38 protein-coding genes and 2 tRNA genes (1 of these 40 cut by a window edge) are annotated in these 57671 nt (G+C 38.2%); 23 read left to right on the forward strand and 17 right to left on the reverse strand.

Translation table 11 applies throughout. The annotated features are described in order from the left end of the window. Positions 1-9: 9 nt before the first annotated feature. The 5 genes from EV201_RS14675 to EV201_RS14695 all read left to right on the forward strand — a co-directional run bounded on the left by EV201_RS14675 (position 10) and on the right by EV201_RS14695 (position 5761). Positions 10-86: transfer RNA gene (locus EV201_RS14675), tRNA-Asp, on the forward strand. 49 nt (positions 87-135) lie between these two features. Beyond that, positions 136-212, forward strand: a tRNA-Asp gene (locus EV201_RS14680). 779 nt (positions 213-991) lie between these two features. Further along, positions 992-2197 (forward strand): aminotransferase class I/II-fold pyridoxal phosphate-dependent enzyme, encoded by a 1206-nt coding sequence (locus EV201_RS14685; RefSeq protein WP_130308393.1) that lies wholly within the window; start codon positions 992-994, stop codon positions 2195-2197. Positions 2198-2265: 68 nt separating this feature from the next. Beyond that, positions 2266-3069: a DUF1338 domain-containing protein gene (locus EV201_RS14690; RefSeq protein ID WP_130308394.1), complete on the forward strand. Its 804-nt coding sequence runs from the start codon at positions 2266-2268 to the stop codon at positions 3067-3069. A gap of 136 nt (positions 3070-3205) precedes the next feature. Further along, complete coding sequence (locus EV201_RS14695; RefSeq protein ID WP_130308395.1) at positions 3206-5761, forward strand: M1 family metallopeptidase; 2556 nt, start codon at positions 3206-3208, stop codon at positions 5759-5761. 123 nt (positions 5762-5884) lie between these two features. On the opposite strand, the gene EV201_RS14700 is transcribed toward EV201_RS14695, so the two are convergent. The 4 genes from EV201_RS14700 to EV201_RS14715 form a co-directional block, all read right to left on the reverse strand. Beyond that, positions 5885-6298, reverse strand: coding sequence for a hypothetical protein (locus EV201_RS14700; protein WP_130308396.1), 414 nt, complete (start codon positions 6296-6298; stop codon positions 5885-5887). Positions 6299-6495: 197 nt separating this feature from the next. Beyond that, a complete protein-coding gene (locus tag EV201_RS14705; protein WP_130308397.1) occupies positions 6496-6963 on the reverse strand; it encodes a DUF1842 domain-containing protein in 468 nt (155 codons plus the stop codon). Positions 6964-7039: 76 nt separating this feature from the next. Then, complete coding sequence (locus EV201_RS14710; protein WP_130308398.1) at positions 7040-7768, reverse strand: DUF6261 family protein; 729 nt, start codon at positions 7766-7768, stop codon at positions 7040-7042. Positions 7769-8419: 651 nt separating this feature from the next. Next, positions 8420-8872, reverse strand: a complete 453-nt coding sequence (locus EV201_RS14715; RefSeq protein ID WP_130308399.1) for a cupin domain-containing protein — start codon at positions 8870-8872, stop codon at positions 8420-8422. 324 nt (positions 8873-9196) lie between these two features. On the opposite strand from EV201_RS14715, the gene EV201_RS14720 reads away from it, so the two are divergent. After that, on the forward strand, positions 9197-9745 hold the full coding sequence (locus EV201_RS14720; RefSeq protein ID WP_130308400.1) for a protein tyrosine phosphatase family protein: 549 nt from the start codon (positions 9197-9199) through the stop codon (positions 9743-9745). 116 nt (positions 9746-9861) lie between these two features. Here the strand turns inward: EV201_RS14720 and hxpB are convergent, their stop codons facing one another. The 10 genes from hxpB to EV201_RS14770 all read right to left on the reverse strand — a co-directional run bounded on the left by hxpB (position 9862) and on the right by EV201_RS14770 (position 25563). Next, positions 9862-10527, reverse strand: coding sequence for a hexitol phosphatase HxpB (gene hxpB, locus EV201_RS14725; protein WP_130308458.1), 666 nt, complete (start codon positions 10525-10527; stop codon positions 9862-9864). 335 nt (positions 10528-10862) lie between these two features. Then, positions 10863-11726, reverse strand: coding sequence for an alpha/beta hydrolase (locus tag EV201_RS14730; RefSeq protein ID WP_130308401.1), 864 nt, complete (start codon positions 11724-11726; stop codon positions 10863-10865). A gap of 121 nt (positions 11727-11847) precedes the next feature. Next, positions 11848-13242, reverse strand: a complete 1395-nt coding sequence (locus tag EV201_RS14735) for an alpha-amylase family glycosyl hydrolase (protein WP_130308402.1) — start codon at positions 13240-13242, stop codon at positions 11848-11850. 25 nt (positions 13243-13267) lie between these two features. Continuing rightward, a complete protein-coding gene (locus EV201_RS14740) occupies positions 13268-14926 on the reverse strand; it encodes an alpha-amylase family glycosyl hydrolase (protein WP_130308403.1) in 1659 nt (552 codons plus the stop codon). Between the two features lie 79 nt (positions 14927-15005). Further along, a complete protein-coding gene (locus EV201_RS14745) occupies positions 15006-17402 on the reverse strand; it encodes a glycoside hydrolase family 31 protein (RefSeq protein ID WP_130308404.1) in 2397 nt (798 codons plus the stop codon). A 77-nt stretch (positions 17403-17479) separates the two neighbouring features. After that, positions 17480-19342 (reverse strand): glycoside hydrolase family 13 protein, encoded by a 1863-nt coding sequence (locus EV201_RS14750; RefSeq protein ID WP_130308405.1) that lies wholly within the window; start codon positions 19340-19342, stop codon positions 17480-17482. A gap of 187 nt (positions 19343-19529) precedes the next feature. Beyond that, positions 19530-21839: a glycoside hydrolase family 65 protein gene (locus EV201_RS14755; RefSeq protein WP_130308406.1), complete on the reverse strand. Its 2310-nt coding sequence runs from the start codon at positions 21837-21839 to the stop codon at positions 19530-19532. Positions 21840-21951: 112 nt separating this feature from the next. Beyond that, a complete protein-coding gene (gene pgmB / locus EV201_RS14760) occupies positions 21952-22608 on the reverse strand; it encodes a beta-phosphoglucomutase (protein WP_130308407.1) in 657 nt (218 codons plus the stop codon). A gap of 34 nt (positions 22609-22642) precedes the next feature. Further along, positions 22643-24040: an MFS transporter gene (locus tag EV201_RS14765; RefSeq protein ID WP_130308408.1), complete on the reverse strand. Its 1398-nt coding sequence runs from the start codon at positions 24038-24040 to the stop codon at positions 22643-22645. A 500-nt stretch (positions 24041-24540) separates the two neighbouring features. After that, a complete protein-coding gene (locus EV201_RS14770) occupies positions 24541-25563 on the reverse strand; it encodes a LacI family DNA-binding transcriptional regulator (RefSeq protein WP_130308409.1) in 1023 nt (340 codons plus the stop codon). Positions 25564-26059: 496 nt separating this feature from the next. Between EV201_RS14770 and EV201_RS14775 the strand changes: the two genes are divergently transcribed. The 12 genes from EV201_RS14775 to EV201_RS14830 all read left to right on the forward strand — a co-directional run bounded on the left by EV201_RS14775 (position 26060) and on the right by EV201_RS14830 (position 46747). Continuing rightward, positions 26060-29032 carry a SusC/RagA family TonB-linked outer membrane protein gene (locus tag EV201_RS14775; protein WP_130308410.1) on the forward strand — a complete coding sequence of 991 codons (2973 nt, stop codon included), beginning with the start codon at positions 26060-26062 and terminating at the stop codon, positions 29030-29032. 11 nt (positions 29033-29043) lie between these two features. After that, positions 29044-30627 (forward strand): RagB/SusD family nutrient uptake outer membrane protein, encoded by a 1584-nt coding sequence (locus EV201_RS14780; RefSeq protein WP_130308411.1) that lies wholly within the window; start codon positions 29044-29046, stop codon positions 30625-30627. A 17-nt stretch (positions 30628-30644) separates the two neighbouring features. Continuing rightward, positions 30645-31778 carry a SusE domain-containing protein gene (locus EV201_RS14785; RefSeq protein ID WP_130308412.1) on the forward strand — a complete coding sequence of 378 codons (1134 nt, stop codon included), beginning with the start codon at positions 30645-30647 and terminating at the stop codon, positions 31776-31778. An 856-nt stretch (positions 31779-32634) separates the two neighbouring features. After that, the gene (locus tag EV201_RS14790) at positions 32635-35607 is read left to right on the forward strand and encodes a SusC/RagA family TonB-linked outer membrane protein (protein WP_130308413.1); all 2973 of its coding nucleotides are present in this window, start codon (positions 32635-32637) and stop codon (positions 35605-35607) included. 19 nt (positions 35608-35626) lie between these two features. After that, positions 35627-37192 carry a RagB/SusD family nutrient uptake outer membrane protein gene (locus EV201_RS14795; RefSeq protein WP_130308414.1) on the forward strand — a complete coding sequence of 522 codons (1566 nt, stop codon included), beginning with the start codon at positions 35627-35629 and terminating at the stop codon, positions 37190-37192. A gap of 20 nt (positions 37193-37212) precedes the next feature. Next, a complete protein-coding gene (locus EV201_RS14800) occupies positions 37213-38313 on the forward strand; it encodes a SusF/SusE family carbohydrate-binding protein (RefSeq protein ID WP_130308415.1) in 1101 nt (366 codons plus the stop codon). 2 nt (positions 38314-38315) lie between these two features. Continuing rightward, the gene (locus EV201_RS14805) at positions 38316-40055 is read left to right on the forward strand and encodes a SusF/SusE family carbohydrate-binding protein (protein ID WP_130308416.1); all 1740 of its coding nucleotides are present in this window, start codon (positions 38316-38318) and stop codon (positions 40053-40055) included. A gap of 138 nt (positions 40056-40193) precedes the next feature. Further along, positions 40194-43577 (forward strand): alpha-amylase family glycosyl hydrolase, encoded by a 3384-nt coding sequence (locus tag EV201_RS14810; RefSeq protein WP_130308417.1) that lies wholly within the window; start codon positions 40194-40196, stop codon positions 43575-43577. A gap of 184 nt (positions 43578-43761) precedes the next feature. Next, complete coding sequence (locus EV201_RS14815) at positions 43762-44202, forward strand: thioredoxin family protein (RefSeq protein WP_130308418.1); 441 nt, start codon at positions 43762-43764, stop codon at positions 44200-44202. A gap of 4 nt (positions 44203-44206) precedes the next feature. Continuing rightward, positions 44207-45250 (forward strand): FAD:protein FMN transferase, encoded by a 1044-nt coding sequence (locus tag EV201_RS14820; RefSeq protein ID WP_130308419.1) that lies wholly within the window; start codon positions 44207-44209, stop codon positions 45248-45250. Next, on the forward strand, positions 45240-45467 hold the full coding sequence (locus tag EV201_RS14825; RefSeq protein ID WP_130308420.1) for a DUF4266 domain-containing protein: 228 nt from the start codon (positions 45240-45242) through the stop codon (positions 45465-45467). The genes EV201_RS14820 and EV201_RS14825 overlap by 11 nt, the downstream gene beginning before the upstream one ends. Further along, positions 45458-46747, forward strand: a complete 1290-nt coding sequence (locus tag EV201_RS14830; protein ID WP_130308421.1) for a DUF3570 domain-containing protein — start codon at positions 45458-45460, stop codon at positions 46745-46747. The genes EV201_RS14825 and EV201_RS14830 overlap by 10 nt, the downstream gene beginning before the upstream one ends. Before the next feature lie 65 nt (positions 46748-46812). Here EV201_RS14830 and EV201_RS14835 read toward each other — a convergent pair whose 3' ends face one another. The 3 genes from EV201_RS14835 to EV201_RS14845 all read right to left on the reverse strand — a co-directional run bounded on the left by EV201_RS14835 (position 46813) and on the right by EV201_RS14845 (position 50285). Then, on the reverse strand, positions 46813-47544 hold the full coding sequence (locus EV201_RS14835; protein WP_130308422.1) for a hypothetical protein: 732 nt from the start codon (positions 47542-47544) through the stop codon (positions 46813-46815). Between the two features lie 193 nt (positions 47545-47737). Further along, positions 47738-48649: a metallophosphoesterase gene (locus EV201_RS14840; RefSeq protein WP_130308423.1), complete on the reverse strand. Its 912-nt coding sequence runs from the start codon at positions 48647-48649 to the stop codon at positions 47738-47740. Between the two features lie 160 nt (positions 48650-48809). After that, positions 48810-50285 carry an aminotransferase class V-fold PLP-dependent enzyme gene (locus EV201_RS14845; protein ID WP_130308424.1) on the reverse strand — a complete coding sequence of 492 codons (1476 nt, stop codon included), beginning with the start codon at positions 50283-50285 and terminating at the stop codon, positions 48810-48812. Positions 50286-50675: 390 nt separating this feature from the next. On the opposite strand from EV201_RS14845, the gene EV201_RS14850 reads away from it, so the two are divergent. The 5 genes from EV201_RS14850 to EV201_RS14870 all read left to right on the forward strand — a co-directional run. Next, positions 50676-52577 carry an AMP-dependent synthetase/ligase gene (locus tag EV201_RS14850; RefSeq protein WP_130308425.1) on the forward strand — a complete coding sequence of 634 codons (1902 nt, stop codon included), beginning with the start codon at positions 50676-50678 and terminating at the stop codon, positions 52575-52577. A 45-nt stretch (positions 52578-52622) separates the two neighbouring features. After that, positions 52623-54155: an alkaline phosphatase gene (locus tag EV201_RS14855; RefSeq protein WP_130308426.1), complete on the forward strand. Its 1533-nt coding sequence runs from the start codon at positions 52623-52625 to the stop codon at positions 54153-54155. Positions 54156-54253: 98 nt separating this feature from the next. Then, positions 54254-55399, forward strand: coding sequence for a YibE/F family protein (locus EV201_RS14860; protein ID WP_130308427.1), 1146 nt, complete (start codon positions 54254-54256; stop codon positions 55397-55399). Between the two features lie 145 nt (positions 55400-55544). Then, a complete protein-coding gene (locus EV201_RS14865) occupies positions 55545-56543 on the forward strand; it encodes a LacI family DNA-binding transcriptional regulator (protein ID WP_130308428.1) in 999 nt (332 codons plus the stop codon). Between the two features lie 3 nt (positions 56544-56546). Beyond that, positions 56547-57671, forward strand: the 5' portion of a protein-coding gene (locus EV201_RS14870; protein ID WP_130308429.1) for an MFS transporter. 30 nt of this gene lie beyond the right edge of the window; only the first 1125 of its 1155 coding nucleotides appear in the window; the start codon lies at positions 56547-56549; its stop codon lies off the right edge, out of view.

Here is a 57671-nt window from a genome sequence, read left to right on the forward strand (position 1 = left end):
ACACATTTTGGTTTGGTAGTTCAGTTGGTTAGAATACATGCCTGTCACGCATGGGGTCGCGAGTTCGAGTCTCGTCCAGACCGCCAAAATAGAGTTTTGATTTTTTACTCTTTAAATAAATGAATCGCACATTTTGGTTTGGTAGTTCAGTTGGTTAGAATACATGCCTGTCACGCATGGGGTCGCGAGTTCGAGTCTCGTCCAGACCGCCAAAATATAAGCCTTCGATTCATTTGAGTCGGAGGCTTTTTTATTGTCCCACTCCTTCTTCCCTGTCACATGAGTCTTCATTTTCGGAATTTGAAAAGCACACGCATACTAAAATTTAATTATAGTAACGAATCAGTTATAAAAGTTGGGTCTTTCTAATTCCAAGTATTAATTTTGGAAGGCATAATCAGGAAAAATCTTAGATCCGTGATACGAACTATTTTTTCTCTTTATTTACTTTTCCTTGATGAAAAGTAACAAAAATCAATGGCTCCGGCACTCAGTGACCCATCACGGTTCAAAGGCTAAACAGACTGAACTCGTTCGTACCTCACTCAAACAGCATTCTGTTTTTAACGCCTTTTTCACCTATGGGTCCCCACTTACGTTGCCAAGGCCAGAAACAAAAAAACGTCTCACAATTTCAATCATTTTTTATAAAAATGTTTTGGGCGGGCCTTGTCAGCCTGCCGTGAGGCGTGCTAATTTTTTTTCCTCTTAGAGAAAACAAGGATCAGGCTGACTTGATTCTTTTGTCTACTTTTCTCATCTAAGGAGAAAAGTAGAAGCCTAGCGGCTTGAGCGAAAAATTTAAAAGATAATCCTAAAATATATTTGATCATTTTGACCCAACTTTTACCAGTGACCCGGAATAAAAAAAGCACAGACATGCTATAATTTAATTATAGTAACTCGAATATTTTCAGACCCAATAGTCTTTTATTGAGATTTTTTTCCCATTTTTAATAGGAAATAAGTAAATACTAAGACCTTAAACACGATGAAAGATTTTAAATCAGCAGATCGTATACAGGATTTGCAATTCTTTGGAGAGTTTGGTGGCATTAACCCTTCTGTAACCGACTCATCAACCTTTACCTTTCTGCAAGCCCAAACCATGTCCGATGTATTTGAAGGGAAAAAAGAAGGGTATTACCTATACTCCCGACATTGGAATCCCAGCAATCATTACCTTTCGAAAGCCCTTGCTCAAATAGAAGATACCGAAAGTGCTTTGGTTACCTCTTCGGGTATGGCTGCTATCAGTTCCACAATCATGCAAATATGCCAGGCTGGTGACGAGATCGTTTCGAGCAGAACCATCTATGGAGGCAGCTACGCCCTGTTGAAAAACTTCCTGCCTAAATTCGGCATCACAACAAAATTTGTAAATACCACCAAACCTGAGGAAGTGGCCAATGCCATCAGTAAGCGCACCAAGATGATCTATTGCGAAACCATGAGCAATCCGTTGCTGGAGATCACAGACATTCGGGAAATGTCGAAAATTGCAAAAGCCAACAATTGCCTGCTGGTGGTTGATAATACCTTTTCGCCCCTGATTTTTACGCCAGCTCAACTGGGAGCTGATATTGTTGTCCACAGTCTGACCAAATTCATTAATGGGATGAGCGATTGTGTTGCTGGCGCGGTCTGTGCAAGCCACGAGTTTATCAATTCGCTCTACGAAGTTAGCTCAGGAGCTGCAATGCTTCTGGGCCCCGTTTTGGATGCGCATCGATCTGCCAGTATTCTCAAAAATTTGAAAACATTGCCCATTAGAATGCAACAACATGCCCGCAACGCTTTAAGCCTGTCTGAAAAGCTGAAAGCGGATGGTTACAGAATTATCTATCCGGGTTTGGATAATCATCCTCAGAACGCTCTGATAAAAGAAATATCGCATTCTAAATATGGTTCAGGAGGTCTATTGGTTATCGATTTAAAAGAAAAAGAAAAGGCCGACAGGTTTATGGAAAATATGCAAAATGCTAATATTGGCTATCTGGCCGTTAGCCTGGGGGCATATAAAACCCTGTTTAGTGCTCCAGGTCACAGCACATCCTCTGAAATTCCTGAAGAGGAAAGAACAATGATGGGACTTACCCATGGTCTGGTTCGTATATCAATTGGTCTGGATGACGATATCAACAGAACCTATCAAAAAATGAAACACTGCCTTGAAACCGTTCTCGCAAAAAACTAAAGCAATCGGGCTCTAAAAAAAGGCTCTAAAACGATTCTCTAATAACTAACCAAAATAATTCACACACCATGCAATTAGACGTATTCAATACCCTTTGGAAAAATTACACCTTACAAAATCCTTCGGCACAAGCTGTGCACGATTTGTTTACTCAGGAAGGTGAACAGGTTATAAACGATCATATTGCCTTTCGAACTTTCGATGATCCCAGAATGAATATTGCTGTGCTTTCTAAAAAATTCATCAAGCTTGGTTATGTGCCCAAAGGTGAATATAAATTCGAAGATAAGCACCTCAATGCCATTCACCTTGAACATCCGACCATTGAAAATGCCCCCCGTGTTTTCATTTCAGAACTCATTCTCTCCGAATTTTCAGAGGAATTTCAAAAGACCGTAAAACGAAGACTCAATTCTGTAGGCAATGCTTATTATGCCGATCCCGATTTGATTTACAAAGGCTCTGTTTGGGGAAAACCTTCCTATGCCGATTACCAATTTCTTCGGAAAGAATCGGAATATGCCGCCTGGCTCTACATTCACGGTTTTAGAGCCAATCATTTTACGGTGAGTATTAATGCACTGAAAAGATACAATACCATCGAAAAGGTCAATCAATTTATAAAAGACAAGGGGTACGAGATGAATACCACAGGAGGCGAAATTAAAGGAACACCCGAAAAGTTTCTGCAACAGTCTTCAACTCTGGCTGAAATGATTGAAATGGAATTTGAGGAAGGCATCTATGAGGTCCCCGCCTGCTTCTACGAATTTGCAATTCGCTATCCGGACGAAAGCGGCCAACTGTTTTCCGGTTTTATAGCCGCCAATGCCAATAAGATATTCGACAGTACAAATTTCAGAACGGTATAAATAACTCAACCATCACGAAAAGAAGCAAAGCGGGGCAATCAGCTTTGCTTCTTTTTTTTGAACGAATATTGAGCTTTATTGGTCTAAAAAAAATCCCCCTGCTATATTTGTAAGGAAAACCTCAAAACACAACATCGTGAAAACATTACAAATCCTACTTGTGGCACTCGGCCTCGCATTTGCCTCGTGTTCCACATCCCGACAAGCACTCCCCCTTGAGCCCGGCGTAACCAAAAACCTGGCCGATTACAGAGCAGAAAACATCTCCAATTTGGAATATCAACTCCAATTCGATATCCCTAAAGGAAAAGAGGAAGCCATTCCGGGGCAAAACAAAATGACTTTCAATTTAAAATCGGTGGAACAAGACCTGCAAATTGATTTTCGTGAAGACGGGAGCATGATAAAATCCGTAAAATGTAATGGAAACCTATCGGCCTACCGATTCGAATTAGAACATATCATTATTCCCAAAGCAGAGCTGAAAACAGGCCTGAATGAAATAGACATTGAATTTATCACAGGTAATACATCTCTGAATCGCAACGACGAATTCCTTTATACCCTTTTTGTTCCCGACCGGGCACGAACCGCCTTCCCCTGTTTCGACCAACCCAATTTAAAGGCCGAATTTCAACTAAACCTGATCGTACCTTCAGACTGGAAAGCCATGGCCAACGGGAAATTGGAGTCCATAACCGAAAAAGGAGACAAAACAAGATACCAATTTGCCAAAACCAAAGCATTGCCAACCTACTTATTTTCCTTTGTTGCGGGGCAATTCGAAACCATCACGCGTGAATACAAAGGGCATAAACACACCATGTACCATCGTGAAACAGATCCAGAAAAGTTAGCACAAAACACCGATGAAATCTTTCGTTTGTTGTTCGAATCGCTGGATTGGCTCGAAAGCTATACCGATATGCCCTACCCCTTTGCAAAATATGATATTGTTGTCATCCCATCTTTTCAGTACGGCGGCATGGAACACACCGGGGCCACGCTATATAATGCATCAAAACTATTCCTCGACAAAAACCCAAGTCAGAACAGTATTCTCTACCGTGCCAATTTAATTGCCCACGAAACGGCACACATGTGGTTCGGCGATTTGGTCACCATGAAATGGTTCGATCAGGTTTGGCTGAAAGAAGTTTTTGCCAACTTCCTGGCCGATAAAATCACCAATCCAAGCTTTCCGGATATGAACCACAAACTGAAATTTCAGATGGCTCATTTCCCAAGTTCGTATGGTGTAGACCGAACTTCGGGAGCCAACCCGATTAACCAGATTTTGCCAAACTTAAAAGATGCAGGAAGCGTTTACGGAGCCATTATTTACCACAAATCGCCTATTGTGATGAATATGCTGGAGAATATCACGGGGGAAGAAGCCCTGAAAAAAGGCTTGCAAAGCTATATCAAAAACTACGCTTATGGCAATGCCAGCTGGGAAGATCTGATCTCTATTTTGGATGAAAGCACAGCAAGCGATCTGAAAAACTGGAGCAAAGTTTGGGTTGATCAGGCAGGACGAGCTCACATTTCAAGCGAATTGATCAGCGAAAACGGAAAAATCAAACAATTGAATCTGACTCAGAAAGACGTCAAAGGAGCCAACGGCAATTGGACTCAAGATTTAAACGTGGTTTTAGGTTATCAGGGAGAAAATCAGACCATACAGGTAAAAATGGATGCCCCCAACATTACCCTTGATGCTGCAATAGGTCTGGATATTCCCGACTACATTATTCCCAACGGCAAAGGCAATGCCTACGGCTTTTTCGAATTGGACGAACAATCGAAAAACTATTTACTTGCAAACATCGGCCAAATAAAAGATGATTTGATAAGAGGAATTGCCTGGATCAATCTCTACGAAAACTTGCGTGAGGGACAAATTAGCGGTCGTGATTTTATTCTAAGTATCGAAAAACAATTGCCTGCTGAACAAAACAAACTCATCCTCGAGCGCATGCTTGCCTACTTAAAATCGGCCTACTGGTTGGATTTAAGCAAGGAAGAGAGACAACAATTGGGCAAAAAGCTGGAAGAAAGCCTGTGGGTGCATTTGAGTACTGATAAGGATATGAGCAGAAAATCGAGCTTGTATGCTGCTCTGGCCAATATTGCCCAAACAACCGATCGTTTGGAGCAACTCTACACCGTTTGGAAAGACGAAACAGCCATTGGAGGCTTCAGCCTTTCAGAAACCAAAGCAACAGCCCTGGCTTGCAACTTAGCCATTAAAATGCCAGAAAAAGCTGAAGAGCTTGTTAAGACACAAATCGATCGAATCCAGAATCCCGATCACAAGAAGCGTCTGCTCTTTGTTGCCCCTGCCCTCTCAGCTGATCCGCAAGTCAGAGAAGAATTCTTCAACAGCCTTAAAAAACCTGAAAACCGTGAAATTGAACGATGGGTGCTCGATGGTTTAAGCTATCTGAATCATCCTATCCGCGAGCAGGAGGCTCTGTCACATTTACCTCAGGCTCTGGAATTATTGAAAGAAATTCAAATCACAGGCGATATCTTCTTCCCGGCCGGTTGGTTAAGTGCCAGCTACAGTAGTCTGCAATCCAAAGAAGCGGGCGATATCACCCGCAAATTTCTGGAAGAACGTCCTGATTATCCTGAGAATTTAAAATTGAAAATCCTTCAGGCAGCCGATGTGGTTTTGAAAAAATAATCTAAAACCTCCGAAATTTTCATCTTTGAAAATTTATCTGGAAGGCATACAAATAAAAAGAGGGTGAATCATTCATTTGAGACACCCTCTTTTAGTAACTGTTTAATCATCGTAATGCAACATCTATGCATTTACACTTTCAGCTTCCTTAACCACTTGTGTTAATTTAGCTTCAAATTTCTGATTGTCGTAACGCGCTCCTCTTAATGTTTTATCTACAATTGTACAGCTCAAAAACGATTTCTTTGCTTTTGCTTTCAAGTGAAATGACAATTCAGTAGGGGTGCAATTCCATTTAGATACTTCGACCTGAATTTCGACACCACTGACCTTCTTTGTAATCTTTTCATTTCCCTTTAAAACAATTGAAACCGTTCCGGATCCCAAATTGGTATCCGCTTTAACTGTTGTGGGAAATTCAGTCGTCCCTTTATCATGCACATCAATAATAATATTTCCTTTTGCAACGCCACCAAAACACGAAAAATGAATATTATCACTGATAATAATTGGTAAACCATTTTTTAAATTTTCCATTGTTTGATTATATAAATGTTTCTCCTACTCTAATATAAAGGCTTTTCGGATACCGCCTGAAAGTCGTAATTAAATCATTGAAGCTTCTGTAACGGATGTCGCAAACTTTAATAAAAACAACATCTCTGCCTCTGTCACACCAAAACAATAAAACGGGCAGGCAAACGCTACCCGTTTTAGTTTCCAATCTTCTAAGATTAAGCCACAGGCTCTTTTTCGTTATTCTTAACGGTTGCAGCCAATCGCTCTACATTATGGATATCGGCATTGGTTACAATCTCAACTTGAGCATTGTTCACTTCGTGCCATTCATTGTTGACACAATATTTATAATTCGCAACACCTTTTTGCCAATTCTCATCCATTACAATACGTAAGCTTAAGTTCTTATAAACCTGAGGCACATCGCGAATCAAAGGTTGGAAAGGAGAAACGCCATCAGCAACAACAAGAATACTGCACGACTGCATGGTACACATGTAACTATAATCACCATGAACTTCTGATATGATATTCAAAGGTGGATTGATCGCTTGTGAAATACGCGCCATACCTGTAATCCTTTTATCTACAGTGTTGACTGTCACGTTCAATTGCATTTCAACGCCACCGGCTAAATGATTGCTAATTCTGTAATGAGCATTAAATAAACCTACATTTTTCATCTTGTTGGTATTTAAAATACATTCCTACTCTCTTAAAGGCTTTTCGGATACCGCCTGAATTCTTCTTTTGAACTATTTAATCGTTGATTGTTTCTTCTTTCTTTTTCTTAATGGCGGCCAGGCGGTCGCGCACTTTCTTGTTGTTTTCTTCAATCAAAATATTCATCAAATCGGCAAAACCCGTGTACTTATCCGGATTCACTTTGGCCATAGCCTCCATATACACACACAGTTCTCCGTTTATTATATCTCTCAACTCCCGGGCAACCACTGTGGCCGAACTGCTTTTCTCCCGGTCCGATAAATTTGCCAAATGACGAGCAGCTGATTCGTCAAAGGCAGCCTGCGAGCTTTCCAAATTGCCAATCAAAGCATCCAAATCGGGAACGGCCTGTCTGGCCTCCTTCAAATTAGGCGCCTTTAAATCCTTAATTAAAGCCCGTAGCTGAGCACTTTCGTTGGTATAACTGGCCGAGGTGATTTTCAAGCCATAACGATTCAGAATAAGCTGAAGTTTCTCAGCCTTTTTCTGATCCTCGCTCTCGCGGCGAACGCATTTGGCTTCAACCTCATAAAAAATAGCACGCACATCCAAATCGCGAGCCCTGTCTTTGTCTTCGAGTTCACTTTCAATCCAACCTGCCTTAATCTTCCCAAACAACTCATCGGTTTTTGCCGATAGCTGATTAAAGGTTGCGGTAAAAAAAGCATCCTCAGTAATGGCATTTGTCCTGTTAATATCAATAATTCCCTGTCCAATTTCGGCGGTCTCTTTGATATTCGATTTCGCACTTATTGTTTTCATAACATCTGAAATATATTGGTTTAGGAATATCAATTTAAACATAAAAACAAATCCAATCAAATATTTTTCATTATTATTATGAAATATTAAAATCACAATAACGCCTACTAACCAACATATTAACCCCTACCCAAAAGTGTAGGTTAATTTCTGAACCGCCTGTAAATGCTAACAGATAAAAATTGATTTTTATTTACATAAGAAAAAAAAGAGACAAAACACATTGCTTATTCATCCATTTTTTAATTGCAGAATGCATTTCAAAAGAGAAATGCCTAAACTTTTCGGGAAAACGATCCATTTCTGAGGGAAATGAGGAGACTTTTTCAGCAAAACAGGGAGATGTCAGGAGAAATGCAGCATTTTTTTGAAAAAAGCGCTTATTGCTGAAGGAAATAGAAGGACCAGCCAAAAATGAAGGAATGGCTGTGAGAAATGCGCCCACTTTTTGAAAAAACAGGCAATCGCCGGGAGAAAAACCATCTTTTTTTGAAAAGACGAGCCATTGCCAAAAGAAAAAGCCAAGCGGGTGGCTTGGCTTAAATCGTTTAACAGCAAATTTTAGAAAAATTAGCAAATTATGCTTTTCATTCTTCTCCACCCTCAAAATTGAGTCCCTTATATTTCTAATACAAACAATTAGAGGTGCTGTTAAAATAATTCTTTCATTTTCGAATCGTATGCCACACGCGAACCATCGTCGGTGGTATGTTCTTCCAATGAATTCATTTTCGATTGGACACAAATATAAACCAACTCCTCATCTGAAGTGTTGCATAAACTTCTCACCCCTTCGGGTGCAACGCGTATGATGCTTCCTTCCTCAATGGGAAAGCAATCCTCATTCACCTGATAATAACCCGATCCCTTAAGCACAATATAGGTTTCTTCATCCTGATTGTGAATATGAAAATAACCCAAATCGGTTTTAGGGGGTAAAGCGTTAAAGGATATTTCGGTACCGCTTGCTTTGGTCAGCTCTTTTAAAAACACCTTGCCTTTAATTTCTTTTCCTGATATGGGATGAATTAATGAATGGAATTTGATCTCATCCAGTGGTCCAATATTTACAGCTGTATAATCTTTATTTTCTGATTGTTTCATTTCTTTATGATTTTCAGTCTTGTTTTGAATCAAATTTCTCAAAATTAATTCTAGAATAATTGAAAATTAAACTTGTCCATAAGGGTGTATCTCGTTATAAAAAGTACAGCATACAAAGCCATATATCTGTCTCGTGTCCTTTTTTATTATTCGAGTTTAAAGCTACAAAAACAAGCTTGGTAACAAAAAAACAATATTCTAATTTTATGTATCTTATTTTTAGTTTAATCCTAAGTCGAAAATAGCCTATCGCCCTTGCCTAAAACATATATTATAGCGAAGTTTGGTCTCGATCAAAAAAAAACAATACACAAAACAAACAAAATGAAAACACCCATCATCGCTCTCATGCTATGCCTTTTTGTGGCTTTTAGTTCACAGGCTAAACACAAAACTGTAAAAACGGATTCGGTTGAAATCATCAAAGAATTTCATAACGCCTTTAAATATCAGAACTACTACATCAGTGCACAGCCCAGTCTGGAAGCCCTGCGTTGGTATCAATCGCAAGGAGTAGACGAAATAATCAACCTACGCACCGAAAAAGAAAATCAGGACTTTGCCGCTTATGCCTACAACGAAGAAAATATGGCAAAGGAATTGGGAATAGTTTACCATAACTTACCCATAGGGGGCTCTAAAGATTATACGCCGGAAAATCTTGAGGCATTTGCTAAATTACTCGAGGGAAAAGAAAAGCTCTTGATTCACTGTCGAAGTGCCGGCCGGGCAACCACAGTTTTCATGGCTTACCTGGTTAAATACAAAGGCTATTCGACAAACGAGGCTGCCAGGGTCGGTCGTAAACTTAAATTTGCCTTACCCTTAGAGAAAATGCTGGACAAGGAAATCAGCCTGGAAATAAACGACTAGGATCAAAGCAATCTGAAAAACACAAAGCCATTCTCCGCAGAGAATGGCTTTTGTTAATTTATCAATTTAGAACAAAAAGCTTTCGGGAATATAACCTATCCCGTTGCACAAATACTTTATGGTTTCAATCCTATCTCATGCAGAAATTCAATCTCATTATTTTCAAAATTGTCAATTCTATAATCTGCTATATCAAAATCAATTTCTTTATTCCCATTAGTAAAAGCAACAGTAGTCATTCCCGCATTCTTTGCAGCCAACATCCCCGAATATGAATCTTCGATAACCAAACAATTCTCAGGTTTAATATTTAGTTTTTTTGCTGTATTGCAATAAATGGCAGGATCGGGTTTGCCCTTATCTTCGAACTCGGCTGAAGATAAGGTGTCAAATAAATGTAAGATACCCGCTTTTTTTAATACGGCAGGAATAATTCTGTTGGGTGAATTAGTCGCCAGGCCAATTTTATAATTTCTATCCTTTAATCTCTCAATAAAAGACTTGATCCCGTTTATGTGACAATCCTGGCTTTCAATCAGGTCGATAACCCGTGATACAACCATTTGTTCTACAGTATGGAAATCTTTGTTGTCCCAGGGAAACTTTTCGTACCAAAATTCTGTGACTTCAGAAGTTGTCATCGATTGGGTTATTTTAGAATGTTCGTCAGTCACTTTCACCCCTAAAGATGTAAAAACTTCATATTCCGCCTGTTTCCAGAGTTTCTCTGAGTCAACGATGACCCCGTCCATATCAAATATTACCGCTTTCCGGCACGTCATATTTATTGAATTCGTGTTTGTCATTCCTTTTTAATCTAGCACCAAACTGGCTATTCAAAATTGGTTCTATTTTCTGCCACCTTTGGCCTGCAGTACATAGCCTATGAGCTTTAATGTACCCTTTTTTGAGAATTCAAATCTACGAAACAATAAGCAATAAAAAAGAGGAGAGCCTACAAATAGAACCTCATACTAAGGAACGACTTTACCCTTAGATGGACTTCGTCGAGTTCCGCTTCGCTACAGTTCCCTAAAGGGGACTTAAATGAATCGGTGAAATGCAGGCTCCCTTTAGGGCTGGGGTAAAACTGAATTTCAGTCTGAGATTCGAAGCCTTATTCTTTACTCAGTAAGAATTCAAGGGGAATGTGCAACCTGCTCTTCCAGGCATTTTCATCGTGTTTATCCCCTTCAAACTTACGAGTTATCCAATTCTCATTTTGATGATAGCCCCGTTCTTTCATCAGACTGTCCGCGATCAACTGATAGGGTTCGTAAAGCGAATCGAGTGTTTGTGTACCATAATCAAAATAGATTTTGTGCGTCATCGGATCAGGTAAATTCGTCGCCACATATTTCAGAAAAACACCATCAATGGCCGGCCAGTGCGTCGACATGCAAGCCGCTCCACCAAACACATCAGGATATTCTGAAATGGCATAGCAGGAAATCAGACCTCCCATACTCGAACCGAGTATAAAGGTATTATCCCGATCCGACTGAGTCTTGAAATTCTTATCGATAAAAGGCTTGAGTTCCTCAACCAAAAATTTCAGATATTCATCAGACAGAATTTTGCCTTTGAACTTTTCCGGTCTATCCATCGATTTCAAGGCCTCCTGTGGCTTGTTGGGCATATACTCCAAAGAACGGTTGGTGGTGTTATTGATCGCCACAACAATGACCGGTCGTATTTTCTGAGCCTTAATCAGGCTATCAATCGTCTCATCAACACCCCACTCCTGTTTGTTCCAAGTCGTTGTGCTATCGAAAAGCATCTGCCCATCGTGCATATAGATAACAGGATACGATTTTTTAGCATCATAAGCCGGGGGCAGCATCACTTTAACATCGCGAACCGGAATGTATGCAGACTGAAATGCCGGGTAATCTTTAAAACTTAGAGGTGAACGTTTCTTTTGTTTGTTACAGGCCAACAACGTGCTGCAAAAAATTAAAACAAGGGCTATGTGTTTCATATCAGTCTTTTAATTAGTCATTCTGAGATTCAAAGCTTATTCTTTTTCCAATAAAAAAGCCATTCCCCGAAGAGAATGGCTTTTTGAGGGGTACCCACTTTCCGTAGAAACAGAAAGCAAATTATTTTACAAATACTTTATATTCCCAGGCCTTTAAAGACATGGCTGTTTCTTTAGCAAGTTCTTGCTTCTCTTTGGTGAAAAAGTCGCTATAAGCACCTGCATAGGCCTCAGTATTTAATTTAACGTCCACAGCATCCTTGCTTAAGTTAAGAACCACCACAATGCGATCGCCGTCTTTTTCGCGAACAAAGGCATAAACGGCTTCGTTTTTGTCAGTAGGAATTCTAACCAAATCACCACCTTTAACGCCATTGAATAAGGCTTTATTGGTCTTTTTCAGATCAATCAATTGGGTGTAAAAAGGGATTAAATCCTTACGAGTCCAGTCAATCTCATCTTTCTCGAAGAATTTCAAACGCTTGTCCATTCCGGCTTCCTGACCACTATAAATTAGAGGCATACCCGGTACTGTAAACGACAAAACAGCAAAGGCCTTCCCCGCATCTCCCATTCGTTCCTTAATGGTTCCGTTCCATGAGTTCTCGTCGTGATTGGTAATGAAATTCATCAAGTAATTATCCTTCTGGTAAAGGGTGTCTATTTTAGCAAAATAAGCATCAAGTTCATTGGCATTCTTCTCGCCTTTAGCAATATCATTCATCAAGTGGTGAAGATCCCAGGCATATCCCATATCGAAAGCTTTTTCCAAAAGTTCAGGTTTCCAGCCCTCAGCCAACATAAACACGGGTTTAATAGAATCCAATTCAGCTCTCGCCTCGTTCCAAAAATCAGTTGGCACCATACCGGCTACATCACATCTGAAACCATCAACATCCGCTTCGTTGATCCAGAATTTCAAAGAACCCTTCATGTATTCACGCATCTCCTTATTCTCGTAGTTCAAATCAGCCGTATCCGACCAATCCGTTCCCTCCGGCATAATAATTTCGCCCTTTTCATTCTGTGTATACCAATCCTTATGATCTTTCATAACCACATTGTCCCATCCGGTGTGATTAGCCACCCAGTCAAGAATCACCTTCATGCCCATATCGTGAGCTTTCTTAACCAAATTTTTCAAATCGTCCATGGTTCCAAACTCTGGATTCACAGCACGGTAATCAGCCACCGCGTAATAAGAACCTAAACTCCCCTTACGCTTGGCTTGTGAAACAGGATACACTGGCATAATCCAAAGAATATCAACTCCCATCTCTTTCAAACGAGGCATGTGCTCGGCAAAAGCGTTGATGGTTCCTTCAGGAGTGTACTGGCGAATGTTCACCTCATAGATATTCGCGTTACGAGTCCAATCCAAATGCATGGAATGACTGCAACATGATTTTTCATGCTTGGCATCCGCCTCTTTTTTTGCCTTTGGTGTATTTTGGCAAGACGTCAATAAACTTGCTATCAAAAGCAGGCTTAATGTTGAATTAAGAATTCTGTTCATCATTTATATTTTTAGTTGTAAGACATTAGTTGATTTTTTCAAAAAGGGCCACTGAAAAGTCGCTATCTAAACTAACTTTAGAGTCAAGCACTTTTACAATTTTCCCTGAATAAGCATCTCTCAATTGCGTCCCCTCTTCGAAACCGGAAACCGGAATTTCCTTCTTGCCTTTCTCAAGGTCAAGGGCAACGACAACATAGTCCTGATAATTTTCCTGAGCAAAACTTCTGCTGAACACATAGGGCTTTGCAGAAATCATTTGATGCACACCCGCTCCAACAGCAGGATGATTGCTACGGAATTGGCCCAGCTTCTGCCAGTGCTGAAGCAAGGCTTGTGTTTTGGCATCCTTGGCAATATCTTCCCAGTTCATAAACGAACGTAGAGTGGCATCACCTTGAGTGCCCTCGATCTCCAATGAACGAGCCGACTCGTCGCCATAATATACCTGAGAAGTTCCCGGGCAAAGCAAAAGCTTGGTTGCCGTTTCGTAGGTCTTACTTCGCGATGAATCAAATGGACTGCCATCGTCGTGCGATGTCAAATAATTTAAAACACCCACCGTTTTCAATTCTTCATTCAGAATGGTCGAATAACGAGAGAATAAATCCTCGTAATTAGTCGTGGCATTGTATTTAAATTCAAAGTTGATCATGCTGTTAAAGCCATAATCGTAGTAGTTTACTTTTTTATCCCCAAAATCAAAAGCCTTGGCTGCACTGATATTGAAATTGTAAACCTCACCAACCAAATAAAAGTCATTGTCATCCAAAACTTTTTCAGGATGGTCCTGCTTCCAGGTTCTGAATGCATACTCACACTCCTTTTTCAAATCAGCCCAAACAGACTCCTCGGTGTGCTTCACGGTATCAGCTCTGTAGCCATCAATTCCAAACTCTAAAATATAATCGCATAACCACTTGATCAGGTAAAATCTTGGTGTTCTGGGATAGCCCGTTCTTTTGAAGAAGGCATCCAATTCAGCCATCTCTTCATCGTAACGGCCCTCAGCTTTCCATTTCTTTGCCAGTTCGGCTGGGATATCAACCTCTTGTGTACTCTCCGTCTTCACATCAGGCAAATTATTGGTCAAGGTACACTCGATGGTTGTTTTATAGCTGGTATAGTCACAAGTTGGACAGGTTCTCACCCATGATTCTTCCCAAGCCGGATCCTTTTCGGTAGCCGGTCCGGTATGATTAATCACACCATCCAATAAAATTCGGATACCATGCGCATGAGCTGTTTCAACCAGTTCAGCCAAATCGGCCTTTGTTCCAAAGTTAGGGTCAAGTGCCGTCCAGTCCTTAGCCCAATAGCCATGGAAACCGTAGGTTGCCCCTGTTCCTTCATCAACAGCGCCATGAATTTGTTCGGTAATAGGTGTCATCCAAATGGCATTTATTCCCAGATTATTAAAGTAACCTTCTTTAATTTTCTGAGTTACCCCTTTGATATCACCGCCTTCAAAGCCACGTAACTTTGCCGTTTTCTGAGTTCGATCAAAATTAACATCATTGGATTGATCGCCATTATTAAATCGGTCAGTCAATAGAAAATAGACATTAGCTCCTTCCCAAACGAAAGGTGCATCACTCTTCGTCTCTTGTTTGTCGGACGTCGTACATCCGCCCAAAACCAAGAGAAACACAAGCAGACTAATTAGTTTTGATTGAAGTTTCATGATTTTATACTTATTCGTTTTTAAAACCAAACCTGGCAGGTTTGATTTACATCTTGTTAATAAACCTGTCAGGTTTAAACTAAAATTTTACATTCACAGTGTTGGCATCACCCGACTTGATTTTCACTCTCACAGATAAAAGGTTCTTTTGGGCATTCCAGCTAAAATCAGCTTTTTTACCTGCAAGCTTTACCTTTCTAGGTTCTCTGATTATATTGTGAATAATCAGTTCAAATTCACGATCGACAGCAGAAAAGTTCGTCCCTTTTTCCGAATCGAAACGAATCGTCAGGTTCTTCTTGTCAGCTCGAGATGTGAAATTGATTTTCTCGTAATTGCCTTTCTCAAAAGCATCAGGTGTTTGCCCATCATCATCAAACAAATAACCATGACCTTCGGCAACAGTACCGGCATGATAATAATGCAAATCGATATGCTTGCTTGAATAGTCAACCGTTGACTGCACCAGTTTGGCCATCGGTACAAACGAGCCTGCTCGCACATAAACCGGAATATGATCTTCCACAACGTCAACTTTCTTACTTGAGCCGCCTTCAATCATCTGATCGGTATAAAAATCGAACCAGCTGTTGTTAGCCGGGAAATAAACTTCTCTTTCTATCGCCTTGGCGTCCGTTATTGGCGAAACCAAAAAAGCATCGCCCCACATATAAGTCTCCGAAACGTCAAATAGTTTGCGATTATTTTCTTCGAAAAACAAGGGACGCATCAGTGGCATACCCGATACCGAATTTTCATGAGCCAGTGAATAGTTATAGGGCAACATGCGGTATCTCAATTCAATGGCTTTTTTAGCCAGGGCTTTTGTTTTTGCTTCGCGGAACACAGGCTCCGAAGGAACCGCCTCCTGTGCATGCGGACGGAAGATAGGCTGAAATACACCATATTGTAACCAACGCACATACAACTCATCATCCAAATTGTCTCCAGCAAAACCACCCAAATCAGAATGCATATAAGCCATGCCCTGCAAGCCCATCTGCAAGGAAATCTCTGTTTGAGGTTTTAGTCCGTCCCATGAGCGACTCACATCACCCGACCATGGAATCATGCCATACCGTTGTGACCCAACAGCACCAGCTCGCATCAAAATGAAAGGGCGCTGATTTGGGAAATCTTTTTTGTAGCCCTCGAAAACCAACTTAGCCCATTGGTGTCCATAAATATTATGCACCTCATCAGCCGAACCATTGACATGTTGCAAGGCTGAAGGATGAACCTCAGGTTCGCCTAAATCGCCCCACCAGCCACCAACGCCATTGTTGATTTGTTCCTTGTAAATATTCCAAAACCAATCTATCGCTTCGGGCTTAAAAACATCAACCAATCCCGTATTTCCAAAATAAAAATCGTATTTGAATGGATTTCCCAAAGAATCCGTACCCAACACTTTATTTTCAACCGCCTCGTCCCAACGCTTGGATGTAGTCAAAATAAAGGGCTCTGTAATCAAAATCGTTTTAACGCCCTGCTTATTAAAATCGGCCATCATCTGTTTCGGATCAGGAAACGAATCTCTTAAAAATTCCAGATTTCCCATATTCCCTTTCATCTCTTTTCCAAACCAGAATAAGTCCAGAATAATGGCATCCAAAGGAATACTGTCCTTTTTAAAAGCCTCCACAGTTTCACGTGTTTCCTTTTCGGAATGGTAACCAAAACGAGATGAAAAATTCCCCAAAGCCCATCGGGGAATCAAGGCTTGTTTTCCGGTCAGATCAGTAAATTCCTGCATAAATTCAGGCCAGGTACCACCCGCAATCACCTGATAAGTTTTTCTTCCGGAAAGCGTTTCGTACGCTAACGTATTATTCTTTTCACTATCCAAATCCAGAAATCCAATCGGTGCATTGTCGAAATGAACCGCATAACACTTCGATGAAATCACCAAAGGCATGGTGTAATTCATCAATTCGGAATGCGTTCCGTAACCATAGTGAGCTCTGTTGTATAACTGCAATTTGTAACCCCGGCGGTTCATACCCAAAACACGGGCTCCACCTCCCATTAGTGACTCTGTACTGTCCAAATTGAATTCGATATTCTCATATTCATTTGAAGCAAAATAGCCTCTCTTTTCAGATATCAATTGGTTTCCCTTGTAGCTGTAGCTGATCTGAAAAGGCGATTTGTTTAATAAGACCTTCATGCCTGAACTGGCATATGTCAGTTCAGACTTGCTGTCTGTCAATTTAGCCTTAACTTCTTCGGGTTTTAAAACAACAGCGTGCGACTCGGCATTGAAACGTTCCCCTGCCGGGATAAAACTTGTTTCAACAATATTCTTATTATAAAACTTAATCAAATACTGACCATCGTTCGTGTTTACAACCAAATGCTCATTTTTTAATTCGTAACTCTTATAAGTACGTTGCTTGTTTTGTGCAATCGCAATTCCGGAAAGGAACACGAGTAAACACAGAACCTGAATCTTTAAAAAGAAATTCTTTCTCATTTTTATATTATCGTATCAAACAGATATACTTAAACGCTGAAAGTCAAAAAGACTCTATCAGGTTTTAAATCATCACATTATTTTAATTCCAAAATCATAACCGATTTTGCAGGTACTTCAATTGTGCTGATATCGTTTAATTTTTCGCCTGTCATCACATTTTGAGCTGATGTAAAACCCGACATCACTTCATCAAATCTTTTACGGTCGACTGTTTTAGCCTCATCTTCATCATTGTTCATGATCACCATAATGGTTTTCTCATCATTCGAACGGAAATAAACGTAAGTTTCATCCTGAGGCACAAAATGCATCAATTTACCCGTGTGTAATACGGGATTATTCTTGCGGTAATTCAAGAGTTTTTTTAAGAAATCAAAGGCTTCATTTTCACGATCGGTTCTTCCCTCTTTTGTAAAGGCATTTCTCTGGTCACCTTCCCAACCTCCTGGAAAATCAACACGCATCACCCCATCACCATCAGATTTACGACCTTCCATCAGGATTTCGCCACCGTAGTACAATTGAGGAATCCCTCGAGTCGTCAATAAGAAACTCATCAACATTTTATATTTACGCATGTCACCATTCAGGACGGTCATCATTCTATCCGTGTCGTGATTCTCCATGAAAGTGAAAATATTTTCAGGATGCGGATAGAAGTAATCGAAAGCTAAAGAATTGTACAGTCGAATCAAACCCGTATTCCAGTTCAATTTCTCATCCAATGCTTTAGTCATGGCTTCCAATAATGAAAAGTCCATCACACAAGGTAAGTTTGAGTTATAAGCATCGTGATTTAAGGCATCTTCCTGCCAATACGAAATTTCGGCAGCCGTACTTAACCAGGTTTCACCAACGATATTAAAATTCGGGTATTCGGTCATAATTGCTCCGGAATAAACCGCCATCGCATCTTTATCATTATAGGGGTAAGTATCAACACGAACACCACCCAAATCAGCAAATTCGATCCACCAAATGGTGTTCTGAATTAAATAGGTCAACAACAAATCGTTTTTCTGATTCAAGTCGGGCATACTTGTATCAAACCAGCCATTAAAATTTAAATCGTAATCGACTTTTGATACATAAGGATCATTCGTAGTACTCTTACGGTGATTCGAATTGGTAAACTCAGGGAAAGTGTGAACCCAATCCTTCGAAGGCAAATCTTTCATCCACCAATGCACAGAGGCTGAGTGGTTGGTTACAATATCGATAATCAATTTGATACCACGCTTCTTTGCTTCAGCAGACAAACGGGCATAATCATCGTTCGTGCCATAACGGGCATCGATTTTATAAAAGTCAGAAATAGCATAGGTATGATAGGATACCTTATCCATATTATCCTCCATCAAAGGGGTATTCCAAAGAGCCGTAATGCCCAGTTCCTGCAAATAATCCAAATGGTTGATAATTCCCTGAATATCGCCACCATGACGGGCATTGGGGTTCTCTCTGTCGCAAATATCTTTCATTCCCTTAACAGTATCGTTATCGGGATTACCGTTGGAGAAACGGTCGGGCATGGTGAGGTACACCACATCTGATGAATCAAAACCTTTACGATCAGCAGAACCCGCTCGCCTTTGTTTCAATTCGTATTGGTATGTTGCTTTTGTTTTGCCCTTATCTGTGAAAAGGATATCAAAACTACCGGCTTTAGCCGATTTGTCAATCAGAAGATTAACGAACAAATAATTGGGATTATCCGTCTTAATGACTCTATCAATTGCGACTCCCGGGTAGTCAATCGCCACCCGGCAATCTGAAATATTTTCGCCATGAATCATGACTTGTAATTTGGGATTGGTCATATTCGCCCACCAAAACATGGGTTCAACATGATCCAATTTAATTCTCCCTGCAAAGGAAGATGTCCCAGAGATAAATATGAGACTCAATACGATTAATAAGGTTTTTAATCTATTCATGGTTGGGTTGTTGTTTATCCGATAAATATCGGAAGCTTGGTTGTTGAGTTGTTTGATTCGCAAAATGTACCGGTTGAAAATACATCTTAGCAAATTCCCTTTTGTACTGAATTTTAAAGGTAAAAAAATTGGCTTGCACTCCTTGTTCTTATACACAATTCAGCAAGCCAACTTTTCATTAGAGAGATTAATTTTCTATAACAAGACTACTGCTCTTCTCTATTTTATATTCATCGTCCTTGATAAAGATTGAAATATCATCCCCTTCTTCATTTATGACACCAACTTCCTCAGCTGACACATAAATATTAAGCAGGTTACCACGGAACAATACTTTAAAAGAATAAGATTGCCATTTTTCAGGAATTAAAGGCTTCAGGCTAAGTTGTCCATTAACCACACGCATACCTCCAAAACCTTCTACAATCGACATCCATGTACCAGCCATACTGGTAATATGTAAGCCTTCGTGAGCTTCACGATTGTAATCATCCAAGTCCAAACGAGACGTTCTTAAATACATTTCGTAAGCACTATCGATATCTCCAATTTTTGAAGCCAAAATAGAGTGGATACATGGTGATAATGACGACTCGTGAAGTGTTCTTGGCTCATAGAAATTATAATTCTTCTTGATGGTTTCCATGTCGTAGTTCTCTTCAAACAAATAAACGCCTTGTAAGACATCAGCTTGTTTGATAAAACATGAACGAAGAATTCTATCCCAAGACCAGAACTGGTTGATCGGACGGAATTGAGGATCCAAATCGGAAGCCATCAACTGTTCCTTGTCCATGAAACCATCTTGTTGCATGAAAACACCGGTTTCCTCATCAACAGGGAAATGCATATTTTCAAGAATATCATTCCATCTGGCCGTTTCTGTTTCGAAATCGAAATTCAGGTTTTTGATAATTTCCTCGTAACGTGCAGGATTACTCTCTTTCACATGTTTGAATGCTTCCTGAGTATAAGACATACACCAACAAGCAATGGTATTGGTATACCAGTTGTTGTTCACATTGTTCTCGTACTCATTAGGTCCGGTAACGCCAAGCATCACATATTTCTTTTTCGCCTCTGAGTAAGTAATTCTCTGACTCCAGAAACGTGAAATTCCAACCAAAACATCCAGACCATATTCAGCTAAATACGCTTTATCATCTGTATGACGGATGTAGTTATAAATGGCAAATGCAATGGCTCCATTACGGTGAATTTCTTCAAAAGTAATTTCCCATTCGTTATGGCACTCTTCACCATTCATAGTTACCATAGGATAAAGAGCAGCCCCATTTGTGAATCCTAATTTCTCAGCATTCTCAATTGCTTTTTGCAATTGCTTGTGACGATAAATCAACAGATTACGAGTCACTTCCGGACGAGATGTACTCAAATAGAATGGCACACAATAAGCTTCAGTATCCCAATAAGTAGACCCACCGTATTTCTCACCAGTAAATCCCTTAGGACCAATATTCAAACGCTCATCTTCACCTGTATAGGTTTGATTCAACTGGAAAATATTGAAACGAATCGCCTGCTGAGCAGCCACATCCCCTTCAATTACGATATCAGAAATCGTCCATTTTTCAGCCCAGGCTGCAACATGTTCTTCCAGTAGGGCACCATAACCTTTTTCGAAAGCAGCAGCTGAAACCTTAGCTGCATTGCCACTGATCTCTGTTTTGTTGTGATTTAATGAACTTAAAACACTCACATATTTGTAAAAGCTAAGCTCATCGCCTTGCTCAACACTAAATTCAACGGTGTTGGCAACATACTTTTCCTTTTCGATGATATCAGCGGTTGCAGTTACATCCTGTCCGTTCTTTAAAACCTTATAACGCATGTTCATACAAACATGGAAATCAAGTTTTTTAGTGCGAGCCGTAATATAAGCTTCACCAGTCATCGACTTGGTGTTCAAAATATCCCAAAACTTCTCATCATAGTTCGAGTCTTCGTTTTTAACGTCGGCATCGATATATGAATTGAAACTGATTTTGCCATCGAAATTCAGTGCTGTTACTGAATAGCGAATCACACCAACTTCAGAAGTTACAATGCTCAAAAAACGTTTAGCTTCGATTTTCACCTTATTGCCATTGCTCATTGTAGCCACAAAAGAACGCTCCAATACGCCTTCTTTCATGTTTAGCGTGCGAATAAATTCACTCACTTCACATTTTGCTAAATCAAGCATTTCTCCGTTTATTTTAACATCAATGCCAATCCAATTTGGCGCATTAAGCACCTTAGCAAAATATTCAGGGTATCCGTTTTTCCACCATCCCACTCGGGTTTTGTCTGGATAATAAACCCCTGCAATGTAGGTTCCTTGTAAAGTCTCACCGGAATATTGCTCCTCGAACATAGCTCGTTGACCCATATTTCCATTACCAAGACTAAATATACTTTCTGATGATCGATGATTTTCAGGTGTAAACCCTTCTTCAATGATACACCACTCATCATGTTTTAAATACTCGTTCATTTTTCTTCAATTTTTAGATTACAGTCTCAATAAAAATTATGAGCTGATAGTAACCTGCTACATTTAATTGAAAAGCTTTTTATCGTACGATGCGACAAAAGCCATCGTACTCTTATTTTAATTCGGATTCCATTTTTTCAAAAGAAAAACCCTCAAACCCCGGAACAACGAAATTGGCCTTATTTAACACCTCAGGCGAACCAATTCCGACACAACGCATACCGCCATTTATTGCGGCCTCTACACCAGCCTCAGCATCTTCAAACACAACACAGTTAGCTGGATCGAAACCTAAAAGTTCGGCACCTTTAAGAAATACCTCCGGATCCGGCTTAGCTTTGCTAACATGTGTTCCATCAACAATCGCATCGAAATATGGGGTCAGTTCCAATTGATTAAGAATGGTCATGGCATTCTTACTTGCAGAGCCCAAGGCAATCTTAATACCTTTAGCTTTTAGATCTTCAAAGAAATCCTTCACACCAGGTAAAATTTCATCAGGTGTCATCTTCAGAATATATTGTAAATATTCCTCATTCTTTTTAGCAGCCAATTTCAATTGCGTTTCTTCATCAAGATCAACGCCTCCAATTTCCATTAGAATCTCCAAAGAACGCATACGGCTCACACCTTTCAATCGTTCATTATCCTCCTCTGTAAAATCGAAGCCCAATCCATTGGCCAAGCTTTTCCAAGCTATATAGTGGTATTTCGCAGTATCAACTACAACACCATCTAAATCAAAAATACATGCACTAATCGCTCCCATGGGATTTTTTTTATAGTATAAACAGTTATCAAAATTAGTTCACAGCTTTAGCTTGCTTAACAAACATAACCGAGATGGCTCCCAAAATCATGCATACACCGCATAAAACCAAAACATATATGGCTTCACCATTGAAAAATTCTTTCAAAATTGGACCACCAACAAAACCACTAACAATCTGAGGACCTGCAATCGTGAAATTAAAAATTCCCATAAAAATGCCCATTTTATCGGCTGGCAAGGAGTCAGATAAAATCGCATAAGGCATAGCCAGAATAGCTGCCCAGGCAATGCCGACTCCAACCATAGGAATTAACCAATAAACTGCACTTGAAGGCACAACAACCTGTGTGATCAATAAATTTAAATGAATCATGTCTCCACCCGAAAACATCAGGGTAGACAAAAAGCCAAGGCCTCCCAGTAAAAGAGACACACTATAAACCGTTTTACGACCTATTTTAGTGGCTATTCGTGACATGAAAATTGAAAATATTGCTGCAAATAGACTGTAACCAGCAAATAAAATACCGACCCAGTTACCCGCATCCTGATAAGCTTTTGATGACGTATCGCTTATTGGGCAACCCCAAATATGCTGAGCTACAGCAGAAGTTGTATAAACCCACATTAAATACAAGGCAAACCAAGAAAAGAACTGAACAATAGCAAGTTGCAACATCGTTTTTGGCGTTTGCTTCAACAAACGGAAAAAACCCATGACACCTTTCTCACTCGGATCCTTCTTTTTAGTCAAATCAAGTCCCTTGTACTCTGCATACTCTTTAGGAGCGTATTCTTTTGTTCTGAATACTGTCCAAATAACGGAAAGCAAGAGAGCACCACCTCCTATATAGAAAGACCAAACGACAGAAGAAGGCACTTCTCCATCAGGAGCAACATTGGCAACCCCCAAAACATTGGTTAATACAAAAGGTAAAATGGACCCCAAAACAGCACCCGTATTGATAAGGAAACTCTGGACAGAATAACCAAGGTTACGTTGTTCTGAAGGTACCATATCGGCTACTAAAGCTCTGAAAGGTTGCATTGTAATATTAAAGGACCCATCCATAATGGCAAACATTAAGGCTCCAAATACCAAGGCTGGCATTACATACACAGCGATACCCGCATTCGGTAAAAAGAACATGGCTAAGGCTGCAACAATGGCTCCACCAAAAATATAAGGCCCCCTACGTCCTAATCGATTCCAGGTTCTATCACTAGCGCCACCAACTATAGGCTGAACAATTAAGCCCATTACAGGAGCAGCTAACCAAAAAAGTGAAAGGTGATGCAAATCAGCACCTAAATTCGATAGAATACGACTTACATTGGCACCTTGCAAAGCAAACCCCATCTGTATTCCAAGAAAACCAAAACTCACATTCCAAATTTGCCAAAAATTTAAACGAGGTTGTTTCTTCATTAGATTATCATTTTGAATGGTATTATTAAATATCAAACTACACATTGTAATCTGCAAAGGGATATTCTCTCAAAATTAAAGCTATCGAAAACGATAACAGTCAAATACAAAAAAATATCGTCAGAATTGAGACACAAATAGGCTAACTCGGCTTGTGTCACCTTAAAAAAAAGGTACCAATCCCAATTAAACTGAGCTACAGCTCAGCTTGAGATCAATAATAAAGGAAGTAATTATTCAATATAGTCGGAATAGAGGTTACCCTCTGGAATTCAAAATTAGACTAAATTTTACAGAATATCAAAAAATAAAACAAATATGGAATTCAGGAAAGCCCATGAACAGGGAGCTAAACAGCATTTCAAACGGTTGCGAAACAAATTTTAAAAAGTAAAAAAATATTTAAATAGAATCATTTTAAGCTATACCCCTAAAAAAATATCTCTAAAAGCACCAAATTGCTAATAGAGATATCCACTCAATATCTAAACAAGTTAAAATTAATCCTTGTATCTGGTTGATTCCCTAACCACAAGTGAAGTTTTAACGACTCGAGTTACAGGTTCATAATCCATACTCCTATCTTTTATTCTTTCTAGTAGTAGTTCTGTTGCTTTTAAACCAACCTCCTGACCATGTTGCTCCAAAGTGGTTAAGGCCGGATCTGTCACACGAGACACAATACCATCAGTAAAACCAATAATTGAAATATCCTCCGGAACACGCAGACCTGCTTTCTTAACAACTGAAAGAGCACCTGCCGCAGTCAGTTCGTTCACAGCAAATATCGCATCGGGACGTTCAGGAAGGCTCAACAAGGCAGGGACCAACTCTTTGGCTTCATCAAAACTGTCACACTTTATAATCAGGTCTTCATCGACAGCACGTTTATTCTTAATTAATGCCTGACGATAACCTTGTAATCTATTTTGACCAATAAGCATGTGCTGTGGGGCCGACAAATGTGCAATTCGTTTACACCCTGTATCGATCAAATGTTGAACCGCTGAAAAAGCACCTGCAAAATCATCAACAATCACATTATCTGAAGATAATTCATTACAAATACGATCAAAAAATACGATAGGTATCCCATTACTTCTCAGCTCGCGAAAATGATCATAATTTTTGGTCTCTTTTGACATTGAAACCAAAACACCATCAACTCGACTTGATAATAACGCTTGTGCATTATCCAGTTCACGTTCGTAAGATTCATTGGACTGAAAAATCATAACATTGTAGCCTCCATCGTGGGCTATTTTTTCAATACCACTAATAACCGAAGAAAAGAAATGATGAACTATTTCAGGAATAATCACACCAATAACATTGCTTTTACTACTTCTCAAACTTAAAGCAACGGCATTGGGCTTATAATGCCAGGCCTTAGCCAAAGCATTCACCGCCTCCTTCGTTTTCACACTTATATCCGGATGATCTTTTAAAGCTCTTGACACTGTTGAAGCTGAAATACCTAACTCTTTAGCGATATCTTTTATGGTTACCTGTCCGCTTCTCATATATTTTCATTTTTAAACTAAAATAACATATTCCATTCAAGGTCTTCATAGCCCGTAAAAAAATAGACTTTATCCAGATTTTGATTTCCTTCAAGCGTAAATATAAGAATAAATCAACAATTAATATTGACTTCCCACCCGTCAAAAATATGCAGATATATGCATATCGAAATATCATACGTTTGCGGTGACGTTTGCGACGATTTTAGAGCTATTCACATTCATTCAATAAAATGATTAATGACACGCTTTCTACCTTTAGCGCCGAAAATAATTAAGGCTAACTATAGATTTAGCTAACGATTAATTTACAAGAAAGGAAAATTCATAGTCGGAAACATTGAGTTCAATAATTGTAAACTAATTGCTAAATCTTTAAAACATGATTGAATAAAGAGATAGACTCATACAAATATCGAAAACGATTTAAATATGAACCCTGTTTCGAAAAACCATCATCAACACAAACTTCTTATTTACATTAAACTTTTAATTTATGAAACTTAACATTAGTATGTTCAGAAAACTGCTTCTCTTGTTGGTTATGGTATGCTCTTTTACCATTACACAAGCTCAGGAAAAAGTAGTTTCCGGTACAGTTACCGATGCAAACGATGGCATGGGAATCCCCGGTGTTTCTGTAGTTGTTAAAGGAACCACTACGGGTACGAGTACTGACTTTGATGGTCATTTTTCCATTTCTGCCGATGCATCTTCAACTTTGGTATTTTCTTTTATTGGATATAAGAGTCAAGAAATACCCGTTGGCGATCAAACTAACTTGAACATTGCTTTAGCAACCAATACCGAAAACCTTTCCGAAGTTGTTGTGATTGGTTATGGACAAGTTAAAAAAGAAGATGCTACGGGTTCTGTTATAGCCATCAAATCAGATGATTTCAATAAAGGATCTATTTCATCGCCACAGGAACTACTAACTGGTAAAATGCCGGGTGTAACAATTACCTCAGGAGGTGGCGCACCTGGGGCAGGTTCTACCATTCGTATTCGTGGGGGATCTTCTCTCTCAGCCAGCAATGATCCATTGATTATTATTGATGGCGTCCCTGTAAGCAGCGATGCCGTTTCAGGTATGCGTAACCCATTAAACACGATCAATCCGAATGATATTGCGACTTTCACAGTATTAAAAGATGCTTCGGCAACAGCTATCTATGGTTCAAGAGCTTCGAATGGTGTTATTCTTGTAACAACTAAGAAGGGTAAAAAAGGACAGGATTTTAAAGTCAATTATTCTGGAAATGTTTCAGTTAATACCGTTGCAAAACAAATTAATCTGCTTAACACCGAAGAACTGGGAGAAGTCATTCAACAATATTACCCTGACAAAATTAATCTGTTAGGAACAGAAAATACAGACTGGCAAAAAGAAATCTTCGAAACGTCAATCAGTCACGATCACAACATTAACTTCTCTGGCTCAGAATACAACACGCCTTACCGTGTATCAATTGGGTATACTGATCAGGAAGGGATATTGAAAACTTCGAGTTTAGAACGTTATACAGGTGCATTGACCTTAAATCCTACATTCTTTGATGATCACTTAAAAGTGAACATTAATGCAAAGGGGTTGTATATTAAGAATCGTTTTGCTGATACCGGAGCAATAGGTGGTGCCCTTGCATTTGATCCTAGCCGTCCTGTAAAATCAGACGATACCAAATACGACAAATACGGCAATTACTATACTTACTTTAACGGTGATGTAAGAGACGTATTGGCACCTACAAATCCATTAGCTCTTTTAAATCAAAAAAGAGATGAGTCGGAAGTAAAAAGATTTATTGGTAATACACAATTTGATTACAAGTTCCATTTCTTGCCAGAACTTAGAGCCAATTTGAATGTGGCATACGATTACTCAAAATCAGAAGGTGATATCATAGAAGATGCTGAAGCTGCCTGGACTGAATCCAGTAATGGGAATGGTTCGAGGAAAGTTTATTCGCAAGAAAAGAAAAACGAATTGGTAGAATTCTATTTAAACTATAAAAAAGATTTTGACCAATTTGATTCAAAAATTGATTTGGTTGGAGGATATTCGTGGCAACACTTCTGGAGAGAAGATGCAAATAGTGCAACAACCACATTTGATCAGTCATTCGAAAAATCGCCCGCTTCACAGTCAGGAACTGAAAATTACCTCGTTTCATTTTTTGGACGTATGAACTATACATTCAAAGATCGCTACTTATTAACCTTCACACTTCGTCAGGATGGTTCTTCAAGATTCTCAAAAGACAATCGTTGGGGACTTTTCCCATCTGCTGCCTTTGCATGGCGAATGAATGAAGAGCTTTTCTTAAAGAAGTTTGAAAAATTATCTAACTTGAAATTACGTTTAGGTTATGGTGTAACAGGTCAGCAAGAAATTGGACAAGGAGATTATCCTTACCAGGGGATCTATAACATCGGTAATGATCAGGCTCGTTATCAATTTGGAGATACTTACTACAATACAATCCGTCCCAATGCTTACGATGCAGATATCAAATGGGAAGAGACAACCACTTATAATATTGGATTAGACTTTGGTTTCTTCAACAACAGATTAAATGGTAGTGTAGATGCTTATAAGCGTAAAACTAAAGACTTGATCAATGAAATTGATGTAGCCGCAGGTTCAAACCTTAAAAATCGTGTTGTAACCAATATTGGTTCTCTTGAAAATGAAGGTCTCGAAATTTCTTTAAACGGAATTATTGTTTCAAATGATGACTGGAATTGGGAATTGAATGCCAATGCCGCTTACAACAAAAATGAAATCACCAAATTAACCGACTCAAATGATCCAAACTTCAAAGGGGTCTTTACAGGTGGAATTTCTGGTGGTACAGGAAATAACATTCAAATTCATAGCACAGGTCATGCTGCAAACGCATTCTATGTTTATCAACAAATGTACGATGTAAATGGAAAACCTCTTGAAGGTGTTTATGTTGACCGTAACAATGATGGTCAAATTACTCTTGAAGGTGATCGTTATATCTACCAAAAGCCGTCGGCCGATTGGACTTTCGGATTTGGATCTAACTTGGGTTACAAAAAATGGACACTATCGATGAATGCCCGTTTAAGTTTAGGTAATTACGTTTACAACAACATCGAATCAGACAAAGGTCATTTCGAAGGCGTAGTTAGCTCACTTAACAACATTACGAACCGTGTGGCTAATGCTAATGACGCAAAGTTCTTTACTGCTCAATACCACTCTGATTATTTCATTCAGGATGCCTCATTCTTTAAGCTGGATAATGTCACACTAGGTTATGATTTGGGTAAAGTTTGCCAGGATAAACTGAATATCTATTTGTATACGACTGTTCAAAATGTATTCACTATTACAGATTACAAAGGATTGGATCCTGAGATATTTGGTGGTATTGATAATAACATCTACCCAAGACCAAGAACATTCCTATTGGGAGTAAACGTTAATTTCTAATTCATTTCGATATGAAAACTAATATAAAAAAATATATACTGATGGCTGCTGTAGCTTTGGGCTCAACGTTAACTTCGTGTGTTGACGACCTGGATACTACACCTATCGATCCTAATTATAAATCAGGAGATAAAATTTATGTTTCAGCTGAATCATACAAGCAAGGACTTTCAAAACTTTACGGTTCGTTTGTACTTGCTGGACAGGAAGGTGCCGGAGATAACGCTGATATAGCCGGAGGAGATCCTGGTTCTACAGTTTATACCCGTTTGTTATTCTACTGTCAGGAACTCTCAACCGATGCTGCTATTGCTGCTTGGAATGATGGTGACATCAAAGAATTTCACAATCAAAAATGGACTGCAGGTAACGGTTTTGTGGGAAATATGTACACCCGCTTATACCTAACCATTGGGTTCATCAATCAATATTTAAGAGATACGGAACCAGGAAAACTAATTAGCTCTCTAACTAGCGAAGATCTTAAAAACATCGAGCAATATAGAGCTGAAGCACGTTTGCTTAGAGCAATGGTTTATTACAATGCTTTAGACCTGTTTGGTAGTGTACCTATTCTGACCGAGGCAGACCCGGTAGGTAAGTTTAAACCTGAGCAGAAAACGCGCAAAGAAGTCTTCACATTTGTTGAAACTGAAGTTAATGACATTGAGAATCTGTTAGCTGAACCTGGAAGTAATGAATATGGACGTATTGATAAAGGCGCTGCATGGGCTCTTATGGCAAGAATGTATTTAAATGCAGAAGTCTACATCAACGAATCAAAATACACCGAATGTATCGATTACTGTAAAAAGATCATGCCTTTCTATTCTTTAAATGACAGTTACGAGGAACTATTCATGGCTGACAATCATTTAAAAACCAATGAAATGATATTTGCGTTTGCATGCGACGGATTAAATTCTCAAACTTACGGAGCAACAACCTATCTTATCCATGCTGCAATTGGTGGTGATTATGTACCAGCCAATGCCGGTATTAACGGTGGTTGGGGTGGAAACCGTGTAACATCTGCTTTCGTAAACAAGTTTGATCAGAATAATGACAAAAGAGCAATGTTCTTTACAGAAGGACAATCTCTGGAAATTGATCAAATTGGTGAATTCACCGAAGGTTATATGCTAGTAAAATACACCAACAAAAATTCTGATGGTACTAATGGATCTGATGATAATTTTGTTGATACAGATTTCCCAATATTCCGTTTAGCTGATGTTTATTTAATGTATGCTGAATCTGTTTTGCGTGGTGGAAATGGCGGATCAATAGGAGAAGCAACTTCATATGTCAATCAGCTAAGAACCCGTGCTTACGGTAACACTTCCGGAAACATTACAGAGGCCGATTTAACTCTTGATTTTATTATTGATGAAAGAGCCAGAGAACTTTCTTGGGAATGTATGAGAAGAACAGATCTTATCCGCTTTGGTCAATTTAGTAACTCTAAATATTTATGGCCTTGGAAAGGTGGTCTTAAAGATGGTAAATCAGTAGATTCACACTACAACCTATATCCTATTCCATTGAGCGAATTAAATTCAAATTCGAATTTAACTCCAACTCCTGGTTACTAATCTAAATTCAAACAAAGATGAAAAATATATTATATTCTGCATTACTTGCTGGATTAGCCCTATTATCAGGCTGTACTGAAGATGAAGATCAGGTATACATGAGTGCTAATCCGGTACAACCAGTCCTTCAACTTCCTGAAAATGGAGAGGCTTATATTATCAGCGAGGCCACTGGCGAAAATAGGCTTGCCTTCAAATGGTCAGATGCTGATTTTGGAGCACCAACTGAGATTACCTATAAACTACAAGCTGATAAAGATGGTGGCGATTTCTCAAAACCTATTGAATTGGGAGAAACAACCAATAATTTTATAAGTCTGAAAAGTAGTGCTGTAAACGGAATATTGGTACGAAATGATTTTGAGGCTGAAAAACCGGTGATCGTTCTATTAAGAGTTACAGCTTCAATTTCTTCTAACATTGCTCCTATTACTTCTGAAGTAATTGAAACAAGTTTCACCTTGTACAAATTAGCAGACCCTAATGATGATGGTTCGCGCATTTATATGGTGGGTGCAGCTGTTCCTGCGGGATGGAATCCTGGAGATGCAGTTGAAATGATTAATATTGCACCGAATATTTATCGTGCAACAACTACTTTTGCTGTAGACCGTTTCCGTTTCTTAGGACAAAAAGACTGGAGTCCGGTTTCATACAACTTCCCATTCTTCACTGGTAGCGTTGATAATAATTTCGAAAATGCCAGACAGGCAGACAGAGAAGATGGTGATGAAAACCTTTGGTTTAAGGGAATTCCTGGAGAATACACAATTACAGTCGATTTAAATACAAAATCAATCATACTGGATGCAGCACATACAGATGATAATTCCAGAATATATATAGTTGGCGCAGGTGTTCCTGACGCTGGCTGGGATCCTGGTAAAGCTGTAGAAATGGTAAATATTGCTCCCAATGTGTATCAGACAGTTACTGAATTTGCAGTAGATCGCTTCCGCTTTCTGGGACAAAAAGACTGGAGTCCAACCTCATATAACTTTCCATTTTTTAGTGGAGGTGTAAGTTCTAATCTTGAAAATGCTTTACAAGCAGATAGAGAAGATGGTGATGAAAACCTCTGGTTTAAAGGAACTGCAGGAAAACATATTATAACGGTTGACCTTGACAATAAAACCGTTGAAATTTATTAATACATTAAAGAGGGAATCCAGAAACGGGTTCCCTCTTTTTTTTTTGACTTCCATTTTCATGTGATTTAAATGATATAATTTCTCAACGCCAAACTTAATTAGTTCTTTTCTCTTTGATATATTGGCATATAAATGAAAATTCCGAATCAAGTCATCCCTCAAATAGCACTGTGGAATACCCATCTGCAAGTCTGTGCCCTCCTATACCATTACCCCTGAAACTACAAGACTCAGTCACTAAGCGTTCGTCACTTTTTTCTTTTCCCAGACTTGAACTTGAATAACCTTAAAACGATTAGAGTATTTACGATAAAATTTCATACTCTGACACGATATCCTTTTAACATTTATTCACTTCTCATAAATTTTTCTTATATTAGTATGTCAGCTAGGTTTCGGTAACACATTGATAATACACGAAATATGACCTCAAACAAACTTCTACTCCCTACTCTGAAGATGAGTATTAGGAATAATTTAACAATGAATTGGGACCTTATTCTATGATACATATATTCAAACATACACATATTAATATATCAAACGTTTGCGGTGACGTTTGCGACGATTTTATAAGCTTTTAACATTCATTAACTTATACGATTAATCAAGCACTTCATATATTTATGTAGAAAATAATTAAGGCTAACTTAAGATTTAGACAACAATTGGTATACAATAAAGGAAAATTCATAGTCGGAAACATTGAGTTCAATAATTGTAAACTAGTTCCTAAATCTAAACTTGATAGAATAATGAAATAAAGTGGTATTAATATCGAAAACGATTGCAGTTAAACTCTATCTCTTAAAACTATCATTACATCTAACTTCTTATTTATCTTAAATTTACATTTATGAAACTTAACATTAGTATGTTCAGAAAACTACTTCTCTTGTTAGTAATGGTATGTTCTTTTACCATTATACAAGCTCAAGAGAGAGTAGTAACTGGTACAGTTACCGATGCAAACGATGGCATGGGAATACCCGGCGTTTCTGTAGTTGTTAAAGGAACAACTGTAGGTACAAGTACCGACATTGACGGTAAATTCACCGTCACAGCCGATGCCACATCAACCCTCGTATTTTCTTTTATTGGTTATAAAACTCAGGAAATACTTGTTGGCACTCAAACACTAGTTAATATCGTTTTAAGTGCCGACGTCGAAAACCTTTCCGAAGTTGTTATTGTAGGTTACGGTCAAGTTAGAAAGGAAGATGCTACAGGAGCAGTATTCTCATTAAAATCAGATGACTTTAACCAGGGATCTACGAGTTCTCCTCAAGATTTAATCGTTGGTAAGGTTGCTGGGGTACAAATCATCAGTGATGGTGGAGCTCCTGGTTCTGGTGCAACGATTCGTATTCGTGGAGGGTCTTCAATGTCAGCAAGTAATGACCCACTCATTGTAATTGACGGAATGCCTTTGGATAATAAAGCAATTGATGGGATGAGTAATGTTTTAAGCTCATTAAACCCTAACGATATTGAAACTTTTACCGTATTAAAAGATGCATCAGCAACTGCTATTTACGGTTCACGTGCTTCGAATGGTGTAATCCTTATTACAACTAAAAAAGGGAAAGCTGGTCAAAAAATACAAATCACCTATGACAATAAATTCTCAATAGGTAAGATTAAAGAAACTATTGATGTTTTAAGTGCTGAGGAATATAGAGCTTTAGTTAATGAAAGAGCTTTAACAAACTCTTCAGTCAACCCAGCATTAATGGGTAAGGCATCTACAGATTGGCAAGATGAAATATACAGAGATGCAACAGGTCAAGAGCATAACCTTGGTATTTCAGGTTCTTACAAAAATATTCCATTTCGAGTTTCTGCTGGTTACACAGATCAAAATGGGATTTTGCAAACTTCTGAAATGCAAAGAACTACAGGAACCTTAAATTTAAACCCTAGCTTTTTAGATGACCATTTAAAAATAAACATGGGTGTAAAATACATGATGATTGAAAACCGATTTGCTGATAAAGGGGCTATCGGTAGTGCATTACGCTATGACCCAACACAATCTGTTTTTAACAAGACTGGAATTTATGGTGGCTATACAACATGGTTAATGGGAGATGGATCAAGGAACGTAAATGGAACACGTAACCCTGTCGCTCAACTACAACAAAAAAATGATAAATCTGAAGTATCAAGAGTAATCGCAGATTTTCAAGCAGACTATAAATTACATTTCCTTCCAGACTTAAAAGCTAGTATGAAGCTGGGCTATGACTATTCTGATAGTGATGGTAGTGTTATTACAGACCTAGATGCTTCATGGGTTAGAGCTTCTTCTACAGGTGTAAAGAGAGATTATACTCAAGAAAAGAAGAATGAATTAGTCGACTTCTACCTTACTTATAATAAAGACCTTCCATCATTAAGCAGTAAATTTAATGTCATGGGTGGTTATGAGTGGCAGCATTTCTGGTCTAAATCATCAGCTTTCGAAGTTGATCGAAATGATGACGAAATTGAAGATTCTAAAAATGAAACAGAAAACTATTTGGTTTCATTCTTTGGTAGAGCTAACTACACATTTATGGACAAGTACATCGTTACAGCTACATTACGTAAAGATGGTTCATCAAGATTCCATAAGGATAATAGATGGGGAACTTTCCCTTCTGCAGCTTTTGCATGGAGAATGAGTGAAGAAGCCTTTGTTAAAAATATTGAGGCAATTAGTAATATCAAGCTTCGTTTAGGATATGGTATTACAGGTCAGCAAGAGTTAAATAGTGGGGACTATCCATATATGGGAACCTACCGATTAAGTGATTCAAGAACCAGATACCAGTTTGGGGATCAATTCTATACTCTAATAAGACCTGATGGATACGACGAAGGCTTACAATGGGAAAAAACGACTACTTATAATGCAGGTATCGACTTTGGATTCTTTAATAACAGACTGAATGGTACTTTTGATCTGTATAAGCGTAAAACAAAAGACCTATTAAATACAATCCCTGTACCTGCAGGAACAAACTTTACGGATAGATTACTAACAAATGTTGGTGATTTAGAAAACAATGGATTTGAATTCTCTGTTAATGCAATCGTTTTGGATAAAGATAATTTGTATTGGGAGCTTGGATTTAATCTTGCATATAACAAAAACGAGATTACCCGTTTGACCAATTATGATGATCCTGATTACAGAGGTGTTGAAACTGGAGACATTAGTGGTGTTGGTGTTGGTAATACGATCCAAATTAATGCTGTTGGGCACGCACTAAATACATTTTATGTATATGAACAAGTGTATAATAAAAGCGGAAAACCAATCGAAGGTCTTTATGTAGATAGAAACAAAGATGGTCAAATCACATCTGCCGATAAATATTATGCTGAAGATCCTGCCCAGGATTACAATATGGGATTTTCATCTTATATCAAATATAAGGACTTCGACTTTGGATTTAACGGTCGAATTGGAATTGGAGGTCAGATTTACAACAATGTTATTGTAGGCGGTCGTTATCAGGAGATGACAGTCAACGAGTACTTGACCAACATGCCTTCAGAAATTAATAAGTCAAAGTTTGAGACGGCTCAACAATATTCTGATTATTTCCTTGAAGACGCATCCTATTTAAGAATCGATAATATTACTCTGGGCTATAACTTTACTAAATTATTAAAACCTCTTCTAGGTTTTGATATGAACGCAAGAGCATTTGCAACTGTTCAAAATGCATTTGTATTTACAGACTATAGTGGATTAGATCCTGAAGTTAACGGAGGTATTGACAATGATGTATATCCAAGACCAAGAACATTCTTGTTTGGATTAAATGTGAAATTTTAATTGATAAATGTTATTAATTATGGATAAGAAATATTTTAAAACAAATTATATCATGATAGCATTTGCATTATTATTTGCATGTGTGTCGTGTGTCGATGATTTGAATACGCTACCTCTTGATGAGGATATAAAGACTGGAGAAAATGTATTAACTGATGCAGAGTCGTATAAACAACTCTTAGCCAAATGCTATGCAGGCCTAATCGTGGGAGGTCAAACAGCTGTTGACGCTGATCAGGATATCAGTAGTATCAATGGTGGTTTTTCATCTTATTTAAGACTATTTTGGAATCATCAGGAACTGCCAACCGACGAGGCTATTTGTGCCTGGAACGATGGGAACTTAAGAGATTTACATGATATGGACTGGACAAATTCCAATGAGTTTATTACAGCCATGTATTATCGAATAACACTTCAGATAGCCTATTGTAATAATCTGATTAAACTCACAAATGGTAAATCAGAATACAAAGCTTTTAGTGATGAAGCCAGAGCTTTAAGAGCTTTAAGTTATTATCACATGTTAGATATGTTTGGACGTGGTCCGTTTGTAACCGAGGAAGATGAGATAGGTTCATTTTTCTTTCCTGAAATGGCTACACAAAAAGAATTGTTTGACTACATCAAGAAAGAATTAGAAGCAATTGAAACAGACCTGGCTGAACCTGGAACAAACGAATATGGTCGAGCTGACAAAGGGTTAGCATGGGCTATTTTGGCAAAGATGTATTTAAATGCAGAGGTATATATTGGAGAACCTAAATATACCGAAGCCATTACTTATTGTAACAAAATAATTAATGGTGGCTATTCAATTGAACCCACTTATGCCAATTTGTTCTTAGCTGATAATCATTTGAGAACTAACGAAATCATCTTCCCAATAGCGGCAGATGGTAATAGCACTCAAACCTGGGGAGGTATGACTTTCCTACTTCACTCTACTGTTGGAGGCGATATGCCTGCAAGCGAATCTGGTATTGACGGTGGATGGGGTGGTAACAGAACGACCAAAGCTTTTGTTGAACTGTTCCCTGACGCTACAGGCACAGATAAGAGAGGCATGTTCTATACCGAAGGACAAAATCTGGAAATAGCAGATATTTTCAACTTTAGAGATGGGTATGCACTACGTAAATTTAAGAATATTACATCGACAGGAGCTGTTGGTTCAAACCTATCATTCCCTGATACCGATTTTCCACTATTCAGATTGGCTGATTTTTACCTGGTATATGCAGAAGCAGTCCTCCGTGGTGGTTCTGGTGGAACAAAAGGGCAAGCTGTAATTTACATCAACAAACTTAGAGAAAGAGCATATGGCGATGCATCAGGAAACATCACTGAATCAGATTTAACTCCGGATTTTATTCTTGACGAAAGAGGACGTGAGCTTTACTGGGAGTGTCACAGAAGAACTGACCTTGTTCGATTTGGAAAATTAACCGGAGGCACATACAATTGGCCTTGGAAAGGTGCTGTTGTTGATGGTAAAGCTACAGACGCAAAATATAATGTGTTTCCTATTCCATCCTCAGACATAAATGCAAATCCAAATCTGTCGAATATCTCAGGTTACTAATCGATATTAAATGATACGTTATGAAGAATTTTAAATATATACTAATATTACTTCTCGCAGTAAGCCTTTTTTCATGCGAAGATGATGATATTTTGAAGTTAAATGAGTCAGAATATGTACCTGCCTCAAATATTGCAGGCTTTGGTGAGACTTTAGCGATATCAAAGGCTATAAAAGCTGAGACTATTCAGGTATCGTATACACCTGCTTCATATGGAATAGATATTGTTGTAACAGATACCCTTCAATTTTCAACTACAGCTGATTTTTCTAAACCTGTTAGTTTTGATATTGGTGCATCTGAAAACACGTTCTCATTCACTGTAGGAGCCATTAATGAACTACTTACAGAATCCCTAGAATTAACTGTAGATGTAGAAACTACAGTTTATGCAAGAATAATGACAAACTCACTAGATGGAGTTGAAACTCAGTATTCTTCGGTAGTGAACTTTAAAACAACACCTTATCTGGATATCCTATTTGCACCAAACACCTTCTATCTGTTTGGTGATGGTGTAGGACGCGTCGCACAGAACAACAAACTTAAACTAAATAAAGTCTGGGGTGAAGATGATGCCTGGATGATTGTTTGGATGGAGGCTTCAGGAAGCTTTAAATTGTGTTCTGATGAAAACTACAAGGGAGTTATAGGAAGGATTGGAGATTCTGTTAATGGGGAATATACATTAGGAACTAATACGGGGACTCCTGAAGACAGAGGTGAAGATATTCCAGTACCAGGAACTGCAGGATATTATACTGTGGGTGTAAATCTGGCAACTAATAAACTAATGATAGAGCCTGCTAATGTTTATGTATGCGGACCTACCATCGGTGACGTGTGGCCTACAAGTTCTGTTACAGAAGAGAACAAATTTAAGTTAGATGCTGATAATAAAAAGATGTATTTAACCAAAAGTTATTCAGCTGGCGAACTAAGACTTCATGTAACACATCCTTATATTTCCGCTTCAGACTGGTGGCACGCTGAATTCATATTCCTTAATGGCAAAATTGAATACAGAGCTGACGGTGATGATCAGGAAAGATTAAATATTAACGCAGGTGAACAGACTATAGAGCTTGACTTTATTAATCAAACTGGTAAAATTGAATAAAAATGACGAATCTTAAATATTTATTTATATCACTATTGGCTGTTTTCTTTATCGCCTGTGAAGACGATTTTGAAACACCAAATGTAACCGCGCCTGTTCAAGGAACAGCTCCGGTACTTGAAGAAGTAACTGAGGCTATAGATCTGATTCTTATGAAAAAGAATGAAAAAGATACTATAGTCGATTTAAGCTGGTCTGCTGCAACATACGCTGATCCTATTGGAGTTAGATACTACGTTCAGGTTGATACCGTAAATAATGAGTTTAAAAACCCATTGGAATTTGATCGTGTAGCAACAACTGAAACATCTATTAAAGTAGGAGATTTAAATACTCTTATTTCGAGCAGATATGCTCCAGCTAAACAGGTAGAACTTGAAGTAAGAATCAGAGCTTTTGCTAATGAGGATCTTGATAATTTGTACACTGCTTCGTTTACAATGAAGGTGACTCCATATCTTGATGTACCTATCCCTGCAGAACTATTTATGTACGGAACAGCGACTGCTACAGAACAAGTAAGTGGAGCCTTAAAAGCTTATGGTAAAGACAATATATTTACCAAATACCTAAAGCTGACAAAAGATGGTTTATTTAAATTTTCAGACAAACAAGCAGATGATGGTTATGACTATAACTTCGGTAAATTTGCTACTGTTTCTGATAATATTGAAGCGGCTGCAGATGATGCAGGAAACTTCAAGTTTACAGGTGAAACAGGATGGTATGCCGTAACGGCTGACTTTGTAAGCAGTAATTTATCTATAGCTCCTTATATGGTAGAATCAACTACTTATGGATATGACTACGATAATATTTATATGGTAGGTGGTTACAATTCTACAGATCCATTTTGGGATGCTGGCAATGCGGTTGCAATGACCAAGAAAAGTGAAGGTGTTTTCACTATTGAAAAAGAATTACAAGATGGTGCTGAATTCAAATTTATTGGCCAACAGAGCTGGGGCGATCTTGATTGGGGTAACATCGCCGAAAAAGGTCAGTCTGGTATCTTAGCTCCTAAAGGAAAGAATGATAACATAACTTTTGATGGTGCTGATGCTGTTTATAACATTACAGTCGACCTTAATGCTGGGACTTATAGTATTGAAGCTAAACCTGTTTTCCCAACAGAACTATACATGACCGGTAATGGAGTTGGTCCGGATGATGAAGATTGGAATTGGAAAAACGAACTTCAATTTGTTCCTGTTAACAGTCATCCTGAATTGTTCTGGAAAATCGTTTGGATGAAAGGTTCAGGAAACTTCAAATGTGCTCCTCAAGCTGCATGGGCAGGTGGAGACTTTGGTAGAGATGGAGATGCAACCAATGGAGTTTATGCAAAAGGTGGTACAGACATTCCTGTTCCAGCTACAGCTGGATATTACATGGTTGTTGTTGACCTAGCAAATAACACTATCGAAATTGCCGAGCCTAAGGTTTACGGTATGGGTAATGTATTTGGTGGTTGGGATGGTGGAGATCCTGCTGATCTTTTCACTGTTGACAATACCAATAAAGTAATTAAATTTGATGGAGTTCCTAACGATGGCGAATTAAGAATGTATGTTGATGCACCAACATTGAACTGTGATTGGTGGCAAGCTGAATTCATCGTTCTTAATGACAAAATTGAATTCAGAGGAACTGGTGGTGACCAGGATAGAGTAAATGTTACTGCAGGTGACAATATCTCTCTTAACTTCTTAACCGGAGCTGGTTCGATCACAACACCTTAATAAAACTATAAGCATGTAGGGTAGTCATGAGGCTACCCTGCTTCAAATAATTAAATGCAATTGGTAACTATTCTGGTTGCTGATTGCATTTTTTTATACTGAAACCAAACGGAATTCAATCAATACAAAGTTCTGATTATGAAGAAACTTTACACATACCTTACCTTTATATTCCTGCTAATGTCATTCATTAGTCAGGCACAAATCATAACAACCTCTCCCGCCTTTCCAACCGAAAGTGATGGAGTAACCATCACTTATGACGCTACATTAGGAACCGGAGGTTTAAAGGATTTCACTGGAGATGTTTATGCACATACTGGTGTAATTACAGATAAAAGTACAAACGATACAGACTGGAAATACGCTCCAACTTGGGGAGACAACAGTGCCAAATACAAATTGACCTCGCTGGGTAACAACAAGTGGGAACTAAAAATACTACCAAACATACGCGAATACTATGGTGTTGCTGCTGGTGAGAAAATATTAAAAATGGCTTTCGTATTCCGTTCTTCTGATAGCTCAAAAGAAGGAAAAGGCGATGGAGGAACAGATATATTTGCAGATGTAAGCGAAGGTGGCATAAATGTTAGCTTCTCTGTTCCTGCTAACAATAAAGTCATTCAAAAAAATGAAGATTTACAAGTAACAATACAATCAAATGCCAGCACAAACTTAATCCTATTTCTTGATGGTGTTGAAAATGAAACTACCACAGAAACCGAAATTAGTAAAATCATTAATACTGACGTTGCTGGCAATCATGAGTTGGTAGCTGTTGCCTCAGATGGTTCGGAAGAAGTTAGAGATACAGTTAATTTCTTCGTTCGCGATGATGTTGTAAATGAAACCATGCCAGCCAATGTAACTGCTGGTATCAATTATATTGATGATACCTCAGTAACACTTGTACTGTATGCTCCTAATAAGGAATATGTATATGTCATTGGAGATTTTTCAGATTGGAAACTTGATAACATGTACCAAATGAAAAAGGATGGAGATAACTTTTGGGTGACCATTAATAACCTCCAAGTTGGTAAAGAATATATATTCCAATATCTTATTGATGGAGACATTAAAATTGCAGACCCATATGCCGACAAGATATCAGATCCTTGGAACGATCAATACATATCCAATACAACCTATCCTAATTTAATTACATACCCTAGTGATAAAACAAGTGAAATTGCGAGTGTATTCCAAACTGCGCAAACAAGCTACAGCTGGACCGATTCAGGCTTCACTATTCCTGATAAAAAGGATCTTGTTGTTTATGAATTGCATGTTCGCGACTTTGTTGCTACAGGCAATATTAAAACCATAAAAGATACTTTAGATTATTTGGAACGTTTGGGTATTAATGCGATTGAATTAATGCCTTTCAACGAATTCGAAGGCAATGATTCGTGGGGATATAACCCATCCTTTTATTTTGCACCCGATAAAGCTTACGGAACAAAAGAGGATTACAAAGCCTTTATCAACGAATGTCACAAACGTGGAATAGCCGTTTTGATGGATATGGTACTAAACCATTCTTTTGGGCAATCCCCTTTTCTTCGTATGTATTTTGATGGTACTAAGCCTACTGCCGATAGTCCATGGTACAATGTTGAGAACAATTTCGAAAACCCGGATGCCCATTGGGGATACGATTTCAACCATACCAGTCAGGCAACTAAAGATTTGGTTGATAGAATTAACTCATATTGGATGACTGAATATCATATAGATGGTTTCCGCTTCGATTTCACAAAGGGGTTTTCAAATACACCACATAGTAATTCAACAGATCCCTGGGGAAGTCAATACGATCAGCAGCGGATTGATATATTAAAACGAATGGCTACAGAAATATGGAATGTAAAATCAGATGCCGTCGTTATTTTCGAACACTTATCAGAAAATTCTGAAGAAAAGGAACTGGCGGCTCATGGAATTATGCTTTGGGGAAATGCCAATCATGATTATAGCGAAGCTACTAAGGGTAATAGTTCAAATTTTAGTTGGACTTCTTGGAAAAACAGAGGCTGGGATGGCCCTAAAGTGGTCAGCTATATGGAAAGTCACGACGAAGAACGTTTGATGTACCGAAATCTATCAGAAGGTTCTTCTTTGGATGGTTATAATGTCAGAAATCTGAAGACTGCCCTTTCTAGAATCGAAACCGCTGCTGCTTTCTTCTTAACCATTCCCGGACCAAAAATGATCTGGCAGTTTGGCGAATTAGGTTATGACATTTCCATTGATGAAAACGGACGTACTGGTAAAAAACCAATTCATTGGGAATATCAAGATGATCCAAACCGAAAAAGAGTTTTCCAGGTGTTTGCAGCACTTGCTAAAATTAAAAAGGAAGAAGTTGCATTTGAATCTGACGATTTTAGCCTGAATACCAGCCAAGCTTTAAAGCAAATTGAGATCAACCACGCCGATATGGATGTCCGCATCATTGGTAACTTCGATGTAAAAACAGGTAGTATCTCTCCAAAATTTAGTCAAACTGGTACGTGGTATGATTACTTCTCTGGCACAGAAATCAATGTAACAGATGTTGATACCAGTATACAACTTGCTCCTGGAGAATACCATATCTATACAACAAAACAATTAACCACTCCAAATGTAATTTCAGCTCCCCAAGCATCCGATGTTCTTATAACCGGAACTGCCAAAGAGAATGAAACACTGACAGCCTCCTACTCCTACTCCGACGCAAATGGAGATTTAGAAGGAACATCAGTTTATAGATGGTATCGAGCAGATGATGTCAATGGTACAAATGAAATAGGAATTACGGGTGCAACAGGTATATCTTACAATCCTGGTGCGGATGATCGTCACAAATTTATTCGATTTTCTGTTACTCCTGTAGCACAAACTGGGGAATTATTACAAGGAGATATTGTCTATAGTACTTACTCTGATAAAATAGTTTCCCTTGTGAATCCTCCTGTTGCTAGTAATGTAGCTATTAATGGTGAGTTCGTACAGGACGCTGTTATAACTGCTTCTTATGAATACTCTGATTCTGAAGAAGATCCTGAAAGCAATTCAATTTTCCAATGGTACCTTGCAGATGATCAATCCGGGACCAACGAAGTGGCTATTACAGGAGCCAATACACTTGAATACACAATTACTCGTCAGGATGTGGGGCGCTATTTGCGTTTCTCTGTAACACCTGTTGCTATAAGCGATGAATTACCTACTGGATCTAAGGTATACTCAGCATACTCTGAGCAAATTGACTATTCAACAGGCATTGAAGATGTTGTGGATGAAGAATTAAACATCTATCCAAACCCTGTACAGAACATGCTGCATTTGGATAATTTGAACCAGGTAAAACGTGTCAGTCTTTACAGTCTTACAGGAAAGACAATTCTTTATAAGAATAACCCGAATAGCAACGAAATACTTGATCTCAGCCACTTAAATCAAGGTATTTACATTATCGTCTTTGATTTCCAGGACAATAGTCGTTTATCAAGAAAATTTATAAAAGAATAAATGTTTAATTGATCATCATAATCCCACTCAACCTGTTGAGTGGGATTTTTTCATCCAGAAAGCCCAAATCTTTTAAGAAAATAAAATCTTAATATATTTATATTTTTTAACAACACATCTAGATATTTCAATACTTTATTCACTATATTTGGCAGTATTATTTTAATTTTTGAACAAAAACACTATGAATTACAAAACTGTATTAATCGTTTTTTTCCTGGTAATTACAGGCCTTTCAACCAGTTTCGCAAAAGGAAATCAATTAGAAGATGCTCAAATAAAAGCTAAGACAGAAGGAAAATTCATTTTCATGAATTTCTCAGGATCCGATTGGTGTCGATCTTGTATGATTCTTAAAAAGACAATACTGGAAAGTCCGGAATTTAAAACTTTTGCAGACAAAAATCTGGTCCTTGTTGATGTTGATTTTCCAAGGAAAAAAAAGAATAGACTGACTGCTGAGCAGACCCTATACAACGAACAATTGGCTGAAAAATACAATAAAGACGGTCAATTCCCCACCATTATCATTATGGATTCTGACATGAATATTGTTGCGAAAACGGGCTATAAAAACCTGAGCCCAACTCAGTATGTTGATCACATTAAAAGCTTGATTGAGTAATCCTATGATCCGAAATATTACCACATTATTATTTCTGATTTTTGCACTGAATTCCTTTGGTCAGAAAGAATCTCACACAAAGGTTCTTCTTTTAATGGGATCCCGGTTTGACATTACAGCTGTAAGTCCAAATCAGGAAAAAGCTCTCAGTGCTATTGAAGCAGGTATTTCTGAAATCAAACGAATTGAGAAATTAATTTCCTCATGGGATCCAAATTCTCAAACATCGGAGATCATACAAAGTGCGGGTATAAAACCTGTCGTTGTTGATCAGGAGTTATTCAATTTGATTCGTCGTTCGCTAAAAATTTCGGACTTGACACAAGGAGCTTTCGATATCAGCTACGCCTCACTTGATAAAGTCTGGCATTTTGATGAAGAAATGAAAGAACTCCCCGATTCGGCTACGGTCGCGGCTTCAGTATCGAAAATCAACTACAAAAATATCATCCTAAATCCTGAAGAAAGAAGCGTATTCCTGAAGGATAAAGGAATGAAAATTGGCTTTGGTGCCATAGGTAAAGGTTACGCTGCCAATAAAGCTTTGGACATTATGTCGAAAATGGGCCTGACCGGAGCTTTGGTCAATGCCTCAGGCGATTTAATCAGTTGGGGAAAAGATGAAGGCGGTAAAGACTGGAAAATAGGTATTGTCAATCCTAAAGAAAAAGATAAGATTTTCTCATGGCTCAACATTAACGAAACCGCTGTTGTTACCTCAGGGAATTACGAGAAATTTGTCACTATAAATGGTCAAAGCTATTCACATATCATCGATCCCAGAACTGGATATCCAGTCAGAGGACTATGTAGTGTCAGTATCATTTGCCCTAACGCCGAGCTTGCTGATGCCTTGGCCACCTCTGTTTTTGTGTTGGGGAAAGATAAAGGTCTCGAATTAATTAATCGATTAAACGGGATAGAATGTCTGCTTATCACCGACAATCAAGAACTCTTCACCTCAGAAAATTTACATTTAGACTATATAAAGAAACCAATTACGAATCACAAATACCAAATTAAAATTGGAGATAAACATGCGCGATAAAAATAAGACAAAGCTGCTTCTTGCCAGTTTAGGCTTATTGTTTGGACTCAACTCATGCGTTTCAGTTGCAGCCTATCAAAAAGCCTATCTAAACGACGAGGCCATGGCTCTAAGAGCCAAAAAGCTTGAAAGCTATGAATCAAATTTTCAATCATACCGAGAAGGTGCCGCCGGAGCAAATGGGGGTAAATCAGGAGGAGGTTGTGGATGCAACTAAGAAAAATAATATTACTCGCTACAATTTTAGCCGGGTCCTATACCCTAATGGCTCAAACTGATAAAAACAGCATTGATGACAAACAAAATGAGAGTCAGAAAAAAGTCAAAAAATCCAAAACAAAACTCAAGGATGCTGAAGCCAATTTCCTGTTAAACTATTATGAGCAGGATGGCGATCATTCACCCGTTACCGGTGGACGTGGCACAGAGAAACTTGAGAATGTAGCCCCAACTTTTGTGGTGCATGTTCCTTTAGATTCAGTATCGAATCTGGATTTGAATTTCGGAATTGACTTTTACACATCTGCTTCTACCAATAACATCGATTATTTCGAAGGTCGTAAAACCGGAGCCTCCGGAAAAGACGTTCGCTCTCATATCAATGCAGCCTACAACAGAGATTTGAGGAATTCTGGAAATGCTTATAGCTTAATGGCTGGATTTTCAGCCGAATTTGATGTCACATCATTTCACTTTGGTGGTTCTTACACGATTAATTCCAAAGATCAGAACCGTTCGCTAAGCCTTGATGCCTTGTATATGAACGATTCATGGAAATTATTATACCCCTACGAAAGAAGAGATGGTACAAATTGGTTAAAAGATGATAAGCGTACAACAATGAAATTTGGTTTATCGTACTCGCAAGTCATCAACAAGCGTTTACAAGCCTTATTTTCAGCTGAAGTTGTTTCTCAATCAGGTCTCTTAAGTACACCATTCCATCGGGTCTTTTTCGATGATGTTAATGGAGTTCCTGACGATAATTTAAGAGATTTCAGTCATGTCGAAATGTTGGATGACAATCGTCTTAAGATTCCAATTTCAATGCGTTTGAATTATTATCTGAACGATTTTATGCGATTGAGAACGTTCTATCGTTTTTATACGGATAGTTGGGGGATTACAGCTCATACAGCAAGTATCGAACTGCCTATGCAAATCACACCATCCTTAATTGCTTCGCCATTCTTCAGATATCACACGCAAACCGCAGCTGATTATTTCTATGAATTTGGTCAGGTGAGTAAAGCAATGGTGGATGCAAAAGAAACTCAATTTTATACTTCAGACTACGATTTATCAGATTTAAGCAGCACAAAAATAGGTTTAGGTTTACAATATTCACCCCTGTTGGGAGTCGGTAAGTTCAAACCGCCTTTTGTAAAAAACAAACAAGTTCAGTTAAAAAGTATTGGTTTAAGAACTGCCTTCTACGATAGAAGTGATGGCTTAAATGCCTGGTTGGTTAGCCTCGATTTTGCTTTTACTTTCTAAAAATAAAAAATGAGTAAAGAGGCGTACTAACTCTTTACTCATTTTTATTTACGGATAATTCGAAATTAATTATTTAAAGGAACCAAAGTCGACATTTCACTTTCTTCCCCTTCAAATTCTTCTAAAATTTTCAATGAGTTATCTGTTAATTCTACAATATCAAAAGTTCCTCCTTCGCCATATTGAGTCCAAGAATAATTAATAGCGGTTTTACTGCTGTTACTCCAAGACCATTCTGCCAAGCCACCCAACACATCCGGATTAGGGTTTACAAACTCAACAAAATAAGTCCCTGCTTTCGAGAAAAGAACGGTTATTTCCTCCTCTGTTCCCTCAACATTAACATCATTTATACGAATCAATTTCCAACTTCTACATAACAAATCAGTCCTTTCAGAGCTTCCCATCTCCTCCTTTTTTGTAGCTTTCAAAGAAACAGGTTCCTCTGTTCCATCCTTCAATTCCACAACAAAGTTCATATGATCGGTTCCATAATCCGAAATCTTTATGGTTCCAAATTCTGAAAGGGTAATTGTTTGGTCAGCATCGTACTCATAGGTTCCAAACAATATTGAGTTACTAGCAGATGACTTCACCGTACCCTCTTTTACAATAATGTAGTTGCCACTTTCATTAAACTCAAATGATTTAAATTCGCTGGTCCCTTCAACGACCCATTTTGCATTTATACTAGCCTTTGTTTCAAGCTCATTTTTTGACTCACTATCATCTTTATCGCAAGATACAAAACACATGATAGCTATGAATGCAAGTAAAGTTTGTTTAAAAATCTTCATACTAATATTACATCAGGTTTATAAATAAAATAATATCCATTTAACTCTTTTAACAAAAATAAGATTAAAAGATCTTAAATGGTTTTATATAAAGCCCGAAACTATGAAAAATTTTCACAAAAACATAATCAACCAAAAAAGTTAATAAAAAATTAATCAATATTGAGAATTCAAAAAGGTGATTCCAGGACAGTTACACTTTTACAATATTATTGGGGTTTAATTTCCGATTCCCATCCCAACGGTAAGCAATCAGATGTCCTCCATTTGCGACACAGGCATCCACACAGCATAAATTATCACGGATGACGCCAGCTTGGCCATTCAAACAATAGTGTCCAAAAAAGACAGGCGGATTCTCTACTGAATAAGGAGGTATTTCCACACAAAGTTCAGGAGGGATTGTATAATGAGGTAGCTTGAAACGATTACCAAAGGCCAAAGAACTAAAGCTCTCCCCCTCCATCTTATTCCACCACTTTATTCGAAACATGCTGCGTTTAACCCCATAACTATCCTTAATAATCATATCATTGGGTAAAGCAAATTCTCTTCCCTTCAACAAAAGCATACAAGCCTCATAAAGCTTGCCTTTCTTAGAGTGAATCTTTCGTAGGAATTTCTTACTCAATCTATTTTGAGGATGTTTTTCACGAATCAAATCAACAGCTTCCTGATCCCAACAGGCATGAACGACTCTAAACCCATCAAATTCAAGAAACATGGGTAGAGATCGTAACCATTTCAGGTAAACTTTCTTAGCCTCTTTATTCGCCTGAAACTCGAGATAAGTTCTTCTAATTTGAGCCTTATTCTTCAAACTATGCTCACGCAAGGGAAATCCTTCTTCGTCCTTCGTATAATAGGCCAAAACATTAAGTTCATGATTACCAACAATGGCATAAGCAGAACCGTAATCGACCATATTTTTTATCAGGCAAAGACTGTCAATCACACGAAATCCTCTATCGACAAAATCACCTACAAAAACAGCTTTACGTTCGGGATGAGCATAAACACCAGCTTCCTTTTTATACCCTAAGGTTTGAAGCATTTCTTCCAGGCTCTCAAATTCCCCGTGTATATCTCCAATTATATCGTACAATGTGCTTCCTTTAATTATGAATAATAAATCGTAAACAAACCTCTAAGGGCTCATAGTTCTCTTTTATCAAAGATATAAAAACAAAAAAACTCTCCCTATTGTCAAACAATAAGAAGAGTTTATATTTTAAATCAAATTAATACCTCGAATCAATCAGTCGCTAAAGCTTGAATAATTTCGAAACACGAACTTCTTTCTTTACTTTATTGGGGCCAACATAAGTAAATTCGTTGGTTTTACTACAATACTCATAATCATTTTTCCATTCCTCAAAATTGGCAATAATTTGCTTAATGGACTCAACAAAATAGATAACCTCTTTGTCTGTGGTAGTTGGATGCAACGACCAACGCACCCATCCCGGCTTATGTGTTAAATCACCAGCGCTAATCTCACAGGTAATGGCTTGTGATTTCTCCGGTGTAACATTCAGCATATAATGGCCGTAAGTACCAGCACAAGCACAACCTCCTCGAACCTGAATACCAAAATGGTCATTCAATAATTTCACTAACAAATTAAAATGAATGTACTCAATATAAAACGACATCACACCAATACGCTTCTGACCATCATCAGCAAGAATCGTAACATCATCAACTTCACGCATCAGACTAAAGGCTAAATCGAGCAATTCTTCCTCACGCGCTTCCATTTTATCTGTTCCCATCTGATTTTTCACATCGATAGCCAAAGCGGTTCTTATCGACTGTAAGAAACCTGGTGTTCCTCCATCTTCACGTGCCTCAATACTATTCACATATTTATATTCTCCCCAGGGATTTGTCCAATCCACAGTACCACCACCTGGATTATCGGGAGCTGCTTCGGGATTATAAAGTGCTGAATCGAAAATCATAACACCTGACGAACCTGGACCACCTAAGAATTTATGTGGTGAGAAGAAAATTCCATCCAGCTTGCAAGCCTCATCTTCAGGATGCATATCAATATCAACATAAGGGGCTGAAGCTGCAAAATCAACAAAACAAATACCGCCATGCTTGTGCATCATTTTTGCCATTTCGTGATAAGGAGTAATAATCCCTGTCACATTTGAACAAGCGCTGAACGAGCCTATTTTGAGTTGACGATCAGCATACTTCTCCAACTGTTTTTCTAACTCATTTAAATCAACTCTAAGACCTTCTCCGGGAGGCACGACAACCACATCAACATTGGTTTCATACCATGATGTTTGATTTGAATGATGCTCCATATGGGTGATAAATACTACAGGTTTTTGTCTTTCTTTCTGACAAACCGTAGAGCTCATATAACCACAACCTTTCAATCCTAAAATTCGTTGAAGCTTATTCACAACAGCAGTCATTCCATAACCCGCATGTATCAATACATCATTGGGACCAGCATTACAATGCTGCTTTATTAAATTCTGAGCTTCATGGTAACTTTGAGTCATTAAAGTACCGGTAACATTGGTCTCTGTATGTGTATTTGCCACATAGGGTCCAAAATCCTTCAGCATTCTCTTCTCGAGAGGCTTATATAAACGTCCGCTCGCAATCCAATCGCCGTATACGATAGTTTGCTTACCAAAGGGAGAATAAAATCGGGCTTCGTTTCCCACCGTATTCTTTCGGAACTTTTTGAAATGGTTCTCCAAATTGCTCATTCGTTAGATTTGTTTTATGTGTTTTGTTGTTTGTTTAGATTTCGCATGTCTCAAATCGATTAATATTCAGACTGTTTCATCTGATTTAAGAACGGTCGTAAATTTATATATTCTAAAAAAGGAATACAAATAGCAACCGGATATATTCCTATATCTCAGGCTATTTGTACCCACTCGCAATTCTAAACAGAACATGTATAAATCTGATTGTAAGTGTGTATTATTAAGAAAAGGCAACAATGTGTTAACAATAAATAATTCCGCCTCTTATTTAGAATGGAGCATATTTATGAAGGATAAAAGAATTTGAGGGGAAAACACTAAATTTGTCTTCATTAAAAAAATACCCTTTTCAAAATAACTAGTATTTACAGCAGATTTTAAAGATATATGGAGACAATTATTCAACTCTTCGAAAAGAGTGTAGAACAGTATCCAAACAACCCTTTTTTGTGGGAAAAGAATGATGGCGCATATATTCCTCAATCGTATAAAGAACTTCAAACTGAAGTGCATCTGTTAGCGGCAGGACTTTTTGCAATTGGCATCAAAAAAGGCGATCGAATTGGCCTGCTTTCAGAAGGTAGAAATGCATGGGTTCTCTCAGAACTGGGCATACTCTACGCTGGGGCTGTAAATGTTCCCCTTTCAGTAAAATTAGATGCACAGAATGAATTAAAATTTAGACTTCAACATTCTGAAGCACGACTCCTTATCGTTTCGAAAAATCATCTCTCTAAAATCAGAGAAATTAAAGATGATCTTGATTTTCTGGAACAAATCATCGTAATAGACGAAGATATTGAGTTGCAATCAAAAGAAATTTATCTATCTTCCCTTTTAAGCTTTGGGCAAAACTTAAGTGACGAAGATAGAATGCAATTGGAAACCCTTTGGTTGGCGATTGAGGCAAACGATAATGCAAACATATCCTACACCTCAGGTACGACTGCCGACCCTAAAGGCATCATTTTATCGCACAACAACTACACCTCAAACGTGAAACAAGCATCAAGTTTGATGGATATTCCCCCCAGCTACAAAACGTTGCTTATTTTACCTTGGGATCATTCTTTTGCGCACACGGCAGGCATATACAGTTTCATGTTAAAAGGAGCTTCAATCGCTGCTGTTCAGCAGGGGAATTCACCTATGGACGCTCTAAAAAATATTCCCAAAAATATCAAAGAAATACAGCCGGACATTCTGTTGAGTGTACCAGCTCTGGCAAAGAATTTCAAAAAAAATATTGAAAAAAATATCAAGGCTAAAGGTCCTACTGTAGAACGAATGTTCAACAAAGCTCTCGACGTAGCTTATCGCTACAACGGAATAGGCATGGATAAAGGGAAAGGAACCCGAAAATTCCTTAAACCCATATATAAGTTCTACGACAAACTTCTTTTTTCAAAAATCAGAGACAACTTTGGTGGTAATTTAAAATTCTTTGTGGGTGGCGGTGCCTTACTCGATATTGAATTGCAACGCTTTTTTTATGCAATTGGTCTGCCCATGTATCAGGGATACGGCTTATCTGAGGCCTCTCCAATCATATCGTCCAATGCACACCATCGCCATAAACTTGGTTCATCAGGCTTCCTTGTCAATAATATGGACTTCAAAATTTGTGACGATCAGGGGAATCCATTACCTGCAGGTGAAAAGGGTGAGATTGTTATCAAAGGGGGTAATGTTATGAAAGGCTACTGGAAAAATGATAAAGCCAGTGCTGAAACACTAAAAAATGATTGGCTGCACACGGGTGATATGGGCCATATAGATGAAGAAGGCTTTCTTTACGTTTCCGGTCGATTTAAATCCTTACTGATTGCCAACGATGGTGAAAAATATAGCCCTGAAGGTATTGAAGAAGCCTTTGTTCATAACTCATCCTATATCGATCAGTGTCTTTTATACAACAATCAGAATCCATATACCATTGCCATGATTGTTCCTAACAAAATGGCTATTCAAGCTTATCTGAAATCTTGTGGCTTAAGTTCAAATACTGAAGAAGGCCAAATTGAGGCACTTAAACTGTTGCAATCAGAAATGAATGCCTATAAAACAGGTGGTATTTATCAGGATATGTTCCCACAAAGATGGATGCCAACTGCAACAGCTGTTCTACCTGAAGCTTTTTCTGAAGACAATAAGCTGGTGAATTCAACCATGAAAGTCGTTCGTGACAAAGTTATTCGCTATTTCAACGACTATGTCGATTATCTCTACACACCAGATGGTAAGAACTTCATCAATACAAAAAATAAAGAAACCATCAGGAATCTTTAAAAGGTTCCTTAAAATAACTCGACACAATCAACACACAATTCAACCATGAAGTTTAATTCAAAGACAATCAACCTGTTTTTTGCTTTGCTCCTGTTATCAATCAGCGTCAGTGCAAAAAACTCAGAAGCTGATAAACAACGAAACAATTACAAAGGTAAAGCCCCCAAATACATTTTCTATTTCATAGGCGATGGCATGGGCTTATCTCAAGCCAATGCAGCTGAAGCCTATATGGCAGCCGTTAACGGGCAGGATGGCATTCAAAAACTTGAAATGAATAAGTTTCCACACCATGGTTTTTACACCACAAATGCCACCAATAGATTTATAACCGGATCGGCCGCTGCAGGAACTGCTCTGGCAACAGGACATAAAACCAGTGTCAATACCATTGGTATGGATGCTTCAAAACAAAAGCCCCTTCAATCTGTCGCTGAAAAAGCCAGAGATTTAGGCTATAAAGTGGGTATCATTTCATCAGTCTCTATCGACCACGCAACTCCGGCTTCCTTTTATGCACACCAACCATCTCGTAGCATGTACTACAATATCAGTCTGGATTTAAGTCGATCAAATTTCAATTATTTTGCTGGTGGAGGTATTAAGCATCCTGTAGGAGATGGTAAAGTGGATAAAAACAATATCATGGCAAATTTTGGTATGGGCACTGATAAAGACGTTGAAAACAAGCAAACCAATTCAATTGAACTGGCAAAAAAACGTGGATATAAAATCTTAAACACTAAAAAAGAGTTTAATCAATTAAGAAAAGGTGATGATAAAATCATTGCTATTGCTCCTCGTTTGGTTGGTGGCAAAGCCCTACCTTACGCTATTGACCAGAATGAAAACGATATCCCATTAAGCGAATTCACAAAAAAAGGGATCGAGCTTTTAAACAACAAAAAAGGGTTTTTCATGATGGTTGAAGGAGGAAAAATAGACTGGACCTGTCATGCCAATGATGCGGCTACGGCAATCAAAGAAGTCATGAATTTTGACGCTGCAATTAAAGTTGCACTTGATTTCTATAATAAGCATCCAAAAGAAACTCTAATTGTTGTAGGGGGTGATCACGAAACAGGTGGTATGGCTCTTGGTTTTTCTGGCAGCCATTATCATTCCGCTTTTAAACTGTTACAATATCAGAACATTTCTAACGATGGTTTTACTGAAATTATCAATGAATACAAAAAAAATAATAAGGATAATTACAAACTTGAAGATGGAATGGCCTTAGTTGAAAAACACTTTGGTCTTGGCAATAAGAATAAAGGCTTGGAACTTTCTAATCTTGAGAAAAAGCAACTTAAAAATGCTTTTGAACAAAGTATGAGTGACAATAAGGAAATCAAAAAAGATGACCAATTCTATCTGCTATATGGAAGTTATAATCCATTGGCAGTAACAGCCTGCCACATCTTATCTCAAAAAGCAGGAATTGGCTGGACTTCCTTCTCACATACTGCAACACCAATCCCGGTAAAAGCAATTGGTGTCGGTTCTGAACTGTTTTCCGGCTATTTCGATAATACGGATATGGCAAAAAACATATTCAGACTTCTGGAGTTAAACTAATCATTTGAAACATATTTGAAGGGTGAGCTTTTAAGTTTTCAAATAGAACTTAAAGACTCACCTTTTCCATTTAAAAATATATTGCAAACACAATTGGCATGATTAAAGTTCCTAAAAAATCAGATCTCATCTTAGTTGGCTTATTAATTATTGCGTGCTTCAGCCTAATTGTTTTTCCCAATGAATTTAGTAAGGATCAAGAAGCTAATACGCAACGCGTAAAAGCCCTGGTTTTGTCCACGAATAATGAATTGATGGTAGAAACTGGGATCCTAAAAACAGGAACACAGAAACTTCAAATCAGAATATTAGATGGGAAATTTAAGAACGTCGAAATTCAAGCATTTAATCAACTGATTGGACGTATGGAGTTTGATAAACTTTTTATTCCCGGCGATAAAACTTTAACGGTCTTAAACTTAAACCAAGACCATTCAACGATTAAAAGTGCCAATGTAATTGATCATTACAGAATCAATATGGAACTATGGTTATTAATTCTTTTCGTTATACTACTGGTTAGCTTTGCTGGCTGGGTTGGACTCAAGGCCATTCTATCCTTCATGTTTGCGGGTTTAACCATCTGGAAATTACTCCTACCCGGCTTTTTAAAAGGGTTCGCCCCCATCCCACTTTCTTTGGGAATTGTTGCGCTGCTAACTTCTGTTATTATATTCCTTGTCGCCGGGACAAATAAAAAAGGCTTGGTGGCATTTTTGGGAGCAATGAGTGGGATTATTGTGACCTGCATGATGGCCATTATTTTTGGTGCAGAGTTCAATATACACGGCGCAATTAAACCTTTTTCTGAGACCTTACTCTATTCGGGTTATGCCCATTTAAATCTTACAGATATATTCCTTGCCGGTATTTTTATTTCCTCCTCAGGCGCGGTTATGGATATCTCAATGGATATTGCAGCCTCTCAAGCCGAAATCATCAATCACAACCCGGCAATTAGTACAAAAAAATTACGCCAGTCAGGATTCGAAGTTGGTAAAGTTGTTGTAGGAACCATGACGACCACCCTTTTACTGGCCTATTCGGGCGGTTTCTCAGCACTCCTAATGGTTTTCATCGCTCAGGGTACCCCCATGACTAATATCCTCAATCTTAATTACGTTTCGGGCGAATTGTTACACACCTTAGTTGGTAGCTTTGGTTTGGTCTTGGTCGCCCCTTTTACAGCAATCATTGGAAGTTGGGTGTTTACCCGTCAAAAGGTTTCAAAAATATCAAACTAAAAAAAGCCTTAAACCAAACTCTTCTCGATATAACGCCTAGTTTATTTAGATTAAATCAAAATAAATAAATCTATTTTGCCAAATAAAAAAATAGGCATACTTTTGATTAACCGATTTAGTAAACCGATTTAGTAAAATTTACACATTGAAGAAGAAGTCAATTAAGGATATCGCCCAAGACTTAGGTCTATCAAAAACGACCGTTTCTTTTGTTCTCAACAACAAAGGAGATGAGAAGAATATTAGTAAAAAAACGCAAAAAAAAATATTGGATTATGTCAGTGAAGTGGGCTATCAGCCCAATCAAATAGCTAAGAGTTTAAAAAAAGGCAAAACAAACACGATAGGCTATTTGGTTCCCGATATCTCCAACCCCTTTTTTGCAAAAATAGGACGTTTGCTTGAAGATCATTTTTGGGAAAAAGGCTATCACTTGCTTATTGGTAGTACTGATGAAAATAAAGATAAAGAAACGCAAGTTCTTAACATGTTTGTGAACCGTCAGGTCGATGCCTTAATAGTCGCTTCCTGTTTTATACAAAGTGATGCGATCAAGTCATTATTGTCACAAGATTTTCCTCTCGTATTTTTTGATAGAGAAGATCCGGAAATCGAAGCCAACTACATTTTAGTTGAAAATAAAATATCGATGAAAAACGCAGTTGAAAGTGCAATCGATTCCAAATCTCAGAAACTTGGCTTGATATCATTAACACCAGACGTATATTCTTTAAAAAATCGTATCGAAGGTTATAAGATGGCCTTGACAAACAACAAGATCGATTTTGACAAAGAATTAATCAGAATTGTTGACAACAACAATTTAAAGAAGGGAACGGAAAAAGAACTTAAATTTTTAATTGAATCGGGTGTTGATACTGTTGTATTTACGAATAACCAGATTGCAGTTATTGCCATTTGGCTGATGAACACTTACTATAAAGACAAAGTGAACGATATCAAATTCGTCAGTTTTGATAACGTCGACCTGTTCGATTATTCAATGCCCAAAGTCATATCTGTGGCGCAACCTATTGAAAAAATAGCCATGCACACCACTGATATAATCGAAGAAATACTAAGATCTAAAAAAAGTGAAAACAAAAGAATTGAGTTAACACCTAAATTAATCGAACGAAAATAACAAATGAAAAATAATTACTTAAAATCTGGTCCAATTTTCTTAGCCTTCCTATGTATGGGATTTGGCGATGTTGTGGGCCCTTTAACAAGCCAATTACAAGCTGAATATCAGCTATCAAATTTCATGGCAGGCTTGGTAACCTTCATGGGCTTTATCATGTTTGGTTTACTCTCAGTTCCCATGGGACTCTATCAAGATAGAAAAGGGAAAAAAACGGTGTTGATATTAGGGATGATAGCAGCCCTTGCCGGGCTAACACTTCCTATCCTAGGTGATTTCTCTTCATTTGGTCTATTATTAGGCTCTCTCTTACTGCTTGGCACTGGTGCTACAATTTTACAGGTTGCCGGAAATCCAATCATGAGAGATGTATCTCCAGAGGGTAAATATTCAAGAAACCTATCATTCGGACAATTCACAAAGGCAATCGGGTCCTTATCAGGAGCCCTACTCCCCCTGCTTGCAGCAAAATACTGGGACTTAGACTGGAAAATACTTTTCCCTATTTATTCAAGCATTCTTTTAGTTGCCATTATCTATTTATGGTCTGTTAAAATCGAAGAAAAGAAAGATGAATCTGAAACTCCAGCATCCTTCAAATCGGTATTGTCTCTATTAAAAAACCCCTACGTTTTTTTTATGGTTCTAGCCATATTTCTATACGTTGGAGCTGAAGTTAGTATGAGTGCAAAGCTTCCTAATTTCTTGGAACACAAATTCAATTTTGATATCAAAGAATTAGGCCTTTGGGGAACACTTTTCTTCTTTTTGGCATTGATGACAGGACGATTTCTAGGCGGTATTATTTTAAACTGGATGTCACCTCAAAAATTCTTAAAGATAACATCTATAGTTGCTATAATTGGAATCTTGGGACTATATATCGCAAGTAATTCGATTATCGGCTTTGCTGCTATTCTGATTATCGGTTTGGGATTTGCCAATATTTTCCCTTTGGTATTTTCAATTACAATTGATGCAATGCCTGAGCGTAGTAATGAAATATCAGGACTAATGGTAACCGCCATAATTGGAGGAGCTATTGTTCCAGTCATTTTTGGAGCAGTTGCTGACATTTTCTCATTGATGGCAGGTTTTATTGTAACACTAGTTTGTATAGGCTATATT

Source organism: Ancylomarina subtilis (assembly GCF_004217115.1).
Classification (GTDB): Bacteria; Bacteroidota; Bacteroidia; order Bacteroidales; family Marinifilaceae; genus Ancylomarina; species Ancylomarina subtilis.

Excerpts from the sequence above, each read along its gene's own strand:
- EV201_RS14685 (WP_130308393.1), top strand. The coding sequence starts at position 992 with ATGAAAGATTTTAAATCAGCAGATCGTATACAGGATTTGCAATTCTTT.
- EV201_RS14690 (WP_130308394.1), top strand. The coding sequence starts at position 2,266 with ATGCAATTAGACGTATTCAATACCCTTTGGAAAAATTACACCTTACAA.
- EV201_RS14700 (WP_130308396.1), bottom strand. The coding sequence starts at position 6,298 with ATGGAAAATTTAAAAAATGGTTTACCAATTATTATCAGTGATAATATT.
- EV201_RS14705 (WP_130308397.1), bottom strand. The coding sequence starts at position 6,963 with ATGAAAAATGTAGGTTTATTTAATGCTCATTACAGAATTAGCAATCAT.
- EV201_RS14710 (WP_130308398.1), bottom strand. The coding sequence starts at position 7,768 with ATGAAAACAATAAGTGCGAAATCGAATATCAAAGAGACCGCCGAAATT.
- EV201_RS14715 (WP_130308399.1), bottom strand. The coding sequence starts at position 8,872 with ATGAAACAATCAGAAAATAAAGATTATACAGCTGTAAATATTGGACCA.
- EV201_RS14720 (WP_130308400.1), top strand. The coding sequence starts at position 9,197 with ATGAAAACACCCATCATCGCTCTCATGCTATGCCTTTTTGTGGCTTTT.
- hxpB (WP_130308458.1), bottom strand. The coding sequence starts at position 10,527 with ATGACGTGCCGGAAAGCGGTAATATTTGATATGGACGGGGTCATCGTT.
- EV201_RS14730 (WP_130308401.1), bottom strand. The coding sequence starts at position 11,726 with ATGAAACACATAGCCCTTGTTTTAATTTTTTGCAGCACGTTGTTGGCC.
- EV201_RS14735 (WP_130308402.1), bottom strand. The coding sequence starts at position 13,242 with ATGAACAGAATTCTTAATTCAACATTAAGCCTGCTTTTGATAGCAAGT.
- EV201_RS14740 (WP_130308403.1), bottom strand. The coding sequence starts at position 14,926 with ATGAAACTTCAATCAAAACTAATTAGTCTGCTTGTGTTTCTCTTGGTT.
- EV201_RS14745 (WP_130308404.1), bottom strand. The coding sequence starts at position 17,402 with ATGAGAAAGAATTTCTTTTTAAAGATTCAGGTTCTGTGTTTACTCGTG.
- EV201_RS14750 (WP_130308405.1), bottom strand. The coding sequence starts at position 19,342 with ATGAATAGATTAAAAACCTTATTAATCGTATTGAGTCTCATATTTATC.
- EV201_RS14755 (WP_130308406.1), bottom strand. The coding sequence starts at position 21,839 with ATGAACGAGTATTTAAAACATGATGAGTGGTGTATCATTGAAGAAGGG.
- pgmB (WP_130308407.1), bottom strand. The coding sequence starts at position 22,608 with ATGGGAGCGATTAGTGCATGTATTTTTGATTTAGATGGTGTTGTAGTT.
- EV201_RS14765 (WP_130308408.1), bottom strand. The coding sequence starts at position 24,040 with ATGAAGAAACAACCTCGTTTAAATTTTTGGCAAATTTGGAATGTGAGT.
- EV201_RS14770 (WP_130308409.1), bottom strand. The coding sequence starts at position 25,563 with ATGAGAAGCGGACAGGTAACCATAAAAGATATCGCTAAAGAGTTAGGT.
- EV201_RS14775 (WP_130308410.1), top strand. The coding sequence starts at position 26,060 with ATGAAACTTAACATTAGTATGTTCAGAAAACTGCTTCTCTTGTTGGTT.
- EV201_RS14780 (WP_130308411.1), top strand. The coding sequence starts at position 29,044 with ATGAAAACTAATATAAAAAAATATATACTGATGGCTGCTGTAGCTTTG.
- EV201_RS14785 (WP_130308412.1), top strand. The coding sequence starts at position 30,645 with ATGAAAAATATATTATATTCTGCATTACTTGCTGGATTAGCCCTATTA.
- EV201_RS14790 (WP_130308413.1), top strand. The coding sequence starts at position 32,635 with ATGAAACTTAACATTAGTATGTTCAGAAAACTACTTCTCTTGTTAGTA.
- EV201_RS14795 (WP_130308414.1), top strand. The coding sequence starts at position 35,627 with ATGGATAAGAAATATTTTAAAACAAATTATATCATGATAGCATTTGCA.
- EV201_RS14800 (WP_130308415.1), top strand. The coding sequence starts at position 37,213 with ATGAAGAATTTTAAATATATACTAATATTACTTCTCGCAGTAAGCCTT.
- EV201_RS14805 (WP_130308416.1), top strand. The coding sequence starts at position 38,316 with ATGACGAATCTTAAATATTTATTTATATCACTATTGGCTGTTTTCTTT.
- EV201_RS14810 (WP_130308417.1), top strand. The coding sequence starts at position 40,194 with ATGAAGAAACTTTACACATACCTTACCTTTATATTCCTGCTAATGTCA.
- EV201_RS14815 (WP_130308418.1), top strand. The coding sequence starts at position 43,762 with ATGAATTACAAAACTGTATTAATCGTTTTTTTCCTGGTAATTACAGGC.
- EV201_RS14820 (WP_130308419.1), top strand. The coding sequence starts at position 44,207 with ATGATCCGAAATATTACCACATTATTATTTCTGATTTTTGCACTGAAT.
- EV201_RS14825 (WP_130308420.1), top strand. The coding sequence starts at position 45,240 with ATGCGCGATAAAAATAAGACAAAGCTGCTTCTTGCCAGTTTAGGCTTA.
- EV201_RS14830 (WP_130308421.1), top strand. The coding sequence starts at position 45,458 with ATGCAACTAAGAAAAATAATATTACTCGCTACAATTTTAGCCGGGTCC.
- EV201_RS14835 (WP_130308422.1), bottom strand. The coding sequence starts at position 47,544 with ATGAAGATTTTTAAACAAACTTTACTTGCATTCATAGCTATCATGTGT.
- EV201_RS14845 (WP_130308424.1), bottom strand. The coding sequence starts at position 50,285 with ATGAGCAATTTGGAGAACCATTTCAAAAAGTTCCGAAAGAATACGGTG.
- EV201_RS14850 (WP_130308425.1), top strand. The coding sequence starts at position 50,676 with ATGGAGACAATTATTCAACTCTTCGAAAAGAGTGTAGAACAGTATCCA.
- EV201_RS14855 (WP_130308426.1), top strand. The coding sequence starts at position 52,623 with ATGAAGTTTAATTCAAAGACAATCAACCTGTTTTTTGCTTTGCTCCTG.
- EV201_RS14860 (WP_130308427.1), top strand. The coding sequence starts at position 54,254 with ATGATTAAAGTTCCTAAAAAATCAGATCTCATCTTAGTTGGCTTATTA.